The organism is Thermomonospora catenispora (assembly GCF_006363815.1).
Lineage (GTDB): Bacteria > Actinomycetota > Actinomycetes > Streptosporangiales > Streptosporangiaceae > Thermomonospora > Thermomonospora catenispora.
This window is the reverse complement of the sequence record NZ_RRYT01000018.1, coordinates 55,443-106,411: the sequence shown is the minus strand read 5'-3', so window position 1 is coordinate 106,411 and position 50,969 is coordinate 55,443. Positions and strand designations below refer to the sequence as shown.

Annotated in this window: 51 protein-coding genes (1 of these 51 only partly in view); 35 read left to right on the top strand and 16 right to left on the bottom strand. The window is 73.3% G+C overall.

The features are described 5' to 3' along the window. On the bottom strand, positions 1 to 320 hold a 320-nt coding region (locus EIO00_RS15580; protein WP_140179604.1), incomplete at its 3' end, for a DAK2 domain-containing protein. A gap of 219 nt (positions 321 to 539) precedes the next feature. Between EIO00_RS15580 and rpmB the strand changes: the two genes are divergently transcribed. The 24 genes from rpmB (at position 540) to EIO00_RS15460 (ending at position 25,656) form a co-directional block, all read left to right on the top strand. Then, the gene (gene rpmB, locus EIO00_RS15575; RefSeq protein WP_140179602.1) at positions 540 to 734 is read left to right on the top strand and encodes a 50S ribosomal protein L28; all 195 of its coding nucleotides are present in this window, start codon (positions 540 to 542) and stop codon (positions 732 to 734) included. Positions 735 to 848: 114 nt separating this feature from the next. Beyond that, a complete protein-coding gene (recG, locus tag EIO00_RS15570; RefSeq protein WP_140179600.1) occupies positions 849 to 3,086 on the top strand; it encodes an ATP-dependent DNA helicase RecG in 2,238 nt (745 codons plus the stop codon). Between the two features lie 4 nt (positions 3,087 to 3,090). Further along, the gene (gene rsmD / locus EIO00_RS15565) at positions 3,091 to 3,666 is read left to right on the top strand and encodes a 16S rRNA (guanine(966)-N(2))-methyltransferase RsmD (RefSeq protein WP_140179599.1); all 576 of its coding nucleotides are present in this window, start codon (positions 3,091 to 3,093) and stop codon (positions 3,664 to 3,666) included. 126 nt (positions 3,667 to 3,792) lie between these two features. Next, a complete protein-coding gene (gene coaD / locus EIO00_RS15560) occupies positions 3,793 to 4,275 on the top strand; it encodes a pantetheine-phosphate adenylyltransferase (protein WP_140179597.1) in 483 nt (160 codons plus the stop codon). 104 nt (positions 4,276 to 4,379) lie between these two features. Continuing rightward, a complete protein-coding gene (locus tag EIO00_RS15555) occupies positions 4,380 to 4,964 on the top strand; it encodes a YceD family protein (RefSeq protein WP_140179595.1) in 585 nt (194 codons plus the stop codon). A 1-nt stretch (position 4,965) separates the two neighbouring features. Next, the gene (rpmF, locus tag EIO00_RS15550) at positions 4,966 to 5,142 is read left to right on the top strand and encodes a 50S ribosomal protein L32 (RefSeq protein ID WP_140179593.1); all 177 of its coding nucleotides are present in this window, start codon (positions 4,966 to 4,968) and stop codon (positions 5,140 to 5,142) included. A gap of 282 nt (positions 5,143 to 5,424) precedes the next feature. After that, positions 5,425 to 6,189: a ribonuclease III gene (gene rnc / locus EIO00_RS15545; RefSeq protein WP_140179591.1), complete on the top strand. Its 765-nt coding sequence runs from the start codon at positions 5,425 to 5,427 to the stop codon at positions 6,187 to 6,189. A 4-nt stretch (positions 6,190 to 6,193) separates the two neighbouring features. Further along, the gene (gene mutM, locus EIO00_RS15540) at positions 6,194 to 7,060 is read left to right on the top strand and encodes a bifunctional DNA-formamidopyrimidine glycosylase/DNA-(apurinic or apyrimidinic site) lyase (protein WP_140179589.1); all 867 of its coding nucleotides are present in this window, start codon (positions 6,194 to 6,196) and stop codon (positions 7,058 to 7,060) included. 79 nt (positions 7,061 to 7,139) lie between these two features. Next, the gene (locus EIO00_RS15535) at positions 7,140 to 7,424 is read left to right on the top strand and encodes an acylphosphatase (RefSeq protein ID WP_140179587.1); all 285 of its coding nucleotides are present in this window, start codon (positions 7,140 to 7,142) and stop codon (positions 7,422 to 7,424) included. Between the two features lie 527 nt (positions 7,425 to 7,951). Further along, positions 7,952 to 8,152 carry a hypothetical protein gene (locus EIO00_RS15530; RefSeq protein ID WP_140179585.1) on the top strand — a complete coding sequence of 67 codons (201 nt, stop codon included), beginning with the start codon at positions 7,952 to 7,954 and terminating at the stop codon, positions 8,150 to 8,152. Between the two features lie 290 nt (positions 8,153 to 8,442). After that, positions 8,443 to 12,096 (top strand): chromosome segregation protein SMC, encoded by a 3,654-nt coding sequence (gene smc / locus EIO00_RS15525; RefSeq protein ID WP_140179583.1) that lies wholly within the window; start codon positions 8,443 to 8,445, stop codon positions 12,094 to 12,096. A gap of 130 nt (positions 12,097 to 12,226) precedes the next feature. Next, entirely contained in the window at positions 12,227 to 13,393 is a 1,167-nt protein-coding gene (ftsY, locus tag EIO00_RS15520) for a signal recognition particle-docking protein FtsY (RefSeq protein WP_140179581.1), read from the top strand. Positions 13,394 to 13,918: 525 nt separating this feature from the next. Further along, positions 13,919 to 15,241: an ammonium transporter gene (locus EIO00_RS15515; protein WP_140179579.1), complete on the top strand. Its 1,323-nt coding sequence runs from the start codon at positions 13,919 to 13,921 to the stop codon at positions 15,239 to 15,241. After that, on the top strand, positions 15,238 to 15,582 hold the full coding sequence (locus EIO00_RS15510) for a P-II family nitrogen regulator (RefSeq protein WP_277752886.1): 345 nt from the start codon (positions 15,238 to 15,240) through the stop codon (positions 15,580 to 15,582). The genes EIO00_RS15515 and EIO00_RS15510 overlap by 4 nt, the downstream gene beginning before the upstream one ends. A 232-nt stretch (positions 15,583 to 15,814) precedes the next feature. After that, positions 15,815 to 18,127, top strand: a complete 2,313-nt coding sequence (locus EIO00_RS15505; protein ID WP_140179577.1) for a [protein-PII] uridylyltransferase — start codon at positions 15,815 to 15,817, stop codon at positions 18,125 to 18,127. 212 nt (positions 18,128 to 18,339) lie between these two features. Continuing rightward, on the top strand, positions 18,340 to 19,899 hold the full coding sequence (ffh, locus tag EIO00_RS15500; protein ID WP_140179575.1) for a signal recognition particle protein: 1,560 nt from the start codon (positions 18,340 to 18,342) through the stop codon (positions 19,897 to 19,899). Positions 19,900 to 20,220: 321 nt separating this feature from the next. Continuing rightward, positions 20,221 to 20,667, top strand: coding sequence for a 30S ribosomal protein S16 (rpsP, locus tag EIO00_RS15495; protein ID WP_140179573.1), 447 nt, complete (start codon positions 20,221 to 20,223; stop codon positions 20,665 to 20,667). Position 20,668: 1 nt separating this feature from the next. Continuing rightward, complete coding sequence (locus tag EIO00_RS15490) at positions 20,669 to 20,911, top strand: RNA-binding protein (protein ID WP_140179572.1); 243 nt, start codon at positions 20,669 to 20,671, stop codon at positions 20,909 to 20,911. 51 nt (positions 20,912 to 20,962) lie between these two features. After that, on the top strand, positions 20,963 to 21,487 hold the full coding sequence (gene rimM, locus EIO00_RS15485) for a ribosome maturation factor RimM (protein ID WP_140179570.1): 525 nt from the start codon (positions 20,963 to 20,965) through the stop codon (positions 21,485 to 21,487). A gap of 3 nt (positions 21,488 to 21,490) precedes the next feature. Further along, positions 21,491 to 22,375 (top strand): tRNA (guanosine(37)-N1)-methyltransferase TrmD, encoded by an 885-nt coding sequence (gene trmD / locus EIO00_RS15480; RefSeq protein WP_140179568.1) that lies wholly within the window; start codon positions 21,491 to 21,493, stop codon positions 22,373 to 22,375. Positions 22,376 to 22,508: 133 nt separating this feature from the next. Continuing rightward, a complete protein-coding gene (rplS, locus tag EIO00_RS15475; RefSeq protein WP_140179566.1) occupies positions 22,509 to 22,859 on the top strand; it encodes a 50S ribosomal protein L19 in 351 nt (116 codons plus the stop codon). 173 nt (positions 22,860 to 23,032) lie between these two features. Continuing rightward, complete coding sequence (lepB, locus tag EIO00_RS15470) at positions 23,033 to 24,130, top strand: signal peptidase I (protein ID WP_140179564.1); 1,098 nt, start codon at positions 23,033 to 23,035, stop codon at positions 24,128 to 24,130. A 513-nt stretch (positions 24,131 to 24,643) separates the two neighbouring features. After that, a complete protein-coding gene (locus EIO00_RS15465) occupies positions 24,644 to 25,345 on the top strand; it encodes a ribonuclease HII (RefSeq protein ID WP_338325932.1) in 702 nt (233 codons plus the stop codon). Beyond that, positions 25,342 to 25,656: a DUF2469 domain-containing protein gene (locus tag EIO00_RS15460; RefSeq protein ID WP_140179562.1), complete on the top strand. Its 315-nt coding sequence runs from the start codon at positions 25,342 to 25,344 to the stop codon at positions 25,654 to 25,656. Before EIO00_RS15465 ends, EIO00_RS15460 begins: the two co-directional genes overlap by 4 nt. Positions 25,657 to 25,940: 284 nt before the next feature. Here the strand turns inward: EIO00_RS15460 and dprA are convergent, their stop codons facing one another. From dprA to EIO00_RS15440, 4 genes are all read right to left on the bottom strand, one after another. Next, a complete protein-coding gene (gene dprA, locus EIO00_RS15455; RefSeq protein ID WP_175596238.1) occupies positions 25,941 to 27,113 on the bottom strand; it encodes a DNA-processing protein DprA in 1,173 nt (390 codons plus the stop codon). Further along, positions 27,110 to 28,669, bottom strand: a complete 1,560-nt coding sequence (locus tag EIO00_RS15450; RefSeq protein WP_140179560.1) for a YifB family Mg chelatase-like AAA ATPase — start codon at positions 28,667 to 28,669, stop codon at positions 27,110 to 27,112. Before EIO00_RS15450 ends, dprA begins: the two co-directional genes overlap by 4 nt. A 1-nt stretch (position 28,670) precedes the next feature. Next, entirely contained in the window at positions 28,671 to 29,171 is a 501-nt protein-coding gene (locus EIO00_RS15445) for a YraN family protein (RefSeq protein WP_140179559.1), read from the bottom strand. Between the two features lie 511 nt (positions 29,172 to 29,682). Continuing rightward, positions 29,683 to 30,183 (bottom strand): murein hydrolase activator EnvC family protein, encoded by a 501-nt coding sequence (locus EIO00_RS15440; protein WP_241661370.1) that lies wholly within the window; start codon positions 30,181 to 30,183, stop codon positions 29,683 to 29,685. A 299-nt stretch (positions 30,184 to 30,482) separates the two neighbouring features. Here EIO00_RS15440 and rpsB point away from each other — a divergent pair, with 299 nt between their 5' ends. The 5 genes from rpsB (at position 30,483) to EIO00_RS15415 (ending at position 34,633) form a co-directional block, all read left to right on the top strand. Further along, positions 30,483 to 31,346 carry a 30S ribosomal protein S2 gene (gene rpsB / locus EIO00_RS15435; protein ID WP_140179555.1) on the top strand — a complete coding sequence of 288 codons (864 nt, stop codon included), beginning with the start codon at positions 30,483 to 30,485 and terminating at the stop codon, positions 31,344 to 31,346. 93 nt (positions 31,347 to 31,439) lie between these two features. After that, positions 31,440 to 32,276 carry a translation elongation factor Ts gene (gene tsf, locus EIO00_RS15430; RefSeq protein ID WP_140179553.1) on the top strand — a complete coding sequence of 279 codons (837 nt, stop codon included), beginning with the start codon at positions 31,440 to 31,442 and terminating at the stop codon, positions 32,274 to 32,276. A gap of 99 nt (positions 32,277 to 32,375) precedes the next feature. Next, on the top strand, positions 32,376 to 33,140 hold the full coding sequence (pyrH, locus tag EIO00_RS15425) for a UMP kinase (RefSeq protein ID WP_241661373.1): 765 nt from the start codon (positions 32,376 to 32,378) through the stop codon (positions 33,138 to 33,140). 63 nt (positions 33,141 to 33,203) lie between these two features. Further along, positions 33,204 to 33,761 carry a ribosome recycling factor gene (gene frr / locus EIO00_RS15420; RefSeq protein ID WP_140179551.1) on the top strand — a complete coding sequence of 186 codons (558 nt, stop codon included), beginning with the start codon at positions 33,204 to 33,206 and terminating at the stop codon, positions 33,759 to 33,761. After that, the gene (locus EIO00_RS15415; protein WP_140179549.1) at positions 33,761 to 34,633 is read left to right on the top strand and encodes a phosphatidate cytidylyltransferase; all 873 of its coding nucleotides are present in this window, start codon (positions 33,761 to 33,763) and stop codon (positions 34,631 to 34,633) included. Before frr ends, EIO00_RS15415 begins: the two co-directional genes overlap by 1 nt. A gap of 93 nt (positions 34,634 to 34,726) precedes the next feature. On the opposite strand, the gene EIO00_RS15410 is transcribed toward EIO00_RS15415, so the two are convergent. Next, positions 34,727 to 35,902, bottom strand: a complete 1,176-nt coding sequence (locus EIO00_RS15410) for a suppressor of fused domain protein (RefSeq protein ID WP_140179547.1) — start codon at positions 35,900 to 35,902, stop codon at positions 34,727 to 34,729. Positions 35,903 to 35,989: 87 nt separating this feature from the next. On the opposite strand from EIO00_RS15410, the gene rlmN reads away from it, so the two are divergent. The 4 genes from rlmN to EIO00_RS15390 all read left to right on the top strand — a co-directional run bounded on the left by rlmN (position 35,990) and on the right by EIO00_RS15390 (position 39,230). After that, positions 35,990 to 37,123, top strand: coding sequence for a dual-specificity RNA methyltransferase RlmN (gene rlmN / locus EIO00_RS15405; protein WP_140179545.1), 1,134 nt, complete (start codon positions 35,990 to 35,992; stop codon positions 37,121 to 37,123). A gap of 3 nt (positions 37,124 to 37,126) precedes the next feature. Beyond that, complete coding sequence (locus tag EIO00_RS15400; protein ID WP_140179543.1) at positions 37,127 to 37,645, top strand: DivIVA domain-containing protein; 519 nt, start codon at positions 37,127 to 37,129, stop codon at positions 37,643 to 37,645. A 196-nt stretch (positions 37,646 to 37,841) separates the two neighbouring features. Then, entirely contained in the window at positions 37,842 to 38,651 is an 810-nt protein-coding gene (locus EIO00_RS15395) for a DUF1963 domain-containing protein (protein ID WP_140179541.1), read from the top strand. Positions 38,652 to 38,795: 144 nt separating this feature from the next. Further along, a complete protein-coding gene (locus EIO00_RS15390) occupies positions 38,796 to 39,230 on the top strand; it encodes an HIT family protein (RefSeq protein WP_140179539.1) in 435 nt (144 codons plus the stop codon). A gap of 45 nt (positions 39,231 to 39,275) precedes the next feature. On the opposite strand, the gene EIO00_RS15385 is transcribed toward EIO00_RS15390, so the two are convergent. The 7 genes from EIO00_RS15385 to EIO00_RS15355 form a co-directional block, all read right to left on the bottom strand. Continuing rightward, positions 39,276 to 39,695: a mycothiol transferase gene (locus EIO00_RS15385; protein ID WP_161602730.1), complete on the bottom strand. Its 420-nt coding sequence runs from the start codon at positions 39,693 to 39,695 to the stop codon at positions 39,276 to 39,278. 200 nt (positions 39,696 to 39,895) lie between these two features. Continuing rightward, complete coding sequence (locus EIO00_RS15380) at positions 39,896 to 40,681, bottom strand: serine/threonine-protein kinase (RefSeq protein ID WP_140179535.1); 786 nt, start codon at positions 40,679 to 40,681, stop codon at positions 39,896 to 39,898. Then, positions 40,681 to 42,363 (bottom strand): cation:proton antiporter domain-containing protein, encoded by a 1,683-nt coding sequence (locus EIO00_RS15375; protein ID WP_206664150.1) that lies wholly within the window; start codon positions 42,361 to 42,363, stop codon positions 40,681 to 40,683. The genes EIO00_RS15380 and EIO00_RS15375 overlap by 1 nt, the downstream gene beginning before the upstream one ends. Further along, a complete protein-coding gene (locus EIO00_RS15370) occupies positions 42,363 to 43,673 on the bottom strand; it encodes an FHA domain-containing protein (RefSeq protein ID WP_140179533.1) in 1,311 nt (436 codons plus the stop codon). The genes EIO00_RS15375 and EIO00_RS15370 overlap by 1 nt, the downstream gene beginning before the upstream one ends. After that, positions 43,670 to 44,113, bottom strand: coding sequence for a hypothetical protein (locus EIO00_RS15365; RefSeq protein WP_140179531.1), 444 nt, complete (start codon positions 44,111 to 44,113; stop codon positions 43,670 to 43,672). Before EIO00_RS15365 ends, EIO00_RS15370 begins: the two co-directional genes overlap by 4 nt. A 98-nt stretch (positions 44,114 to 44,211) precedes the next feature. Further along, entirely contained in the window at positions 44,212 to 45,741 is a 1,530-nt protein-coding gene (locus tag EIO00_RS15360) for a hypothetical protein (protein WP_140179529.1), read from the bottom strand. 152 nt (positions 45,742 to 45,893) lie between these two features. Continuing rightward, positions 45,894 to 46,412, bottom strand: a complete 519-nt coding sequence (locus EIO00_RS15355; protein ID WP_140179527.1) for a PH domain-containing protein — start codon at positions 46,410 to 46,412, stop codon at positions 45,894 to 45,896. 110 nt (positions 46,413 to 46,522) lie between these two features. Here EIO00_RS15355 and EIO00_RS15350 point away from each other — a divergent pair, with 110 nt between their 5' ends. Next, positions 46,523 to 47,131, top strand: a complete 609-nt coding sequence (locus EIO00_RS15350; RefSeq protein WP_140179525.1) for a hypothetical protein — start codon at positions 46,523 to 46,525, stop codon at positions 47,129 to 47,131. Here EIO00_RS15350 and EIO00_RS15345 read toward each other — a convergent pair. After that, positions 47,083 to 48,249 (bottom strand): hypothetical protein, encoded by a 1,167-nt coding sequence (locus EIO00_RS15345; RefSeq protein ID WP_140179523.1) that lies wholly within the window; start codon positions 48,247 to 48,249, stop codon positions 47,083 to 47,085. The two genes, EIO00_RS15350 and EIO00_RS15345, sit on opposite strands and share 49 nt — an antisense overlap. Before the next feature lie 158 nt (positions 48,250 to 48,407). On the opposite strand from EIO00_RS15345, the gene EIO00_RS15340 reads away from it, so the two are divergent. Further along, positions 48,408 to 48,899, top strand: a complete 492-nt coding sequence (locus EIO00_RS15340) for a helix-turn-helix transcriptional regulator (RefSeq protein ID WP_140179521.1) — start codon at positions 48,408 to 48,410, stop codon at positions 48,897 to 48,899. Between the two features lie 300 nt (positions 48,900 to 49,199). Here EIO00_RS15340 and EIO00_RS15335 read toward each other — a convergent pair whose 3' ends face one another. After that, the gene (locus tag EIO00_RS15335) at positions 49,200 to 49,946 is read right to left on the bottom strand and encodes an SDR family oxidoreductase (protein ID WP_140179519.1); all 747 of its coding nucleotides are present in this window, start codon (positions 49,944 to 49,946) and stop codon (positions 49,200 to 49,202) included. A gap of 86 nt (positions 49,947 to 50,032) precedes the next feature. Continuing rightward, positions 50,033 to 50,969 carry the 3' portion of a carboxylate-amine ligase gene (locus EIO00_RS15330; RefSeq protein ID WP_140179517.1) on the bottom strand. It continues 176 nt past the right edge of the window, so only the last 937 of its 1,113 coding nucleotides appear in the window; the start codon falls outside the window, past its right edge — the gene reads right to left on this strand; its stop codon occupies positions 50,033 to 50,035.

Genomic DNA, 50,969 nt, shown 5'->3' with positions numbered 1-50,969 from the left:
CCGACCGGGGCGTCCGCCCCGCCGCAGACCTCCGCCATCCCGCGCAGCGCCTGGCCGAGGATCGCCCCGGAGCTGCCGCGCGCCCCCAGCAGCGCCCCTCGGGCCAGGGCCCGCCACACCTCGGCGGGCCCGGCGCCGTCCGGCAGCGCCGCCACCGCCTCGGCCGCCGCGCGCGCGGTCAGATACAGGTTGGTGCCGGTGTCCCGGTCCGGGATCGGGAAGACGTTCAGCGCGTCGATCTCCGCACGGGCCCGGTCCAGCGCCTCCACCGCCAGGCCGCACCAGCGGCGCACCGCCGCGGCGTCCAGGACCTCTCCCACGCCCACCCCCTCGCGTGTGCCCGGAAGGCTAGCGTCGACCGGGAGGGAACGGGCCGATTCCGGGCGCCCCGGGGGACCGGCGTCGAGGGCCGATGCTGATTCGCGCACTCGCGCGCGGGTCGGCTACCCTGGCTGAGCAGCGCACCCGCCGGGGGCGCCACTTTGGCGAGCGCTCGAACCCGGGCGCCCACAAGGCATCGACATCACTTGGAGTTTCCCGTGGCTTCCGTCTGCGACGTCTGCGGCAAGGGACCCGGTTTCGGCATGCGCGTCTCCCACTCGCACCGCCGCACCCCGCGCCGCTGGAACCCCAACATCCAGCGCGTGCGCGCCGTGGTCAACGGGGCGACCAAGCGCATCAACGCCTGCACCTCGTGCATCAAGGCCGGCAAGGTCGTCCGGCCGAGCGTCTGAGACCTGCTCGACGGCGCACCCCGGCCCACCGGCCCGTCGCCGGTGGGCCGTCTCGTGCCGCCCGACGGGCCGAGGTGCGCCATCCCGTCGGTGGCGCACGGTAGAAAGTAGGGCGTGGCCAAACTCGACGAGCCGTTGCGCAACCTGCTGGGGGCGAGGACGGCCAAGGTGCTGGCGAGCGGCCTGGATCTGCACACGGTCGGGGACCTGCTGCACCACTATCCCCGCCGCTACGCCAAGCGCGGCGAGCTGACCGATCTGGACGGCCTGCGCGAGGGCGAGTACGTCACCGTGCTGGCCGAGGTGACCAAGGTGCAGGGCCGCACCATCCCGCGTCCTCCCGGCTACCTGCTGGAGGTCACCGTCAGCGACGGCCACGGCGATCTCAAGCTCACCTTCTTCGGCCGCAAGGGCTCCTATCGGGCCGAACGGGAACTGTCGCCCGGCACCCGCGGGCTGTTCTCCGGCAAGGTCACCGTCTACCGGCCGCGCGGCGGCGGACGCCCGCAGCGGCAGCTCACCCATCCGGAGTTCCGGACGGTGGCGCCCAGCGCGGCGGCGGGGGAGATGGCCCGCGAGTTCGCCGAGGAGATCATCCCGATCTATCCGGCCACCAGGGGCCTGGAGTCGTGGAAGATCGAAGAGTGCGTGCAGATCGTGCTGCCGCAGCTGGAGCTCGGCCCCGATCCGATGCCCGAGGCGACCCTCCGGCGGCACGGCCTCATCGGCCTGGAGGAGGCCTACCGGGGCATCCACAAGCCCCGTGACTGGGCCGAGCTGGAGCGCGCCCGCCGCCGGCTGAAGTGGGACGAGGCGTTCGTGCTGCAGGTCGCCCTGGCGCAGCGCCGGCTGGCGGCCTCCGCGCTGCCCGCCAAGGCCTGGCCGCGCGTCGAGGGCGGGCTGCTGGACGCCTTCGACGCGGCCCTGCCGTTCTCCCTTACTGAGGGGCAGCGCCGGGTCGGCACGGAGATCGCCGAGGACCTGTCCGTCAAGCACCCCATGCACCGGCTGCTGCAGGGCGATGTGGGCGCGGGCAAGACCGTCGTGGCCCTGCGGGCGATGCTGCAGGTCGTCGACGGCGGGGGACAGGCCGCCCTGCTCGCCCCCACCGAGGTGCTGGCCCAGCAGCACTACCGCTCCATCACCGAGATGCTCGGCCCGCTGGCGCAGGCCGGGCAGATCGGCGGCGCCGAGCAGGCCACCCGGGTCGCGCTGATCACCGGATCGCAGGGCGCCAAGGCCCGCCGCCAGGCGCTGCTGGACGCCGCCTCCGGCCAGGCCGGCATCGTCGTCGGCACCCACGCCCTGCTGGAGGACCAGGTGCAGTTCGCCGACCTGGGGCTGGTCGTGATCGACGAACAGCACCGCTTCGGCGTGGAGCAGCGCGACGCGCTGCGCGCCAAGGCCGGCGACGGCCGTCCGCACGTGCTGGTGATGACCGCCACCCCCATCCCACGGACGGTGGCGATGACGGTGTTCGGCGACCTGGAGGTCTCCACCCTCGCCCAGCTCCCGGCCGGGCGGGCGGAGATCAAGACCTACGTCGTGCCGCCCGAGCGCCCCAAGTTCCTGGCCCGCACCTGGGAGCGCATCCGCGAGGAGGCCGCCCAGGGCCGCCAGACCTACATCGTGTGCCCCCGCATCGGCGCGCAGGAGGGCGAGGAGGAGGGCGCCCCCGCGCTGCTCGGCGACGAGCCCGGCGGCGCGCTCGGCGACGAGGAGGACGGTGCGCGCCGCCGCGCCCCGATCGCCGTGCTGGACCTGCTGCCCCGGCTGGAGGAGGAGCTGCTGCCCGGGCTGCGGATCGGCGTCCTGCACGGCAAGCTGCCGCCGGAGGACAAGGACGCGGTGATGCGCCGGTTCGCCGCCGGCGAGCTGGACGTCCTGCTGGCCACCACGGTGATCGAGGTCGGGGTGAACGTCCCCAACGCCACCGTGATGGTGATCATGGACGCCGACCGGTTCGGCGTCTCCCAGCTCCACCAGCTGCGCGGCCGGGTCGGCCGGGGCACCCTGCCAGGCCTGTGCCTGCTGGTCACCGACGCCGAGCCCGGCGGCAGGGCCCGGGAGCGCCTGGACGCCGTCGCCTCCACCACCGACGGGTTCGCCCTGTCCCGCCTGGACCTGGAGCAGCGCCGGGAGGGCGACGTGCTCGGCGCCGCCCAGGCCGGCCGCGCCTCCAGCCTCCGGTTGCTCACGCTGCTCCAGGACGAGGAGCTGATCCGCCTCGCCCGCGAGGAGGCCACCGCCCTGGTCGACGCCGACCCCGAGCTGGCGGACAATCCCGCCCTGGCAGCCGAACTGGCCGTCCTCCTCGACGAGGAGCGCGTCGGCTTCCTGGAGAAGGCGTGAGCCTGTGACGAGGATCATCGCGGGGGTCGCCGGAGGACGGCGGCTGACCGTGCCGCCCGGCAGGGACACCCGCCCCACCAGCGACCGGGCGCGGGAGGGGCTGTTCGGCACCGTGCGGGCGCTGCTGGGACCGCTGGACGGGCTGCGCGTGGCGGACCTGTTCGCCGGCTCGGGGGCGGTCGGGCTGGAGGCGCTGTCGCGGGGGGCCGCGCATGCGCTGCTGGTCGAGGCGCACCCCCGGGCGGTCACGGTGATCCGGCGGAACGTCGCCGCGCTCGGCCTGCCCGGCGCCGAGGTGGTCGCCGGCCGGGTGGAGCGGCTGGTCCGGCGGCGTCCGGAACTGCCCTATGACCTGGTGTTCCTCGACCCGCCGTACGCGTTGGCGGATGAGGCGGTGAGCGGGCTGCTGGAGGCGCTGCGCGACAACGGCTGGCTGGCCGCCGACGCGCTGGTGGCGGTGGAGCGGGCGGCCCGCGGCCCGGCGCTGCGCTGGCCGCCGGGGTACCTCCCCGAGCGGGATCGCCGTTACGGCGAGGCGGTCTTCTGGTACGGCCGGGCCGCCGGATCGACATCCGGATGAGGGCCGTTCCACGCACAACGGGCATGCCGGGCGCAGGTCGTGGTGATCCGGTTTGGTACGGTCGCGCCGCAGATCGCCCCTCGTAGGCACGGGTGGGCGTGTGCAGTCGAGGGAAGGGAAGTGATCGTGCGCCGTGTCCTGTGTCCCGGGTCGTTCGACCCCGTAACCAACGGACATCTCGACATCATCAGCCGTGCCTCCAACCTCTACGACGAGGTCGTGGTGGGGGTGCTGATCAACATCTCCAAGCAGAGCCTGTTCTCGGTCGATGAGCGCGTGGAGATGATGCGCGAGGTCACCAAGGACTACGGCAACGTCAAGGTGGACAAGTTCCACGGCCTGACCGTGGACTACTGCCGCCAGCACGACATCCCCGTGATCGTCCGAGGACTGCGCGCGGTCAGCGACTTCGACTACGAGCTGCAGATCGCCCAGATGAACCACCGGATGGCCGGGGTGGAGACGCTGTTCATGGCGACCAACCCGCTGTATGCGTTCCTGTCCTCCAGCCTGATGAAGGAGGTCGTCAAGTACGGCGGGGACATCTCCGGACTGGTCCCGGAGGTGATCCACCAGCGGCTGGTGGAGCGGCTGCGCGGCGAGAAGTGAGGACTCCCCGGCGGTCGGCGCCGTCGAGTTGGGACCGGTCCCGACCGTTGGGTACGCTTGGCAGACGGCGCCGTTCGGCCGCCGTCTGACGATCGCGATCCGCCATGTCCCACGGAAGCAGGAAAGCTCTGATCCGCATCGATGCGAACGCCCCGTTGGTGCTCGACACCCGGGCACTGGACCGGCGTCCCGGGTCGATGCAGGAGCTGACCTGCACCGTTCCGGCCCCGGCGGATCTCGGCGTCGAGATGGTGGGCGTCCCGGAGGGCGCCGACGTCGAGCTGGATCTGCGGCTCGAGTCCGTGCTGGAGGGCATCCTCGTCACGGGCACCGCGCGGATGCCCCTCACCGGGGAGTGCGCGCGCTGCCTGGACCCGCTCGAGGAGGACTTCGAGGCGGACTTTCAGGAACTGTTCGTCTACCCCGACACCCGCTCCGGTGGGGAGGCCGAGGAGGACGAGCACCGGATCGAGGGCGATGCGATCGACCTGGAGCCGGTGCTGCGGGACACGGTGGTGCTCGCGCTGCCGCTGTCCCCGCTGTGCCGGGACGACTGTCCCGGGCTGTGCCCCGACTGCGGGGCGCGGCTGGCGGACGTCGAACCCGGCCATCGCCACGACACCGTCGACCCACGGTGGGCGGCGCTGCGGGACCTGACCGACCTACGAGAAGAAAAGCAGGAGGGCTGAAGTGGCCGTCCCCAAGCGGAAGAAGTCGCGCAGCAACACGCGGCACCGGCGCTCACAGTGGAAGGCCACCGTGCCGAACCTGATCGCGTGCCCGCAGTGCCGTGAGCCGAAGCTGCCGCACACGGCGTGCTCCAACTGCGGCACCTACAACCGTCGTCAGGTCATCCCCCAGGGCTGACCTTCCTCGGGGGCGGCCGGCGGCCGCCCCCGCCGGTTCACTCCGCGAACTGTCTTTTTCGTCGTCACCGTCGCGGCGACCGCCGGGCGACGGCGCCGGCGCGGGACCCGCTCCCCGCCGGCATCGCAGGGTGGAGCCCGAGGCCGTGGTGTCCGCCGGGGAACGCTCCGGCGCGCACCTCGTCTTCGCGGAACCCCTCACGGGCGACGCGCAGCCGGCGCAGGCGGCTGCGGCCGTCCGTGCAGCGCACGGCGGGCGCCCTCTGTCCGCGAGGAGGATTCCGTGACCGCCAAGCCGGCCTCCGGCCCCGCTCCCGACCGTGCCGGGCTCGAACGCGCCCTCGGCGTCTCGGTGGACCCCGAGCTGCTGGAGCGCGCCCTGACGCACCGCTCCTACGCCTACGAGAACGGCGGCCTGCCCACCAACGAGCGCCTGGAGTTCCTCGGCGACTCGGTGCTGGGCCTGGTCGTCACCGACACCCTGTTCCGCACCCATCCGGACCTGCCCGAGGGGCAGCTGGCCAAGCTGCGCGCCGCGGTGGTGAACATGCGGGCGCTGGCCGGCGTGGCCCGCTCGCTGGGCGCGGGCGCCTACATCCGGCTGGGCCGCGGCGAGGAGGGCACCGGCGGCCGGGACAAGGACTCGATCCTGGCCGACACGCTGGAGGCGTTGATCGGGGCGGTCTATCTGGACCACGGTCTGGAGGAGGCCGCCAAGCTGGTTCATCGGCTGTTCGACGGGCTGATCGACCGCTCCGCCAGCCTGGGCGCGGGCCTGGACTGGAAGACCTCGCTGCAGGAGCTGACCGCCGTCGAGGAGCTGGGCGTCCCCGAATACCACGTGGACGAGAGCGGCCCCGACCATCAGAAGACGTTCCGCGCCACCGTGCTGGTCGGCGGGGTCGCCTACGGGTCCGGCGTGGGACGCAGCAAGAAGGAGGCCGAGCAGCACGCCGCCGAGGCCGCCTGGAACGCGATCCGCGAGATGTCCGCCAAGCGCAAGGCCGAGGCCGGCGAGGGCGGGGCCGACGGCTCCGGGGACGGCTGAACCGATGCCCGAGCTGCCCGAGGTGGAGGTGGTCCGCCGGGGGCTGGAGCGCTGGGTGGCCGGCCGCACCGTCGCCTCGGCCGAGGTGCTGCACCCCCGGGCGGTCCGGCGGCAGACCGGGGGCGCCGAGGACTTCGTCGCTCGGCTGGTCGGCCGCACGGTGGCGGCGCCCCGCCGCCGCGGCAAGTACCTGTGGCTGCCGTTGGACGACGGTGCGCTGCTGGCCCATCTGGGGATGAGCGGCCAGCTGCTGGTCGGCGCTCCGGACCGGCCGCCGGGCAGGCATCTGCGGGCCCGGCTGACGTTCACCGACGACGGCCACGACCTGCGCTTCGAGGACCAGCGGACGTTCGGTCACCTGATGGTCGCCGAGCTGGTGCCGGACGCGTTCGGGGGGACGGTGCCCGAGCCGGTCGCGCACATCGCGGCCGATCCGCTGGAGCCCGCCTTCGACGACGAGGCGTTCTATCGGGCGTTGCGCCGCAGACGGACGGGGCTGAAGCGGGCGCTGCTGGACCAGACGCTGATCAGCGGGGTCGGCAACATCTACGCCGACGAGGCGCTGTGGCGGGCGCGGCTGCACTGGGCGCGTGCCACCGAGAACCTCACCCGGCCGGAGGTCATGCGGCTGCTGGCGGCGGTGCGCGAGGTGATGACGGCGGCGTTGGCGGCCGGCGGGACCTCGTTCGACAGCCTGTATGTGAACGTCAACGGCGAGAGCGGGTACTTCGACCGGTCTCTGCAGGTCTACGGGCGGCGGGACGAGCCGTGCTCACGGTGCGGCACGCCGATCCGCCGGGACGCGTTCATGAACCGCTCCTCCTTCAGCTGCCCCCGCTGCCAGCCCCGCCCGCGCCGTCCCCGGCCGTGAGCCGCCCGTCCGGCGGCCCCGGACGCGCCGGGGCGGGGTAGCGGGCCGGCGTGCGCCCCGGCCTTCTACGATCGTGCCCGTGGAGGACACCGAACCGGTACGGCTGACGGCCTGGGCGCACGGACGCGTCCAGGGAGTGGGTTTCCGCTGGTGGGTGCGGTCACGGGCGTTGGAGCTGGGCCTGGTGGGCTCGGCCGCCAACCTGCCGGACGGGCGGGTGGAGGTGGTCGCGGAGGGACCGCGCGCGGCGTGTGAGCGGTTGCTGGAGCTGCTGCGCGGCCCGGACACCCCCGGGAGGGTCTCCGCGGTCGTCGAACGGTGGTCTCCGGCCCGGGGCGGCCTGGACGGGTTCGTCGAACAGTGACCTCCTTCCCCGCCCCGGGGCGGGGCGTGCACGCGGCCGGGTGCGCCTCGGGCCGGCGCCGCGCGTGCCCCGGCGGGCCCTCACCGGTCGCGCCGCCTCCCGCATCGAGCACGCGTTCCGGGCGCGCGGCCGGGCGGGACCGCCCGCCTCCCGGCGGGTCGGACCGGAGTTTCGCGGTGTCCTGCGCGTTCAGGCCCGATCGGGCGGGGAAAGAGAACGGAGGAAGCAAGGGAGGCGAGGCGCGGTGTGGCGTGCGCCGGGTGTTCCCGGCGTCGGCCGGGCCGCCGGTGAAGAGGGCCGGATTCCTTCCCGATCCGAAGACCGGAGGGCTTCCTCCGGATGGTCGAGGGCGAGTGGGGGAAACCGGTTTGCACCTGCTAAACTTGCTTCTACAGGTTGTTACCGGCCCGTGATGTCCGTCTTGACCGGCTCTCTGGCCAGTGCGACTCTAGATGATACGCGCACCGTAATGAAGAGATGATCGGGCGCTATTCCTGCTGGTTACTCAGCGTGGAGGACCCTTAGTCATGGCGAAGGCTCTACTCGGCCACGTCGGCGGTCCCGACCCCCGGATGGTCGCGGAGATGCGGCGCCTGCAGCAGCGAGTACGTGATCTGGAAGCCGAGCTCGTCCGGCTTCAGGCGGAGAACGAGGCGCTGGCCGCGGGGGCCCCACACGAGGATGTGTTGGCACTCCAGGTGAAGGATCGTGAGCCGGCACTGACCTGACAGTGCCGTAGGAGGAAACGCTGGGGACGTCGAGAGGACGGCGTCCCTTTTGCTTTGCCCTCTGTCTGGTTTTCGGCCATTCGGACAGGTTGACCTGCATATTTCTTCCGGAGAGCGGTCCCCCGGCCTCGGCGGACGTGGCACAGTAGGGGACCGCGGGCGGCGACCCCCGGCCGGCCCTGGGCGCCCGTCGTCGGCGGTAAGGTTCGCACTGGTCGAGCAGCAGGTCAGAGGGCTCGCGCGCCGTTGCGGTTCGCGCCGGCCCTGGGGACGGCAAGGAGATTCCGCGCGTGTATCTCAAGAGCCTGACGTTGCGCGGCTTCAAGTCCTTCGCCTCCTCCACCACCTTGCGCTTCGAGCCGGGCATCACCTGCGTGGTGGGGCCCAACGGGTCCGGCAAGTCCAACGTGGTGGACGCGCTGGCCTGGGTGATGGGAGAGCAGGGCGCCAAATCGCTGCGCGGCGGCAAGATGGAGGACGTCATCTTCGCCGGCACGGCCAGCCGGCCTCCGCTGGGCCGCGCCGAGGTGATCCTCACCATCGACAACTCCGACGGCGCGCTGCCCATCGACTACACCGAGGTCAGCATCAGCCGGCTGATGTTCCGGTCCGGGCAGAGCGAATACGCCATCAACGGCGAGCCGTGCCGACTGCTGGACGTGCAGGAGCTGCTGTCGGACTCCGGCATCGGCCGTGAGATGCACGTGATCGTCGGCCAGGGCACGCTGGACTCCACGCTGAACGCCGGGCCGGAGGGACGCCGGGCGGTGATCGAGGAGGCCGCCGGCGTCCTCAAGCACCGCAAGCGCAAGGAGAAGGCGCTGCGGAAGCTGGACGCGATGCAGGCCAACCTGACCCGCCTGCAGGACCTGACCGCCGAGCTGCGCCGCCAGCTCAAGCCGCTGGGCCGCCAGGCCGAGATCGCCCGCAAGGCCGCCGCCATCCAGGCCGAGCTGCGCGACGCCAAGGCCCGGCTGCTGGCCGACGACCTGGTCGCCGTGCGCACGAGGCTGGAGCGGGAGGCCGCCGACGAGGCCGCGGTCAAGCGTCGCCGCGCCGAGGTGGAGCAGGCGCTGGCCGCCGCCCAGGAGCGCGAGGCGGTGCTGGAGGCCGAGGAGCAGGCCGCCGCCCCGGTGCTGGCCCGCGCCCAGGACACCTGGTTCCGGCTGTCGTCGCTGCGGGAACGGCTGCAGGGCGTGGCCGACCTGGCCGCCGAACGCCACCGCAACGCCTCCGAGGAGGACGGCGAGGAGCGCCGCGGCCGCGATCCGGAGGAGATGGAGCGCGAGGCCGCCGCGATCCGCGAGCAGGAGGAGATGCTGCGGGCCGCGCTGGAGGAGGCCCGGGAGCGGCTGTCGGAGGCGGTGGAGGCCCGCGCCGAGGCCGAGGAGGCGCTGCGCGAGGAGGAACGCCGCCTGCAGGCCGCCGCGCGGGCCGCCGCCGACCGCCGTGAGCGACTGGCGAGGTTGCGCGGCCGGGTCGAGGCGCTGCGCAGCAAGGTCCAGGCCGGGGAGTCGGAGATCGGCCGGCTCGCCGAGGCCCGCGACGACGCCGTCCGCCGCGTCGAGGCCGCACAGGCCGAGTACGAGTCCCACGAGACCGGGACGGCCGAGGATCCGGAGCTGATCGCCGAGCACGAGGCGGCGCAGCGGGCGCTGGCCGCCGCCAAGGAGGCGGTCGAGAACGCCCGGGCCGCCGAGGACGCCCCCCGGCAGCGGCTCAAGGCCGCCCGGCAGGCCGTGGCCGCCGCCCGCGCCGCCGACCAGGCGGCGCAGAAGGAGGTCGCCGCGCTGCAGGCGCGGATCGAGGCGCTGGAGCTGACGCTGGGCAGCGCCGCCGACGGCGGGGAGGTCGTGCTCTCCTCCGGCCTGGAGGGCGTGCTGGGCACCGTGGCGTCCATGCTCACCGTGGAGCCCGGCTATGAGACCGCGGTGGCCGCCGCGCTCGGCGACGCCGCCCAGGCGATCGCGGTGGGGTCGCTGGAGACCGCCTGGGCCGCCCTGGCGCTGCTGCGCTCCCGGGAGGCCGGACGCGCCGGCCTGCTCATCGGCGGGGACGGCGCCGCCGATGAGGACCGCTCCGTCCCGGGCGTCCGGTACGTCGCCGACGTGATCACCGTCCCCGACGCCGTCCGGCCCGCCCTGCGGCACCTGCTGCGCGGCATGGTGGTGACCGACGACCTGGACTCCGCCGCCGACCTGGTGCGCCGTCACCCGGACCTGCGGGCGGTGACCCGGGACGGCGACCTGCTGGGCGCCCACTGGGCGCAGAGCGGGGGCGCCGGCGGCGCGCAGGGCGTGCTGGAGATGCGCGCCGCGTTGGACGAGGCCGCCGAGTCCCTGCAGGCGGCGCGGGAGCGCGCCGAGCGCTCCGCCCAGGCGCTGGCCGAGGCGGTCGCCGCCGAGCAGGAGGCCCAGGCCGCCCTGGAGGACGCGCAGGCGGCCGTCCAGCAGGCCCAGAGCGGCGTCAACCGGGCCCAGGCCGACCTGGACCGGGTCCGCGCCAGGCTGCGGGAGTTCGAGGCGCAGGCGGCCCAGGAGGCCAAGCAGGCCGCCCGGCTGGAGGCCGCGGTCCGGGCCGCCCGCGGCGAGGTCGAGCGGCTCACCAAGGCCCTCGACGCCGCCGCCGAGTCCCGCGAGCACGACCTGCGGGCGCTGGCCGAGCTGGAGGCCGGGCTGGCCGAGGCGGAGGCCGCCGCCGAGACCGCCGACGATCTCGGCGAGGACACCGGGCTGCGGGACGAGCTCGCCGAACGCGTGCATCAGGCCCGTTCCGCCGAGATGGAGGCCCGGCTGGCGGTGCGCACCGCCGAGGAGCGCGTCCAGGCCATCGCCGGCCGCGCCGACGCCCTGGAGCGCGGCGCCCGCCGGGAGCGGGAGGAACGCGCCCGCGCCGCCGCGCGCCGTGAGCGCCGCCGCCGCCAGGCCCGCGTCGCCCGGGCGGTGCTGAGCGGGGCCGAGGCCGCCCTGCACCGCATCGATCTGTCCCTGCAGGCCGCCGTCGCCGAGCGCGAGGCCGCCCAGCGGGCCAAGGCCGACCGCGAGGCCGAGCTCAAGGTCGTCCGCGCCCGGGTCCGCGAGCTGTCCACCCGGCTGGAGAAGCTGGTCAGCGCCGTCCACGGCAGCGAGGTCGCCCGCGCCGAGCAGCGCCTGCGGCTGGAGCAGCTCGAGCAGCGCGCCATGGACGAGATGGGGATGGAGGCCGACACCCTCATCGCCGAGTACGGCCCCGACAAGCCCGTTCCGCCCGGCCCCGACGCCCCCGAGGACGCGCAGCCGGAACCCTACGACCGCGCCGTCGTGGAGAAGCGCGCCAAGGCCGCCGAGCGCAAACTCGGCCAGCTCGGCAAGGTCAATCCGCTGGCCCTGGAGGAGTACGCCGCCCTGGAGGAGCGGCACGCCTTCCTCAACTCCCAGCTGGAGGACCTCAAAAAGACCCGCCGGGACCTCCTCACCGTGGTCAAGGAGGTGGACGACCGGGTGCAGAAGGTCTTCGCCGAGGCGTTCGCCGACACCGCCCGGGAGTTCGAGCGCATCTTCGCCCGTCTCTTCCCCGGCGGAGAGGGGCGCCTGGTCCTCACCGACCCCGACGACATGCTCAACACCGGCGTCGAGGTCGAGGCCCGCCCGCCCGGCAAGAAGGTCAAGCGGCTGTCCCTGCTGTCCGGCGGCGAGCGCTCCCTGGTGGCCATCGCCATCCTGCTCGCCGTCTTCAAGGCCCGCCCGTCCCCCTTCTACGTCCTGGACGAGGTCGAGGCGGCCCTGGACGACACCAACACCCAGCGCCTGCTGAGCATCCTGGAAGAGCTCCGGGAGAACTCCCAGCTGATCATCATCACCCATCAGAAGCGCACCATGGAGGGCGCCGACGCCCTCTACGGCGTCAGCATGCGGGGCGACGGCGTCACCCAGGTCATCAGCCAGCGCCTGAGGGAACGCGACTGAGCCCCTCCGGTCCTCGGCTCCGGGGCGCGGACCCGCCCGCATCCGGTCGCGGATGAGGGGACACGGGCGGCGCGGGGATCCCCGGGTGGCGTGAAGGGCGGCCCGCCGCACGCAATACAGTGGGCGTGTTATGGACTTTGTGATCTTGATCATCGCGCTGGCGGTGCTCGCCGTGGTGGCGGGCGGCCTGCTCCTGCTGCGACCGGGACGGCGGGCCGTCCGGCCGCCGCAGGAGCCGCCGCGGCCCGAACAGGGGAGCGGGTCGACCGCCGTCCTGGAGAAGGATCGGGAGGCGCCGACCCTGGAACGGGCGCCTCCGGCGGAGCCGGCCGCTCCGCCGAAACCGGAGATCGAGATCCCGCCGCCGTCGGCGGGCCGGCTGGTGCGGCTGCGGGCACGGCTGGCGCGGTCCCAGAACGCCCTGGGGATGACGCTGCTGGGGCTGCTCTCCCGGGACGCCCTCGACGACGAGGACTGGGACGAGATCGAGGACACCCTGATCAGCGCCGACATCGGCGTGTCGGTGGCCCGCCAGATCACCGAGGCGCTGCGCACCCGCGTCCAGGTGATGGGCGCGCGGACCCCCGAGGAGGTCCGCGCGCTGCTCAAGGAGGAGCTGATCAAGCAGGTCACCGACGGCTTCGACGAGTCCGCCGACCGGGCGCTGCGCACCGCCCCGCACGGCGACCGGCCCGCGGTGGTGCTGGTGGTCGGAGTGAACGGCACCGGCAAGACGACGACCTGCGGCAAGCTGGCGCGGGTGCTGGTGGGGGACGGCCGCAGCGTGCTGCTGGGCGCGGCGGACACCTTCCGCGCCGCCGCCGCCGACCAGCTGGAGACGTGGGGAACGCGGGTCGGCGCCCGGGTGGTCCGCAAGGACGAGGGCGCCGACCCGGCGAGCGTGGCCTTCGACGCGGTCAAGCAGGGCATCGAGGGCAAGGTCGACACGGTGATCGTGGACACCGCCGGCCGGTTGCACACCAAGACCGGGCTGATGGACGAGCTCGGCAAGGTCAAGCGGGTGGTGGAGAAGCAGGCCACGGTGGACGAGGTGCTGCTGGTCCTGGACGCCACCACCGGGCAGAACGGGCTGCAGCAGGCCCGGGTGTTCGCCGAGGTGGTGAACGTCACCGGCATCGTGCTGACCAAGCTGGACGGCACCGCCAAGGGCGGCATCGTGATCCAGGTGCAGCGGGAGCTGGGCGTCCCGGTGAAGCTGGTGGGCCTGGGAGAGGGCCCTGATGACCTGGCCCCGTTCGAGGCGGAGGCGTTCGTCGACGCCATCGTCGGAGAGTGAACGCCCCGCCGCCGCATCCGTCACGGGCGCCCCGCCGGTCTGCCGGCGGGGCGCCCTTCTTCGTGCGTCTTTTCGCGCGTCTTCTCCATGAGCCTCTTCGCGCGGCTCTTCGCGCGCGTCTCGTGCGTCGTGCGCGCGCCTCTCCCGCGTCTTTGCGTCTCCCGCGTCTTCTGCGTTTCCTGTGTTTTCTGCGCCTCCTGTGTCTTCTGCGCGTCAGGTGCGGTGCCGCGCGCCTCGCACGCGTCCCGGCATGCGGGCCCCGCACGCGGTGCACGGTGCGCGGGCCCTCCGCGGGCGCGTCCGGCGTGCGCGGGCGGGGAGACGGCACGCGGCGGCCCCTCATGCGGTCCCTCCGAAAAATCCGATCTCACAGGCCGCACCGGCGGTGAGGAAACGGAAACATCGCCGAAACATCGCGGAGATGGGTTTCACACTCCTGAAACAGCGGAGCCGTTCGGGTGAAACCACCGGGCCGGAATCTCTACCCAGTCAGACGTTCCGTGCCGAGGAGGGGCTCTCTCCGAGATGGAAATCGATAGCGGTAGCACCGCCTGGGTGATGGCGAGTGCGGCGTTGGTCCTGCTCATGACGCCGGGGTTGGCCTTCTTCTACGGAGGCATGACCCGGGCCAAGAGCGTGCTCAACATGATGATGATGAGCTTCGTCAGCATGGCCGTGGTCGGTGTGCTGTGGGCCTTGTACGGCTACTCGTTGGCCTTCAGCGACGGCGGCGCGCTCAACGACTTCATCGGCGGCCTCGGCGACTGGGGTCTGGTGGGTCTGGAGAGCACCGCGACCGCCGACGACGGCACCGGCATCCCGAGCCTGGTGTTCGTCGCCTTCCAGGCCACCTTCGCCATCATCACCACCGCGCTGATCAGCGGCGCGATCGCCGACCGCGCCAAGTTCGGCGCCTGGGTCGTCTTCACCGTCGCCTGGATGACCCTCGTCTACGCCCCCATCGCCCACTGGGTGTGGGGCGAGGGCGGCTGGATCGGCGGCATGGGCGCCCTGGACTTCGCCGGCGGCACCGTGGTCCACATCAACGCCGGCGCGGCGGCGCTGGCGCTGGCGCTGGTGCTGGGCAGGCGCAAGGGCTGGCCGCGCGACCCGATGCGGCCGCACAACCTGCCGTTCGTCCTGCTGGGCGCCGGTCTGCTGTGGTTCGGCTGGTTCGGCTTCAACGCCGGCTCCGCGCTGGCCGCCGACTCGGTCGCCGCGGTCGCCTTCGTCAACACGCTGGTGTGCACCGCCGCCGCGGCCTTCGCCTGGATCGTGGTGGAGAAGCTGCGTCACGGCGCCTCCACGACGCTGGGCATCGCCTCCGGCGCGGTGGCCGGTCTGGTCGCCATCACCCCGGCCTGCGCCTTCGTCACCCCGATCGGCGCCATCGTGCTGGGGCTGGTCGCCGGTGCGGTCTGCGCCTTCGCCGTCAGCCTGAAGTACAGGCTGGGCTACGACGACTCCCTCGACGTGGTCGGCGTCCACCTGGTCGGCGGCGTGGTCGGCGCCTTGATGATCGGCCTGGTGGCCACCACCGCCGTCAACGAGGGCGGCGCGGACGGCCTGCTGGCCGGCGGCGGCCTGAGCCTGCTGGGCAAGCAGGCGGTCGGGGTGGTCGCCACCCTGGTCTACTCCTTCGTCGTCACCTACGTCATCGGCAAGCTCATCGACCTGACCATGGGCTTCCGGATCAGCGAGGAGGACGAGGTCGCCGGCATCGACAGCACCGCGCACGCCGAGACCGCCTATGACTTCGGAGGCGTCCACGTCGGCGGGGCCTCCGGCACCGGGCCGCTGCCCGCGGCCAAGACCGCCGACAGCACCCCCGCGAAGGTCGAGGCATGACGATGAAGCTGATCACCGCGATCATCAAGCCGTTCAAGCTGGACGAGGTCAAGGCCGCCTTGGAGACCTTCGGGGTCAAGGGCATGACCGTCAGCGAGGCCAGCGGCTACGGACGGCAGAAGGGCCACACCGAGGTCTACCGGGGCGCCGAGTACAAGGTGGACCTGGTGCCCAAGGTGCGCGTCGAGGTCCTGGCCGACGACGAGGACGCCGACGACGTCATCGACGTGATCGTCAAGGCGGCGCAGACCGGCAAGATCGGCGACGGAAAGGTCTGGGCCGTCCCGGTGGAGAGGGTCGTCCGGGTCCGCACCGGCGAGACCGGAGCCGAGGCCCTCTGACCGGGGACGGGAATCGGGGGAGCAGCCTGCTTGAGGCGCGCGCAGGGCGTCCCGGGCCGCATGGCCGCGATCCGGGACGCCCTCGCCCGTGTCCGCGGGCCGGACGGCCGCGGCGGCGCGTGGAGCGTCCGCCGGCCCCGGGGGAGACCCGGGATGTCCGGGGAAGACGTCCGGGAGATCGGTCACGGCGCGAGCGGCCGGGATGCGAGGACGGGAGCGAGGCCACGGCGTGATGAGGGCGGCGGACGAGGCGGGACTCCGGGAGACCGAGGGCTCCGGAGAGGCGTTCGCGCGAGCGCGCGCCGAGCTGGCGGCGGAGCGGGACGCCTACGGGAGCGGGCTGGACCGATGGCTGGCCTCCCTGGTGGCCGGGGCCGAGGACGTGGCGCTGGTCGCGGTGGGCGGCCACGGCCGCGGCCAGCTGACCCCCGGCAGCGACCTGGACCTGATGCTGCTGCACCGCGACCGGGGCGACATCGCCGAGATCGCCGACCGGCTGTGGTACCCGATCTGGGACCGCGGGCTGCGGCTGGACCACTCGGTGCGGACGGTCGAGGAGGCCCGCAGGGTCGCCGCCGCCGACCTGAAGGCCGCCCTCGGCCTGCTGCACGCCCGGTGGCTGGGCGGCGACCAGGAGCTGGTGGACCTGCTGCGCGCGACGGTGCTGGCGGACTGGCGCGCCCAGGCCGGGCGGCGGCTGGCCGAGCTGGCCGAACTGACCCGGGCGCGCTGGGCCGCCCACGGGGAGCTGGCGTTCCTGCTCGAGCCCGACCTCAAGGAGGCGCGCGGCGGGCTCCGGGACGTGCACGTCATGCAGGCCGCCGCCGCCACCTGGGCGGTCCCCGGCCCCGGCGAGCGGGTCCGTGCCGCCCACGACCTGCTGCTGGACGTGCGGCACGCCCTGCACAAGACCACCGGACGCGCCACCGACCGGCTGGTCCTGCCGGAGCAGGAGGAGGTCGCCCGGCTGCTCGGACTGGCGGACGCCACGGAGCTGCTGCGCCTCCTCGTGGAGGCGGCCCGCACGATCGCCTACGCGGCCGACACCCTGTGGCGGCACGTCGACCGCTTCTGCGCCGACCGGAACCGCGCCGTGCGGTCGAGGACCCGGCCGCGGCGGCGGCCGGTGGGCGACGGGGCGGTCGAGCACGACGGGGAGGTGGTGCTGGCCCGCGGCGCCGACCTCGCCGACCCGGTGCTGCCGCTGCGGGTGGCGTCCGCCGCCGCCCAGGCCGGGCTGCCGCTGGCGCCCGCCACTGTGGAACGGCTCGCCGCCGAGACGCCCCCGCTGCCCGCGCCCTGGCCCGCCGAGGCCCGGGACGCGCTGGTGACCCTGCTGGGCGCGGGGACCGCCGCCATCCCGGTGTGGGAGGCGCTGGATCAGGCCGGGATGATCGTCCGGATGATCCCCGAGTGGGCCCGGGTCCGCAACCGGCCGCAGCGCAACCCGGTGCACCGGTTCACCGTGGACCGGCATCTGGTGGAGGCCGCCGCCGGGGCCGCCGCGCTGACCCGTGACGTCGCCCGCCCCGACCTGCTGCTGGTGGGTGCGCTGCTGCACGACATCGGCAAGGGGCGGCCCGGCGATCATTCCCGGGTCGGCGCGGAGCTGACCCGCACGATCGCCGCGCGGATGGGCTTCCCTCCGGCCGACGTCGACGTGCTGGAGACGGTGGTCCGGCACCACCTGCTGCTGCCGGACACCGCCACCCGACGGGATCCGGACGATCCGGTCACCGTCCGCACCGTGGCCGACCGGGTGTCGGCGGTGCCCGGCCGGGGCCGCGAGGTGCTGGAGATCCTCGCGGCGCTGGCGGTCGCCGACGCGCAGGCCACCGGTCCGGCGGCGTGGGGGTCCTGGAAGGCCCGGCTGATCCGGGACCTGGTGCGACGGGTGGACGCCCACCTGGCGGGGAACGCCCCGCCGCCCGACGCGCCGGTCCCCACCGCCGAACAGTTGGCGCTGGCCCGCCACGACGGCGCGGCGGTGCGGATCGTCGGTTCGCGGATCACCGTCGCGGTGCCCGACCGGCCCGGCCTGCTGTGGCGCACCGCGGGGGTGCTGGCCCTGCACCGGCTGGCGGTGCGGACCGCCCGGGCGTTCTCGGCGGCCGAGGCGGGGACCGCGGTGCTGGACTTCACCGCCGTCCCCGAGTACGGCGCGCCTCCCGACCCGGCCGCGCTGGAGGCCGACCTGCGCCGCATGCTCGCCGATCGCCTGGACGTGGCCGACCGTCTGGCGCGCCGGGCCGCCCCCCGTCGTCGCCGCGGGGTGCCGGTCCCCCCTCCGCGCGTCACCGTGGTCGAGGAGGCCAGCGACACCGCCACCGTGATCGAGGTGCGCGCCCACGACCGGCCCGGCCTGCTGTGGCGCATCGGCCGGGCCATCGGCGCCCGCGGCCTTCAGGTCACCGAGGCCCGGGTGGACACGCTGGGGGCGGAGGCCGTCGACGTCTTCTACGTGGTCGACGCCGCCGGCCGCCCGCTGCGGGAGCCCGCCGCCCTGTCCGCCCTCTGCGACGCGATCCTCGCCGCCCTGGACTGACCGCCGCGCCCGACCGGCCACGGCCTCGGGCGGCGCCGGCCGGGACGGCGCGGGCGGGCCGCCCGGCGCCGGGGGCGGCCGGGAAGAGGGCCGGAGAGGGCGAGGCGGGGACGCGCGCCCGGGGCGTCCGGCCCCGCCCAGGACGGTCCGAGGCGAATCCTCGATACCCTGAAACGGGTTCCGACGAGAAAATCCTAGGACGGGTCGCACACGTGTTCGAGACGCTCTCCGACCGGCTGACGTCGGTCTTCTCCTCGCTGCGCAGCAAGGGCAGGCTGTCGGAAGCGGACATCAACGCCACCATGCGCGAGATCCGCATCGCGCTGCTGGAGGCGGACGTGGCCCTGCCCGTCGTCAAGGACTTCATCGCGCACGTCAAGGAACGGGCGCTGGGCGCGGAGGTGTCCCAGGCGCTCAACCCGGCGCAGCAGGTCGTCAAGATCGTCAACGAGGAGCTGATCCGGATCCTGGGCGGCGAGACCCGCCGGATCAACTTCGCCAAGCACCCGCCGACCGTGATCATGCTGGCCGGTCTGCAGGGCGCCGGCAAGACCACCCTGGCCGGCAAGCTGGCCCGCTGGCTCAAGGAGGAGGGGCACACCCCTCTGCTGGTGGCGGCCGACCTGCAGCGGCCCAACGCCGTCCAGCAGCTGCAGGTGGTGGGCGAACGGGCCGGGGTGCCGGTGTTCGCCCCCGAGCCGGGCAGCGGCGTGGGCGACCCGGTGGACGTGGCGCGCCGTTCGGTCGAGCAGGCCCGGCACGCCCAGCACGACGTGGTCATCATCGACACCGCCGGCCGGCTCGGCGTGGACGCCGAGATGATGCAGCAGGCCATCGACATCCGCGACGCGGTCCGGCCGGACGAGATCCTGTTCGTGGTCGACGCCATGGTCGGCCAGGACGCGGTCAACACCGCCCAGGCGTTCATGGAGGGCGTCGGCTTCGACGGCGTGGTGCTCACCAAGCTGGACGGCGACGCCCGCGGCGGTGCGGCGCTGTCGGTGCGGCACATCACCGGCCGGCCGATCATGTTCGCCTCGACCGGGGAGAAGCTCGAGGACTTCGACCTGTTCCACCCGGACCGGATGGCCGGGCGGATCCTGGACATGGGCGACGTCCTCACCCTGATCGAGCAGGCCGAGAAGGCGTTCGACGCCCAGCAGGCCGAGCGGATGACCTCCAAGTTCGCCTCGGGCGAGGACTTCACCCTCGAGGACTTCCTCGAGCAGATGATGATGATCCGCAAGCTCGGGCCGATCGGGAACCTGCTCAACATGCTCCCCGGCATGGGCCAGATGCGCGATCAGATCCGCCAGATCGACGACAAGGACCTGGACCGGGTCGCCGCCATCATCCGCTCGATGACGCCGGAGGAGCGGAACAACCCCAAGATCATCAACGGTTCCCGGCGGGCGCGCATCGCGGCCGGCTCGGGCACCACCGTCGGCGAGGTCAACAGCCTGGTCACCCGGTTCTTCGAGGCGCAGAAGCTGATGCGCCAGGTGGCCAGCGGGATGGGGCTGCCCGGGATGCCCGGAGGCCGCCGCAAGGCCAAGAAGAACGCCAAGAAGAAGGGCAGGCAGCGCAGCGGCGACCCGCGCAAGCGCGCCGCGTCCGCCAAGGGCTCCGGCGGTCAGGGGGCCTCTCAGCCCATGCCGCAGGGGCTGCCCCCCGCCCTGGGCGGAGGGCTCCCCGGCGGTCTGCCCGCCCAGCTCCCGCCCGGCTTCCAGATGCCCGACCTCGGCAAGCTGCAGACCCGCAAGAAGAAGTGATCCCCGCGGCCGCGGGCCGACGCGCGGCCCCCGTCCCGCCGCACTCCGCGGCCCGTCCCGGCGACGACGCGGGCCGCCGGGACGGGGCGCCGGTCGCGGCCGTCTCGGCGGCGGGGGCCCGGACCGGGCGACCCGTTCCCCGGGGCCGCTGATCGATTGCACCCTCGGGCGGATCGTCTGGCAGAATGGCGAGCTGGAAACCCGGTATCGCCAGGCGCCCTCTCATGTCCTGGCGCCCGGAGTCCATTGAGCGGCCGGCAGCGGTATCCCCACCTGGTGCGGGACCGCTCAGCATCTGTGAATCTGGAGAGCACCACACCCGTGGCAGTCAAGATCAAGCTCAAGCGTCTGGGGAAGATCCGGAATCCGCAGTACCGGATCATCGTCGCCGATGCCCGCACCAAGCGTGACGGCCGGGCCATCGAGGAGATCGGCAAGTACCACCCCAAGGAGGAGCCCTCGCTGATCGAGGTGGACTCCGAGCGGGTGCAGTACTGGCTGGGCGTCGGCGCGCAGCCGACCGAGCCGGTGCTGAAGCTCCTCAAGATCACCGGCGACTGGCAGAAGTTCAAGGGCGAGCCGGGGGCCGAGGGCACGCTCAAGGTGGCCGAGCCCAAGCCGGACCGCAAGGCCCTCTACGAGGCCGCCGTCAAGTCCGCCATGCAGGAGGACGAGGCCCCCGCCACCACGCCCAAGTCCAAGAAGAAGGGCGAGTCCAAGTCCAAGTCCAAGGCCGACTCGGCCGACGACGCCAAGAGCGAGGGCTGACGTGCTCGAAGAAGCGCTCGAGCACCTGGTCCGCGGGATCGTCGAGCACCCGGACGACGTCCGGGTGCGGCCCCGCCGGATCAAGGGCGGCCGGGTCCTGGAGGTGCGGGTGCACCCCGACGACCTCGGCAAGGTCATCGGCCGCAACGGGCGCACCGCCAAGGCCCTGCGCACGGTGATCGGAGGCCTGTCCGGCGGCCGGCACGTGCGCGTCGACCTGCTCGACCTCAACGAGGTCCGCTGAGCGTGCCCGCTCCGACGTCCGTTCCGATTCGTCCGCAGGCGGCGTAGACCGGTGAGCGACCAGATCGCGGTCGGCCGGATCGGCCGAGCGCACGGTGTGCGCGGCGAGGTCGTGGTGGACGTGCGGACCGATGATCCCGACGGACGGTTCGCACCGGGCACCGTGCTCGCCACCGACCCCGAGGAGGCCGGTCCGCTCACGGTGGAACGCGCCCGCTGGCACTCCGGGCGTCTGCTCCTGCGCTTCACCGGCGTCGACGACCGGACCGCCGCCGAGCAGCTGCGCGGCACGTGGCTGGTCGTCGACGCCGACGAGCTCCCCCCGCCCGAGGATCCCGACGAGTTCCTCGACCACCAGCTGGTGGGGCTGACGGTGGTGACCACCGGCGGCGAGACGGTGGGCGCCGTCACCGAGATCCGCCACTACGGCCAGGACCTGCTGGTGATCCGCCGGGAGAACGGCGAGGAGGCCATGGTCCCGTTCGTCGCCGCCCTCGTCCCCGAGGTGGACCTGGACGGGGGCCGCATCGTCGTCGATCCGCCTCCCGGCCTGCTGGACGAGGCCTGGGAGTCCTGACCCATGCGCCTCGACATCATCACGATCTTCCCCGACTACTTCGCCCCGCTGGACCTCTCCCTGCTGGGCAAGGCCCGCCGCCGCGGGCTCATCGAGGTGCACGTCCACGATCTCCGGCAGTGGACCCACGACCGTCACCGCACCGTCGACGACACCCCCTACGGCGGCGGCCCCGGCATGGTCATGAAGCCCGACCCCTGGGGGGAGGCCCTCGACGCCGTCGCTCCTCCGCCCGCCGGCCCCCCGGCCGAGCCCGAACGGACCGGAGGGGCGTCGCCGGAGACCGGCGGACCCGCCGGGCGGGCGGAGGACTCCGAGGACTCCGCCGCGGCCGGCCCGACGCCGAGGCTGATCGTGCCGACGCCGAGCGGACGGCCGTTCACCCAGGCGATGGCGGTGGAACTGGCCGCCGAGCCCTGGCTGATCTTCGCCTGCGGACGGTACGAGGGCATCGACGCCCGGGTCGTGGAGGAGGCCCGCGCCCGGATGCGGGTGGACGAGGTCTCCATCGGCGACTACGTGCTGGCCGGGGGAGAGGCCGCGGTGCTGGTCATCGTGGAGGCGGTCGGCCGGCTGGTACCCGGCGTGCTGGGGAACGCGGCGTCGGTCGCCGACGACTCGTTCGCCCCCGGCGCCATGCAGGCGCTGCTGGAGGGGCCCGTCTACACCAAGCCGCCGGTGTGGCGGGGCCGCGCCGTCCCGGAGGTGCTGCTGTCGGGCAACCACGGGGCGATCGCCCGCTGGCGGCGCGACCAGGCGCTGCGGCGCACCGTCGCCAACCGTCCCGACCTGGCCGCCTCGCTCGATCCGCGGCAGCTGGACGAACGCGACCGGCAGGTGCTCGCCGAGGCCGGATTGCCGATCGACGGCGGACCTGTGGCAGACTAAAGCGTCGGCGCCCCATGCCCGGGCCGCCTGATGACTTCCACGAAGCACGATCCACTCTGCACGGCGCGACGCCCCGGCACGCTGCGCTCGGGGCCTCTCGATGCCGGCTTGCGACGACGAGGAAACCGCTGTCATGCACACCCTGATCCAGGAGATCGAGAAGGCCGCGATGCGTGCCGACGTCCCGGACTTCCGTCCGGGCGACACGCTGAAGGTGCACGTCCGCGTCACCGAGGGCAACCGGAGCCGGATCCAGGTCTTCCAGGGTGTGGTGATCCGCCGGCAGGGCGGCGGCATTCGGGAGACCTTCACCGTCCGCAAGGTCAGCTACGGCGTCGGCGTGGAGCGCACGTTCCCGGTCCACAGCCCTTCGATCGAGAAGATCGAGGTCGTCACCCGCGGCGACGTTCGCCGCGCCAAGCTGTACTACCTGCGCAACCTGCGCGGCAAGGCCGCTCGCATCAAGGAGCGTCGGGAGTCCTGAGCCGGCGGGCCGCGCGACCTCGCCGCGGCCCTCTCGGCGATGCCCCGGGAACCTGTACGGTGCCCGGGGCGTTCAGTGTCTTGGTCAAGCCCGTGTCGACGGGACGGATTCTCGTTTCCACGACACGGCGCCGCTGAAAGCCGCCGGCGACGGCACGCTATAGGCTCGCCTTGATGACTGACGAGGACGATCGGAGAAACGTGCGTTCGGAGGCCGAGGGCGCGGTGCCCGACGAGAAGCAGACCGTGACCCCTGGTGAGGATGCCGCCGATCGGGCCGATGCGCCCGCCGCTCCCGAGGCCGGGAGGGAGGCCGAGCCCGACTCCGCCTCCGGCGACGGCCGGTCGGCCGACGGGACCGCCCGGTCCGAGGCCGACGACCTCGACGACCGGGCGGGCGAGGCGAAGTCCTCCCGCGACGACTCCGATTCGGACTCAGATTCGGGCTCAAGTTCTGATTCCGGCTCCAAGGGCAAAGAAAAGGACAAAAAGCAGGGCTCATTTTGGAAAGAGCTGCCGATCCTGGTCGGCGTCGCCCTGATCCTCGCCCTGCTCATCAAGGCGTTCGCGGTGCAGGCGTTCTACATCCCGTCCGCATCGATGGAGAACACCCTGCAGATCGGTGACCGGGTGCTGGTGAACAAGCTCGTTTACCGCACCCGTGACGTCAAGCGCGGCGACATCGTGGTCTTCAACGGCCTGGACTCCTGGAACAGCGAGGTCGAGGTCCCCGAGCCCTCCAACCCCGTCGCCCGCGTCGCGCGGTGGGTCGGCAACGCGTTCGGCGTCGTGCCCGGGGAGAAGGACTACATCAAACGGGTCATCGGCATCCCCGGCGACCGCATCGCGTGCTGCGACGCCCAGGGCCGGATGACCGTCAACGGCGTCCCCCTGGACGAGTCCTCCTACCTGTACACCGACCCCGTCACGGGCGAGCAGAACAAGCCTTCCGAGGAGCCGTTCGACGTCACCGTCCAGCCCGGCAGCCTGTGGGTGATGGGCGACCATCGCGAGGTCTCCTACGACTCCCGCCAGCACCGCGGCGACCCCGGCGGCGGCGCCATCCCCGAGAACCGGGTCATCGGCCGCGCCTTCGTCGTCGTGTGGCCCCTCGACCGGATCGGCACCCTGCCCATCCCCGAGACCTTCAAGCAGCCCGCCCTCAGCGCCGCCTCCACCCTCCTCCCCGCCGCTCCGCTGGCCCTGGGGTTCGTCGGCGCGCTCCCGCTCACCTGGCTCCACCGCCGGCTGCGCCTGCGGCGCCGCGGGTGACGGCCGGACCGACGGCCGCACGATCGCCGGATCGGAGCCGGAGCGCGCCCGCTGGGCGCACGTCCCCTCGGCGGGTCCTCCGGCGGCCGGCGCCCTCGGCGTGAGCGGGCGCCGACCCGCTTGCGCACGCCTCTTCCCGGCGTGACCCGGCCGCCCCCGTGCTCCCTTCCGTCACGTTTCCGTCATGGCTCCGGGACCGGCCTCGCGCCCCTTCCGGCACGCCCCGGGGCGGCCTCGCGGCGTTGCGCGGCTCGGCCGATCCGCCGCCCGCGCGCCGACGATCGCCGGAGGGGCCGTCCCCGACCGGCCCGTGCGGACCACCGGCGCCCACCGCCCCACGCCGGTGATCGTCGAGGGGACGTCCGCGACCGGCCTGCACGGGCGCCGGTGCCCGCCGTCGGGAGGGAGAGGCGACGACGGCGGGACGCGGGACGGAGGGGACCGGGGAGGACCTGTGGGAGGGAGGGGAGAACCCCGCTGCAGGAGGCGCCGGCAGAACGTACGCTTCGGTGCATGATGAGGCGTCCGCTCCGGTTCACCCCCCGCCGCGACGCGGGACTGTACGGGCTCGAGCGTGCCCTGGGGCATGCCGGGTTCGCGCCGGTGGCGGGGGTGGACGAGGCCGGGCGCGGCGCATGCGCGGGGCCGCTGGTGGTCGGGGCGGTGATCCTGCCGAGCGGGCGGCGGGGCGTGATCGACGGGCTGGCCGACTCCAAACTGCTGACGCCGGGGCGCCGGGAGGAGCTGTACGCGGACATCGTCGAACGGGCCGTGGCGTGGACCGCGGTGATCGTCCCCCGGCACGACATCGACCGGATCGGGCTGCACCGGTGCAACATCACCGGCATGCGCCGCGCGTTGGCGGGGCTGACGGTCCGGCCGGAGTACGTGCTCAGCGACGGCTTCCGGGTCCCCGGCCTGGAGGTGCCGGCGCTGGCCGTGCCCAAGGGGGACCGGGTCGCGGCGTGCGTCGCGGCCGCCTCGATCATCGCCAAGGTCACCCGGGACAGGCTGATGACGCGGTTGCACGAGCGCTACCCCCAGTACGGATTCGCCGACCACAAGGGCTACATCACCCGCGCGCACGCGGCCGCTCTCGCAGCTCACGGCCCATGTCCCGAACACCGCCTGTCGTTCGTGAACGTGGCCCGCGTGCGGAACAATGGAGCGCAGGCCGACGTGTTCGACCTGGCGGGGGAGGGAGCGCGAGCGTGAGCGCAGAGGATCTCGAGAATTACGAGACCGAGATGGAGCTGCAGCTCTATCGCGAATACCGCGATGTGGTCGGCCTGTTCACCTACGTGGTGGAGACCGAGCGCCGCTTCTACCTGACCAACTCCGTCGACCTCCAGGTCCGCAACGCGGAGAACGGCGAGGTCTTCTTCGAGGTCACCATGCAGGACGCCTGGGTGTGGGACATGTACCGCCCCGCCCGGTTCGTCAAGAGCGTTCGCGTGGTCACCTTCAAGGACGTCAACATCGAAGAGCTGCCCAAGGCCGACCTGGAGCTTCCCACCGGCACCTGACCCCGGCGCCCGGCGCCCGCCCGACCCCGCCCGGTCCGCCGGACCGTCGCGAAGACCGGACCCGACGCCTCCGGAGACCGGGCGGCACCCTCCACGGAGCGGCGTCGCCTCCCCTCGACGGCCCCGCCCCGGCCCCTCCCCCGGCGACCGCCGTCACCCGGGGAACGGACCCGGTGTCCCGCCGGTGCGACCCGGGCGCGGAGGCGCGGTTCGGGCACGGGGGTGTCGCCCGGGCACGACGGACGTCCGGCGGCCGACCCGACGACGGGGGACCCCGCCGGGGATCACGGAGGCCGGCGGGAGGAGAGGCGGGGACCCGCGGAACGGCTGAGCCGCCAGCCGGTCCGGGTGCGCTCCACGAAACCGGCGGCCGCCAGCTGGCCCAGCCGGCCCGTGGCGGTGGGAAGGTCGACTCCGGCCCGCACGGCGATCCGGGCGGGACCGGCGGAGCCCCGCGCGGGCAGGGCCTCCAGGACGGCGCGGGTGGTGGGGTCCAGGGCGTCGAAGGGGAGGACGGGGCCCTGGGGGACGGGGGCCAGATCGGCCCCGATGGCGCCGACCTCCTCGAGCACCTCGGCCGAGCCGGTCACGCACCGGGCGGGCGGGACCTCGCGCAGCAGCTTGTGACAGCCGACGGAGGTCGGGGAGTCGACGGGACCCGGCACCGCCATCAGAGGACGGCCCAGCCGCCGGGCGTGGGCGGCGGTGTTGAGGGCCCCGCTGCGTGCGGCGGCCTCGACCACCACGGTGCCGCGCGCCAAGGCGGCGATGAGACGGTTGCGGATCAGGAAGCGGAGCCGGCCGGGGTCGGTGCCGGGCGGGCACTCGCCGACCAGCAGACCCTGCTCGATGATCTCCCTGAACAGCGCCTCGTGACGGGACGGGTAGAAGCGGTCCACCCCGCCCGCGAGGACGGCGATCGTCCACCCGTCCGCGGCCAGCGCCCCCCGATGGGCCGCGCCGTCGACGCCCAGCGCACCGCCGCTGATCACCGTCCAGCCGCGCTCGGCCAGCTCGGCGCCCAGATCGGCGGCGACCCGCACCCCGTAGGGGGACGCCGCCCGGGTGCCGACGATCGCGACGGCGTGCAGACAACGGTGGCGCAGGTCGGCGCGGCCCCGCAGCCACAGGGCGTACGGCCGGCGATCGCCCAGGTCGTCCAGGGTCGTGGGCCACTCCGGGTCGCCGGGACAGATCATCCGGCCGTCGAGCCGTGCGCAGATCTCCAGATCGGCCTCGGGGTCGGCGTCGTCGAGGCGGGCCCGCCAGGCGGCCAGCCTCGTCCGGACGCGCTCGGTGACCGGCACGCCGTCCGGGACGGGCTCCGTGCCGCGGACGACGGCCAGCGCCCCCTGCGGACCGAGCCGATCGATCAGCCGTCCCAGCAGCGCCTCGCCCGGTTCGGCGACTGCGCACAACGCGGCGCGGGCGAGCCGCTCCCCGTCGGACACCGTCATGACCGCCTCCCCGCCCACAGCGCGAACGCGCCGTGGACGTCGTCCGCCGAAGGAACGTCGCGTCCGGCCAGATCGGCGCACGTCCACGCGGTGCGCAGCACGCGGTCCAGCCCGCGGGCGCTGAGCTCCCCGGTCCGCAACGGGCGGTCCAGCGACGCCAGGGCCTCGGGCGGCGGCGGGAACAGGCGCCGCAGCTGCGGGCCGGGGATCTCGGCGTTGGTCCGCCACGGCGTCCCGGCCAGGCGCTTGGCCGCGCGCTCCCGGGCCGCCAGCACCCGCTCGGCCACCACCTCGCTGCGTTCCGCCAGCTCCAGGTCATAGCGCAGCTCGGCACGGGTGGCCGGATGCAGCCGCAGCTTCACGTCGATGCGATCCAGCAGCGGACCGGAGATCCGCGCCAGATACCTGGTGCGGACCGCCGGGGTGCAGGTGCAGTCGACCGCCTTGGCGGCCGCGCACGGGCACGGATTGGCCGCCAGGACCAGGGTGAACCGAGCGGGAAAACGGGTGCTGATCCCCGCTCTGGCGATCGTGACCTCGCCCTCCTCCAGCGGCTGGCGCAGGGCGTCGAGGACGCCGGCCTGATACTCGGGCGCCTCGTCCAGGAACAGCACGCCCTGGTGGGCCAGCGACACGGCGCCCGGCTGGAGCAGCCGGCCCCGGCCGCCGCCGATCATGGCCGCGCGGGTGGCGGTGTGGTGCGGCGCGCAGAACGGAGGCCGGGAGATCAGCGGCCGGCCCGGCGGCAACGTGCCCGCCACCGAGTGGATCGCGGTGACCTCCAGCGCCGCCTCCCGCTCCAGAGGCGGCAACAGCGTGGGCAGCCGCTCGGCCAGCATGGTCTTGCCGCATCCCGGCGGCCCGTGGAAGAACACGTGGTGCCCGCCCGCCGCGCTGATCTCCAGCGCCCGGCGGCCCTCCGGCTGCCCCCGCACGTCCGCCAGGTCCGGTCCGCCGAGCGGCCCCCGGTCCCGGGCGGAGTCCCGCTCCGGGCCCGTGGCGAGCGGCGCCGAGTCGGGCTCGTCCTCCTCCGGAGGCGGCGGCTGGTCGCGCAGACGGCACAGCAGCCCGCGCAACGAGGCCGGCGCGATCACCCGCACGTCGGGGACCAGCCCGGCCTCGGCGGCGTTGGCCCGCGGCACGACGACCGTCCGATACCCCGCGTTGGCGGCGGCGAGCACCGCCGGCAGCACCCCGGGGACGGATCGGATCCGGCCGTCCAGGCCCAGCTCGCCCACCATCACCATGTCGGCGCAGCTCCTCGGGTCCACCGCCTCCGCCGCCGCCAGCAGGGCGACGCAGATGGGCAGGTCGAACCCCGAGCCCCGCTTCGGCAGGCTGGCCGGGAAGAGGCTGATCGTCGTGTGCCTGCCGGGCCACGGCTCGCCCGAGTTGAAGATCGCCGCCCGGACCCGGTCGCGGGCCTCGTTCAGCGCCGCGTCCGGCAGGCCCACCAGGTGCACTCCCGGCACCCCGTTGGTGATCGCGGCCTCCACGTCGACCACGAACCCGTCCACCCCGACCAGCGCCACGGAGCGCACCTTCGCCAGCGCCATGTCAGCACACCCCCCGCAGGTGGTCGAGCGCGAACCCGGGACGGCCGTCGCACGACGTCGCCACCAGGCCGATCACGTCGATCCGGACGGTGGCCGCGGGCACGCCGTGCTGAGCGGCCCAGCGTCCGGCCAGCCGCCTCAACCGCGCCGCCTTGGCCTGCGTGATCGCCTCCACCGGCGCACCGAACGTCTCCCCGGAGCGGGTCTTGACCTCGCACACCACGTGCCGCGTCCCGTCGTAGGCGACGATGTCGAGCTCGCCCTCGGAACATCGCCAGTTGCGCTCCACGATCGTCCAGCCGAGCCGGTCGGCCAGATACCGCGCCGCGCTCTCCTCGCCGCGCCGGCCCAGCGACCGCCGGGCGTCCCCGCCCGTCCTCCCGTTCGCCCTCCTGCCCCTCCTCGTGCTCCTGCTCGTGCTCCCGCTCCTCCTCGTGTCCGTCCGCTCGTTCGCCCTCGTGTTCGTCTTCTCATTCGTCTTCTCGCCCGTCTCGGCACCCATGCGGGCATCACCTCCGCCCCCGACGGTGCCGGTCGGGCCGCCCCGCCCGGAAGACGAACGTCGTTCTGTGGACAACCGGCCGCCGTACCCGACGCCGCCGGCCGCCGTCGGGTCTCGCCGACGCGGGCGCGTGCCGCGCCGCCGCGACGGCCGATGCCCGGCCCCGCATCACGGCGGACCGCCGCCGCATCCGGCCGCGGCCCCCGGATCGCGGGGCCGCTCCCCGCGCGGGGCCGACGAGCGGGAACGCCCGTCCGGTCGGCCGCGACGCGGCGGCCGTCGCCCCGCGGGACCGATGACCGGCGCCGCGCTCGGCGAGGCCCCGCCGTCCGGCGGAACGGGGACGCCGCGACCGGCACGGCCGTGCGGGGCGGCCGGTGCGGCGGACGCGCCGCAGGAGGCATGCCCGCCCCCTCGTCCGCCCCGCGGAGGCGGCGGATCGGGAGCCTCGACGCCGTCGGTTCCGCACCGGCGGCCCGCACGGCGACGCCGGTGGGCCGCCGGTGCGGGGTCAGCGCGGACGAGCGGGCGGGCCCGCCGGAGGCCAGAGGGGGAGCAGCCGCACCTGGGAGCGGAGCAGGGACAGCGGATCCAGATAGTGCAGATCCCGGCGCAGCCCCCAGTGCAGGCAGTGGCGGAGGCCGCAGTGACCCGGCCGGTCCTGGACGGTGCCGATCCGGGTGCCGACGGCGACCGGACGACCCGCCTCGACCGCGGGCTCCACGGGGAGGTAGGTCGTCCGGACCCGGCCGTGGGTGATCGCGACGACCCCGTATCCGGCGATGCGACCGGCGAACGACACATGTCCCGCCCCCGCCGCGTACACCGGCTGCCCGGGGCGGGCCGCCAGGTCCACCCCGCGGTGGCCGGCGCCCCAGGGCGCGGCGGGCGGGTCGAAGGTCCTGATCACCGCGGGGGGCGGAGACAGCGGCCAGCCCCACTGACCGGGCCGCGGCGACGGCGCGGCCGGCGGGATCAACGTCACGGCGAGCGCGAAGACGACAGGGATCATGGAGCGGATCCTCATCGGCCCGGCCCGAGCGGCGCCACAGGCGCCGGGAGGTGTGGACGACCGTGACCACGGGCCCGAACCCGCCGATGCCGCGAGGCGAGCGGACATCCCATAGACTTGACCCGACGGTCGTATGGAGGATCCAGGCGACCGAATTCACGCGCCCGTTGCCACCGCCTCCGCGGTGGGGCACAAACTCTCGGTCCGCCGACGACGTCGGCGGCGGGGCGTGTCCGGGCGCGGGCAGGCAACCGAGAGACCAGGGCCCTGAGCGAGAGGGCCGGACAGGAGTACACGGGATGGCACCCGTCGTCACCATGCGGCAGCTGCTGGAGAGCGGCGTTCACTTCGGCCACCAGACCCGGCGCTGGAACCCGAAGATGAAGCGCTTCATCTTCACCGAGCGCAACGGCATCTACATCATCGACCTGCAGCAGTCGCTGTCCTACATCGATCGCGCCTACGAGTTCATCAAGGAGACCGTCGCGCACGGCGGGACCATCCTGTTCGTGGGCACCAAGAAGCAGGCCCAGGAGGCCATCGCCGAGCAGGCGCAGCGGGTCGGGATGCCGTACGTCAACCAGCGCTGGCTGGGCGGCATGCTCACCAACTTCTCCACCGTGCACAAGCGGCTCACCCGGCTCAAGGAGCTGGAGGAGATCAACTACGACGACGTCGCCGGCTCCGGCATGACCAAGAAGGAGCTGCTGGGCCTCAAGCGCGAGAAGGACAAGCTCGAGCGCACCCTCGGCGGCATCCGCGACATGTCCAAGGTCCCCAGCGCGATCTGGATCGTGGACACCAAGAAGGAGCACATCGCCGTCAACGAGGCCCAGAAGCTGGGCATCCCCGTGGTGGCGATCCTGGACACCAACTGCGACCCCGACGAGGTCGACTACCCGATCCCGGGCAACGACGACGCGATCCGCAGCGTCAGCCTGCTGACCCGCGTGGTCGCCGACGCGGTCGCCGAGGGCCTGATCGCCCGGGCCGGGGCCGCCACCGGCGAGTCCGACAAGCCCGCCGAGGGCGCGGCCGGCGCCGAGCCGCTGCCGGAGTGGGAGCGCGAGCTGCTGGAGGGCAAGGAGCAGCCCGCCGCCGAGCCCGCCGCGAACGCCGAGGCCGCTCCGCAGGCGGACGAGAAGAACGACCAGCAGGCCTGATCGCAGCGCTCCGGGCGGGCCGCGGCCGGGCACGGCCCGCCCGCCCGGAGCCGCAGCCGGACCACACGAACTGACGAGAGAGACTTTCACACGATGGCGAACTTCACCGCCGCCGACGTCAAGCGGCTCCGGGAGCTGACCGGCTCCGGCATGATGGACTGCAAGAACGCGCTGACCGAGGCCGAGGGCGACTTCGACAAGGCCGTGGAGCTCCTGCGCCTGAAGGGCGCCAAGGACGTCGGCAAGCGCGCCGAGCGCACCGCCGCCAACGGCCTGGTCACCGAGTACTTCCGCGACTCCGGCGACGGCGCGCTCCTGGAGCTCAACTGCGAGACCGACTTCGTGGCCAAGAACGCCGGCTTCATCGAGCTGGCCGACCGCATCGTCAAGTTCGCCGCCGAGTCCGACGCGGCCGACGTCCCGGCTCTGCTCGGCATGGAGATCGAGCCGGGCAAGACCGTGCAGGCGCTGATCGAGGAGAACAGCGCCAAGATCGGCGAGAAGCTGGAGCTGCGCCGCTTCGCCCACTTCAAGGGCGCCTACGTGGCCAGCTACCTGCACAAGTCCGACCCGTCGCTGCCGCCGACCACCGGTGTGCTGGTGGAGCTGGACACCGAGAACCCGCAGGTCGGCAAGGACATCGCCCAGCAGATCGCGGCGATGGCGCCCAAGTACCTGACCCGCGACGACGTGCCGGCCGAGGCGATCGAGAAGGAGCGGGCGCTGGCCGAGCAGATCACCCGCGAGGAGGGCAAGCCCGAGAAGGCCATCCCGAAGATCGTCGAGGGCCGGGTCAACGCCTACTTCCGCGACTTCGTCCTGGTCGAGCAGCAGTTCGTCAAGGACAACAAGAAGACGATCGGCAAGGTGCTCGAAGAGGCCGGGGTCACCGTCAAGCGGTTCGTCCGCTTCAAGGTGGGGCAGGCATAACAGCCCTGCTCGGAGGTATCCCTGAGCCAGGCACACACGCACATCCGCTACGACGAGGAGGCCGCCGCCGTGGAGCATGAACCGACCGCCAGCACGACGGTGGCCTCGTCGTCACAGCGGCCCTCAGCGCATCCGGGCCTGCCCCGGGGCGGCTGGAAGCGGGTGCTGCTGAAGCTGTCCGGCGAGGCGTTCGCCGGCGCCGAGCCGCTGGGCATCGACCCGGCGGTGGTGCAGCACGTCGCCAAGGCCATCGCCGAAGCGGTGAGCGAGGGGACCCAGGTCGCGGTGGTCTGCGGGGGCGGCAACATGTTCCGCGGCGCCCAGCTGGCCGAGCGCGGCATGGATCGCGGCCGTTCCGACTACATGGGCATGCTGGGCACGGTGATCAACTGCCTGGCACTGCAGGACTTCTGCGAGAAACTCGGCCTCGACACCCGGGTCCAGACCGCCATCACGATGGGGCAGGTCGCCGAGCCCTACATCCCCCGCCGCGCCATCCGGCACCTGGAGAAGGGCCGGGTCGTGATCTTCGGGGCGGGGCTGGGTCAGCCGTTCTTCTCCACCGACACCTGCGCGGCGCAGCGCGCCCTGGAGATCGGCGCCGAGGCGGTGCTCAAGGGCACCCAGGTCGACGGCGTCTACGACGCCGACCCACGGAAGAATCCGGACGCGGTCAAGTTCGACCATTTGGACTACGGTGAGGTCCTACAGCGCGGGCTGAAGGTCATGGACGCCACGGCCATCAGCCTCTGCATGGACAACAACCTGCCTATCGTGGTCTTCGACCTGATGGGACAGGGCAATATCGTTCGGGCCGTCCGCGGCGAGAAGATCGGCACGCTGGTCAGCCCGACGGACGGTTGACCGGCCGCGGGGCCGTACGGCCGGGCGGCAGGCAGGCGCAGGACAAGGTGACGGGAGCCCGAAGTGATCGAGGAGATCCTCTTCGAAGCCGAAGAGAAGATGGAGAAGGCGGTAGCGGTCGCCAAGGACGACCTCGCGGGCATTCGCACCGGTCGGGTCACGCCCGCCATGTTCAGCAAGATCACCGCCGAGTATTACGGCACGCCGACGCCGATCAACCAGCTGGCCTCCTTCACGGTGCCCGAGCCGCGGCTGGTGGTCGTGCAGGTCTTCGACAAGTCCTCGATGGCCGCGGTGGAGAAGGCGATCCGCGAGAGCGACCTGGGCGTCAACCCGAGCAATGACGGCAACGTCATCCGGGTGGTCTTCCCGGAGCTGTCGGAGGAGCGCCGTCGCGAGTACATCAAGATCGCCGGAAGCAAGGCCGAGGAGAGCAAGATCTCCATCCGGAACATCCGGCGCCGCGCCAAGGACGCCCTCGACAAGCTGGCCAAGGACGGTGAGGCCGGCGAGGACGAGGTGCGGCGCGCGGAGAAGGAACTCGACGACACCACGCACAAGTACGTCGCTCAGATCGACGAGCTTCTTGAGCACAAGAAGGCGGAGCTGCTCGAGGTTTGATGGAAGCCGCACGCGGCCGGGAGACGTCCCAGTCCCCGGCCGACCCCTCCGCGCCCACCGGTCGCGCCGGCCGTAACCTCCCCGTCGCCGTGGGGGTGGGGCTGGCCCTCGGCGCCGTGGTCCTGGTCTCCCTCTACACCGTAAAGGAGATCTTCCTCGGCGTCATGACGGCGTTCCTGGCCCTGGCGGTGCGGGAATTGACCCAGGCGTTCGCCTCCCGGGACGTCCGGGTGCCGCAGGCGCCCGCCGTCGCGGGCATCGTCGCCGCCCTGCTGGCCGCCTATCTGGCCGGCCCGGTCGGGCTGGCGGCGGCGCTCGCGCTGACCGTGCTGGCGCTGCTGACCTGGCGGATGCGGGCGGGCGCCGAGGGGTACGTCCGAGACGCCACGGCGGCGCTGTTCATCGTCGGCTACCTCATGCTGATGGGCGGGATCGTCGCCCTGATGCTGGCCGCCGACGACGGGGCCGACCGCATTGCGATCTTCATCGCCGTCACCGTCTCCAGCGACATCGGCGGCTATTTCGCCGGCTCGTATCTGGGCCGGCACAAGATGGCGCCGACCATCAGCCCCAAGAAGACCTGGGAGGGCTTCGCCGGGTCGGCGCTCGCCTGCATGATCGTCGGGGCCTGGCTGGTGCCCTGGCGGCTGGACGACGGGCACCTGTGGCAGGGGGCGCTGATCGGCGCGGCGGCGGTGTGCGCCGCGGTCGTCGGCGACCTGGTGGAGTCGATGATCAAGCGGGACCTGGGGCTGAAGGACCTGGGAACGCTGCTGCCCGAGCACGGCGGGGTGATGGACCGCCTGGACTCCCTGATCATGACCGCGCCGGTGATCTGGCTGCTGTTGGAACTCTTCGTCGGCTCCTCCTGATCCCGCCCCCGGAGCGGCCCGGCCCTTCGGCGCCGCGGTGAGGACGCCCGGCGGGCCGGAGGGGATCCGGCCCCGTCCTGCGGCCGGGTCCCGTCAGGCGGTGACCACCCAGGAGCGGCCCTCTTCGCGCAGTCGGCGCACCAGCGCGCCGGACCCGTGCTCCTTGGCGTATCGGCGCTCGGCGTCGGTGATCGGCACCAGCCACAGCCAGCGCACGGGATCGCCGTCGACCGTCAGCCCGGTCAGGTCGGGGGCCTGTGGACCGGGCAGGCGGGCGGGATCGTCGAGCAGCAGGACGCCCGTCCAGCGCGGGTCCGCGGCGTCGGAGGCGTTCAGCGGGAACGTCTTCGGCTCGTGGTACCACTTCACCATGTCGCCGGGGGCGAACCAGGTCACCGAACGCCACGGATACTGGGCCAGCCACGGGAAGATGCTGCCCGCCCGCCGGCTCGGCAGCGTGGTCGCCACCGCCAGCTCGATCCGCGCGTAGGCGGAGACGTCGTCCTCATACAGCTCCACCGTCGGCATCCGCTGGCGGCTCATGCCGAGGGTGCTCAGCACGGTGAAGTCCCGTCCCGGGCGGGCGGGCCGCTCCGACACGCTCACCAGCGGGGCCGCGCCGGGGGCGGCGCCGGGGCCGCGGAACTGCCGTCCCACGTCGTGCCAGTAGTGTCCGCCCGGGCCGAGCCGGTTGAGCAGATGCCCGAGCACCGACTGCTGGAACTGCGCCCAGGCGCCCTCGGTGCGGCACCACCGCCAGAACGCCCGGGACCGCTCGATCCGCGCGGCGAACTCCTCGATCTCCTCCTCGAGCGGGAAGGCGAACGGGCTCTGGGCGGTCACGTCGCGGGTGTAGCCGGGGATCCCGCGGTTCATGTCGGACCAGGCCGGGATCACGCACAGCGGCTCGCCGGACTCCAGCACCGCCGCTCCGTCGCCCTCCTCGAACCAGACCACCTCCAGCGCGTCGGGGTCCAACGCGGTCCGCCCCTGGGGGTGCCGGGTGCGGCCGGCGGGCATCATCGGCGTCAGGCCCGCGTTCAGCCGGGCCAGATCCATCCCCGCCTGGGCCGGCTGGTGGTTGGCGATCCACGTCGCTCCGATCACCGTGTCCAGGGCGTCCCGCAGGTAGGCCGCGGTGGTGACGCCGTCGGTCTCCACGGTGAGACGGCGGCTGCCGTACGGGCTGATGTCGGAGAGCAGGACCTGTGTCCCCGCATCGAGGGCGGTGGACCGGGAGGAGCCCGGAGTTCTGCGCAAAACCGCCATGATCCGCACTGTAGTAGGCCGCCGTGGGCGTCGCACGGTGGTCGCACGGTGAAGGCATCACCCGGTGTTTGCCACACTGGAGGGACCATGTCTGCCACCACTCGGCCGGCTCCCGCCCCGCCGGAGCCCGGCAAGCTCACCCTCGTGGCCCCGCGCCGGGCCAAGCCGCCGCGTCACCTGGCCGATCTGACCTCCGCCGAACGCCGTCAGGCCGTGGCGGAGCTGGGGGAGAGGCCGTTCCGTGCCGATCAGCTGTCGCGGCACTACTTCGCCCGGCTGGTCGACGACCCGGCGCAGATGACCGACCTGCCCGCCGCGGCCCGCGAGCGGCTGTCCGCCGAGCTGATGCCGCCGCTGCTGACCCGGGTCCGGGCGCTGGACTGCGACGGCGGGGCGACCCGCAAGACGGTCTGGCGGCTGTTCGACGGCACGCTGGTGGAGTCGGTGCTCATGCGCTACCCCGACCGGGTCACCATGTGCGTGTCCTCGCAGGCCGGCTGCGGCATGAACTGCCCGTTCTGCGCCACCGGGCAGGCGGGGCTGACCCGCAACCTGTCCACGGCGGAGATCGTCGAGCAGGTCGTGGCGGGCGCCCGGGCGCTGGCCCGCGGGCAGATCGCCGGAGGGCCCGGCCGGGTGTCCAACGTGGTGTTCATGGGCATGGGCGAGCCGCTGGCCAACTACAAGGCGGTGCTCGGCGCGATCCGCCGGATCACCGACCCGGTTCCGCACGGCCTGGGCATCTCCCAGCGTTCGGTGACCGTCTCCACGGTCGGCCTGGTCCCGGCCATCGAGAAGCTGGCCGCCGAGGGCCTGTCGGTCCGCTTGGCGGTGTCGCTGCACGCGCCCGACGACGAGCTGCGCGACGAGCTGGTGCCGATCAACACCCGCTGGAAGGTCCGCGAGGTGCTGGACGCCGCCTGGGCGTACGCCGATCGCACCGGCCGTCGGGTGTCGATCGAGTACGCGATGATCAGGGACGTCAACGACCAGGCCTGGCGGGCCGATCTGCTGGGCAGGCTGTTGAAGGGGCGGCTGGCCCATGTCAACCTGATCCCGCTGAACCCGACGCCGGGATCGAAGTGGACCGCCTCGCGTCCGCGCGACGAGCGGGAGTTCGTGGCCCGGCTGGAGGCCCACGGCGTGCCGGTGACCGTGCGCGACACCCGGGGAAGGGAGATCGACGGCGCCTGCGGACAGCTGGCCGCCGCCACGGAGTGAGGAATGCACGAGCGGCGCTTCCCGGTGGTGCTGCGGGGATACGACTGCGCACAGGTCGATGCGGTCGCCGAGCGCATCGACCGGGCTCTGCGCACCGGATCGTGGGAGGTCACTCCCGAGGATGTGATGCGCACCCGGTTCGCGGTGGTGCTGCGGGGATACGACCAGCGGGCGGTGGACCGGTTCCTGTATGAGAGCATCGCCGAGCTGCGGGCCCGGATGGCGCCGCCGCGCCGGACGCCCGCCCGTCCCCCGATCGACCCGACCCGCGTGATCGACTGGATCGAGGCCGTGCGGTTCACCTCGCGGTCCGGTGAGCGCACCGGATACGACGCCCGGGACGTGGACGCTTTCCTGAGCCAGGTGGTCGCGGGGCTGCGCGGGGAGGGGCCCATGGTCGGCGCGGCGGAGGTGCGCGCGGCCTCGTTCCGGACCGTGCGCCTCGGGCTGGGGTACGACCGGCACGAGGTGGACCGTTTCCTCGACCGGCTGGCCGATGCGCTGGAGCCGGGGGAGCGCTGAGCCTTTTCATCGAGCCGGTCGATTCCGGCGGGCGTGAGGTATGCCGCCTTTTCGGGTGCGGTGGGAAAATGCGGAATCGACGGAAAAAGATGATCGGCGGCCTCGGCTCGTGATCGAAGAACGGCCGCCGTGAAAGGTTATCCACAATCGTAAAAGGCTCTGGTCATTCGTCGGCGCTCGGGAGACGCTACCTGGCATGGACTGGATCCTCACCGAGCGTCGGCGGCTGCACTCGTTGTTCGGCGTCTTCCTCGCTCCCGAGGTCAGCGCCGCGATCGTGCCCCTGGCCCGGCCCGCACTCCGGCTCGGCGGCCGGGGCAAGGCCGTCCGCCTGGGCGGCACGCCCCTGCTCCCGCCCGATGCGTCTTGGCCCCGCTGGGCCGGACGCCCTCTGGATTTCCTGGCCGTCGTCGACTTCGCCGAACTGGCCGCCGTCCTTCCGCAGCCCGACATCCCCCGGAGCGGCCGCGCCGCTTTCTACTATGCGAGCCGCGTCCCCCGTCCGTGGGGCAGCCGGGCCGAGGAACGCGACGGCTGGCGGGTCTTCACCGGTGATCTGGTCGAGACGACGCCTCCCGAGGGCGTCCGGTGCGCGCCGCCCCGCACCCTGGACGCCGTCCCGTTCCTGTCCCTGCCGGCCCCGCAGGAGCCGGTCCTGCAACGGGTCGAGTCCCGCTACACCGGCATCCTGGCCGTCTACGAGCAGCTGTACGCCGCCTGGCTGCAGCACATCTGGCCCGACGACCCCGTCCACCAGGTCGGCGGCTGGCCCGTCGTCGTCCAACGCCCGGTGACCGCCGAGGCCGAGCACGCCTCCAGCGGCCGCGACCCCGACCTTCCCCTCCCGCCCCCCGACCAGGCCGACGTCGACGAGTGGTGCCATCTGCTGCAACTGGACTCCGACGAGCGTCTCGGCTGGCACTGGGGGGACCCCGGCCGCGTCTACTTCTGCAGCCGCAGATCCGCGCCCTTGGAGGACTCCTGGCTCATCCTCCAGGCCCGTTGACGCGGCCCCGCCCGCCCTCCGCGCCGTAGGCTGTGCAGCGCGATCGTCGGACGGGCTTCGCACGAACGCCGCGGGGACGCCCCGGGGACACCGAGGGGACTTCGCGCGGACGTCGTGCGGAGCCGGGAGGCGCAGGGAGGACGAATGCCGGGCGCGGCGGGGAGCTGTGTCTTCTGCGGGATCGTCAAGGGCGAGCACCGGGCCCATGTGGTGCTGGACACCGCGGAGGCGCTGGCGTTCCTGGACAGCCGGCCGCTGCTGAAAGGGCACACGCTGCTCGTGCCGAAGGAGCACCACCAGACCCTTCCCGAGCTGCCTCCCGAGCTGCTGGCGCCGTTGTTCGGACACGCCCAGCGGCTGGCCGCCGCCATGGAGGAGGCGCTGGGCGCGGCCGGGTCGTTCGTGGCGATGAACAACCGGGTCAGCCAGAGCGTGCCCCATCTGCACGTCCACGTGGTTCCCCGCAATCGCAAGGACGGGCTGCGCGGGTTCTTCTGGCCTCGGGTCCAGTACGCCTCCGAGGAGGAGGCCGCGGACTACGCGGCCCGCCTGCGCGAGGCGTTGCGCGGGCCCCGATAGCGCACGACTCGGAGCGGTCGCCCGGGGCGCACGGTGCCGGCGGGTTCAGGGGCATCCGGTCCGGCCGTCGAGGAGCTCGCGCATGATGTCGGGATGACCGGCGTGCCGGGCGGTCCCCTCGATCATGTGCAGCACGATCCAGCGCGCGGTCGTGCTGCCGTACCGAGGGTGCAGGACGGTCGCGCGCCGGTCCGGATCGACCGACCGCACGATCTCAACCGACCGGGCGCACTGCCGCCGGTAGTCCTTCACCAGCCGGTCCAGCGGAACGTCGTCGACGCGGAAGTCCCGGTTCGGATCCTCCTCGGTCCACGGCGCCAGATCCGGGCCGCCGAGCAGCACCCGTTCGAACCGGTTGTACTCCACCCACCGCAGGTGGCTGAGCGGCCCCGCCACCGTCATCGGCGGAGAGGTCTCCGGCAGCGGCCGGCGGTGCGCGGCCTCCTCGGTCAGAGATCGGCGCACTTGCGCAGCACCGCGGCACGCTGCCTGCCGAGGAAGTCCAGCGGCAGATCCATTTCGGTCACGGGTCCTCCGGGGCGGCGGCACCGGCCTCCATCTGATCATGAGAACGGGGTGCGGATCAGACCGGGCCGGCGCGGATCCGCCCGCCGATCGGCCGGCCCGGCGCCGACGCCGGGCGGTCCGGGGCCGACGGCGGCCGGCTAGGCCAGAGCCTCCAGGCGTTCGGCGAACTCGGCGGCGGTGGGACGGGCGCTCGGCTCGTCCAGGCAGGAACGGACCAGGTCGGCGACCTTCGGGGGAAGGCCGTCGCTGATCATGGGCGGGGTGCTGAGGACCGTGCGCAGCGTCAACAGCGGGTCGTGCACCGGCAGACCCCCGTAGAGGCCCGTCCCGGCGGTGAACCGGTGCAGGACCGCGCCCAGCGACCACACGTCCACCGCGGTGGTCGCCGGATCCCCGCGCAACAGCGCCGGATCGGTGAACTCCACCGACGGCAGCGCCCCCATTCCGGTGATCGTGGCGCCCTGGGTCAGCACCTGCGCCAACCCCAGGTCGGCGAGCTTGCCGCCGTTCTCGGTGAGCAGCACGTTGGACGGGGTGATGTCGCGGTGCACGATCCCCGCCTCGTGCAGGGCCTGAGCCGCGCGGGCGGCGCAGGCCAGCGCCCGGTGATAGTCGGCCAGGCCGCGCGGCCTGGCCGGAGAGGCCAGCGACCCGTCCGGCAGGTACTCCATGGAGTAGTAGAAGACCCCCGCCTGCTGTCCGGCGTCGTACAGCGTCACCAGGTGCGGGGAGCGGACGGCGGCGAACGCCTTCAGCTCCCGGGTGGCGCGGCGGAAGGCGTCCTCGCCCGTTCCGCCGAGCACCTTGACGACCACGTACTCGTCCGTGATCGGCAGCCGCTCGGGCCGGCGCGCCAGGAAGAACTCGCCGTGGTTGCCCCTCCCGAGCGAGCGGATGAAGTCGTAGTCGGCGATGCCCTGCATCAGATGTCCTTTCCCGCCGGCTGAACGACCCGGCGCTCGGTCGGATCGACCACGGTGACCCGCCGCCCGGCGGCGCGCCGCACGGCGGCGTGTCCGGGGACGGTCGAGGCGATGACGATCACGTCGGGTTCGGCGCCGGCCACCAGTTCGGGCAGCTCGGCGGCCGCGTCGGCGGCGAACCGGCTGACCACCCGGACCGGCGGCCCCTCGGCGCGGATCGCGGCGGCCAGCTCCTCCAGCCGGGCCATGGCGTCGGCCATCTCGGCCAGCTCCGCCGACAGGCCCGGCCCGACCTCCGGCCGTTCGGTCCGGCAGGGCCGCAGATGGACCAGCAGCACCTCGCGGGAACCGGTGCTGGCCGCCTCCGCCCGGGCGATCTCGGCCAGTCCGCCGACCCGCTCGGGATCCTCCACGACCACCAGCACCCGCCGGTCGACCCGCGGTCCCGCGGCCATGCGCCGCGCCTCGGCCAGGTCCCGCTCGACCTGCCGGGCCGGATGGACCCGATTCAGCAGCGGACCGGTCATCGCGGTGGTGACCAACGCCGTCACCACCATCAGCGAATACAGCTCGGTGTCCAGGACGCCCTCGTCCAGGCCCACGCTCAGGATCACGATCTCGGTGAGCCCGCGGGTGTTGAGCAGCGCGGCCAGCGCCGCCGCCTGACGGCCCGGGATCCGCTGCAGCCGGGCCGCCGCGTAGGCGCCGCCCAGCTTGCCGCCGATCGCCACGAGCAGGATCACCGCCAGCGCGCCGACGCCGCTCGCCTCCAGGGCGGTCAGGTCCACCGACATCCCGGCCACCACGAAGAACATCGGCAGCAGCAACAGCACCGTCAGCTGCTCCAGCCGCTGGAGGATCTCGTGGTTGAGCCGCTCGGCGCCCGCCCGCGGCATCACCGCGCCGAACAGGAACGCCCCGAAGATGAAGTGGACGTGCATCCACTCGGCGGCCCACGCCGACGCGAACAGTCCCGCCAGCACCACCGCCAGCAGGTCGGGCGTCAGCCGCCCGGCCCGCTCATGGACCGGCACCAGCCGTCGCAGCAGGGGCCGCACGCCCAGGAACATCACCAGCGCGAACGGCGCCGCCAGCGCCACCCGCCAGGGGTCGGATCCCCCCGCCCCGGCGATGGCGACCGCCACCGCCAGCACCGTCCAGGTCAGCACGTCGACCACGGCCGCGCAGGCCAGCGCCAGCCCGCCCAGCCGGGTGCGGTGCATCTGCCGGTCGGTCAGGATGCGGGCCAGCACCGGGAACGCCGTCGCCGACACGGCCGCGCTGAAGAACAGCACGAACGGCAGCGTCCGGCCCCGGTCGTGGTCGGGGGCCAGCCACAGCGCCGCCAGGCAGCCCAGACCGAACGGCAGCAGCGTCGAACCCAGCGACACGCCCACGGCGATCCGGCCCCTGCCGCGCACCAGCCGCCGGTCCAGCTCCAGGCCGACCACGAACATGAACAGCACCAGGCCCACGTCGGCCAGGCCCTTGAGCATCGGCCGCAGGTCGGCGGGGAACAGCTCCCCGCCGATCGGATCGCCCAGCAGCGTCGGGCCCAGCACGATCCCGGCCACGATCTCGCCGACCACCGCGGGCTGGCCGATCAGCCGGGCGCCCGCGCCCAGCAGCCGGGCCAGCGCGAGGACGATGACGATGTCCAGCAGCAGAAGGTCGACCCGCATCAACGCTTCCTGTGCGATTCGTAGCGGAAGCTGCGCGAGGCTCCCAGCCGCACCGTGGTGCCCGGCCAGATCTGGACGGGGGTGCCGGTGGGGATCTGCTGGTACTCCGACTCGCCCGGCGGGATCACATAGGTGCCGTTCACCGAGCCCAGGTCGACCAGCATCACGTCCCAGTCCTTGAGCATCACGTGCAGGTGCCGGCGCGACACCGAGCCGTTCCGGTCGTCGACCCGGGCGGGACGCGCCGTGCCGGCGGCGACCGGCTCGGCCCGCTCCGGGTCCCGGCCCATCACGTAGTCGGTGTCCAGCCGCAGCACCATCCCGTCGTCCAGCAGCAGCACGCCCAGCGGGGGACGCGGGCCGCGCCGCGGGATCATCGTGAGCTGGCCCATGGAGATGCCGCACACCTCGCAGTAGTGGGCGCGAGGATCGTTGAAGTGCCCGTTCTTGCACTCCGCGCCCCACACCTCGGGGCGGGAGTCCGGTTCGAGGTCGGGCCGGGCGGGCGGCGGCGCGGGCGCGGCGGGCGCGTCCGCCGTCCGGACCAGCAGCACCGACTCGAACGGCTGCGACCTGATGTCCTCGTCGGGGACGTCGCCGGGCGTCGCCTGTGCGGCGGGCTCATGAGGCGTCGGCGGCGTGCCCGGCGGGGTGAGGGCGTCGGCCCGTCGCGGCGCGGCGGGCGCGTCCGCGGGGACCTCGCGGCGCGGGTCGGTCGGGGCCTCCGGGGGCCGGTGGGCCTGCGCTCCGCTCCGCTCGGAGTGCCGGACGGGCCGGGCGGCGTCGGCCGGGCCGGCCGTCCACTGCAGGCCGCCGCCGGGAACCGCGCCGGCGTCGAGCCGTGCCCGCGGGTGCGGCTCCCCGGCCGTCGCCAGCCGCAGCTCGATCCGGCTCGCCGGACCGTTCACGAACCGGTCGGTCCAGGTCAGCGCGGTCTGCCCGCCCAGCGTCAGCTCGCCTTCACCGCCGGACACGGTCACCGTGGCGTTTCCGCAGACCAGCACCGCCGTTCCCCCGTCGGCGGGGCCGGCCACCGCGCAGGCGGCCGTCGACGTGGTCATCGCGCCGGCCAGCACCTGCGCCACGTTCCGGATCAGGGCGCGGCCGGCGTCGGGGCCGCCGCCCTCGCCCGAGGCGGCCCACAGCGCCTGCAGGAGCCGCTCGGTCAGTTCGTCGGCGGCGTCGCAGGCCAGCAGCAGCCCGCCGACATGGGCGACCAGCCCGTCGCCCGTCAGCGGCCGCACCACCGGGCCGGAGGGGACGCCGGGGGGAGGGGCCGGGGACTGCGCGTCGCGATGGGGACGGTTCATACCAGGCGCCCTCCCCGGAACCTCCAGCGGATGAAGGGCACCCGCATCGGACCGTTCGCCACCAGCCACACCGCCAGCCACACCGCGAGGAAGTGGGTCCAGAACGCCGCGGCGGGCGGGTTCACCGCGACCCCCGGGATCGCCTCCAGCGCCAGCAGCGCCCACACCAGCAGGCCCTCGTTGATCAGGGTGAGCAGGCCGAACAGCGTCGGCCAGTCCTTCTCCCAGCGGAACTGCATGAGGGCGTGGTAGACGAACTCCCAGGCCACCCCGAGCACCGCGACGGCGGCGAGCACCGCCACGGCGGTCCGGTACAGGTCGGCGAGTTCGGCGTCTCCGGTGCCTGGCAGCACGGGCACGATCAGCGCGGTCACCGCCAGGCCGACCGTTGCGAGCAGGAAGAGCCGGGTTTGGATCCGGCCGAACAGCGTGGGTACCACGATGGTTCCTTCCTTTTCCTGACGGGCCGGGCGACCACGGCGGACGAGCATCGTCCGGCCCCTTTCCGGGGCCCGGGAAAACCCCCCGAGAGAGCAGATCAGACGGCTTTGTTAAAAGCCCATTTGAACCACTGCGACGTGGACCGGAACGGTCCCATCTTCTTGCAGAAACCCCGGCGGGCCAGATCGTCGGCGATCTCCTGGGCGGCGATCTGCAATCCCAGGAAGGTGTCCACTCCGGGGAAATATCCGCCGAGGGTGGCCGCGCCCGAGGCGTACAGCGCCCCGTCGCCGCTGGCGGTGCCCTTCACCTCGAAATGCCGTTCCACCTCCAGCCGGCCCAGCGGATTGCGTTCCGCTCCGCCGTGCTGCAGCAGGTCGGCCAGCACCCGGTGCTCGGCGATGTCGGCCTCCAGCCCGGTGCAGTCGATGATGAAGTCCGACACGTACTGCTGGATCCGGCCGTTGCTGCTGCGCACATGGCTGATCAGCCGGCCGTCGGGTCCGGGCTCGACCTTGTCCACCATGCCCTGGAACGCGTGGTACCAGTTCTCCCTGCGTCCCTTGGCCATCTGCTGCTGCCAGCGCCGCCGCTTGGGCGTGTTGGTGCCGCCGATGTCCTGGTAGAGCTTCTTGCGGTCCTCGCCCTCCAGCTTGCGCATCCGCGCCTTGAGCTGGCCGCCCCAGACCGATTTGGGGTAGTTGAAGCCCTGATAGGCCCAGCCGTGGCCGCCCTTGCGCCGCATGAAGACGTTCGGCCCGTGCGACCCGGTGACGAACGTGCGGAAGATGTGCACGATCTGCGTCTGCAGGCCGAACTCCTCCCGGTCGTCCATCAGGCGTTGCAGCACCCGGGAGGCGACGATGCCGCCGCCGCGCACCATCACGACGCCCGGTCGGGTCTTGAGCGCCTCATAGACGTGCTCGTGCCGCTCGTAGGCGTTCACCACCCGGGTGTAGTCCCGGTGGCGCTCGCGGAAGTCCTGCAGATCGGGCAGGAACTTCAGGCCCGGATAGCCGACCGCCAGGTGCACGTACTGGGAGCGGAACGCCACCCGCCGGGTCTCGCTGAGCCCGTCCGGCGGCGTCAGGATGGTGAAGTAGCCTCCGCCGACGCGTTTGCGCACCATCCGGACCTGGCCCTTGACCAGCATGTCCCAATAGGAGATGCGCTTGGCCTCGCGTTCGAGTCCGCGGAAGACCGTGCCGGCGCGCGGGGTCCAGTAGTCGTTGAGGATCGGCTCGGTGGCGATCTGCCACAGATGGCTGAGCCTCTTCTCCCGCCAGGCCTCCTCCAGCGCGTAGGAGGGGAAGCCCCACAGGTTGTCCGGGCGGGAGGAGGAATCGGAGCGGATGCGTTCGGGGCGAGGGATCTGGGAGACCCGGGTCAGATATTCGTAAGTCTCCCAGGGCGTGTCGATGTTCGACAACACCCGCATGCGGTCGGTCGGCACCCCGTAGATCCGGAGGTAGTCCACCGTGACGAAAGATCCGATCCCGCCCCCCACGGTGACGAACGGAATGTCGTGGATCGGGATTCCGGCGGCGCTCACCTGCTCGTCGGTCCACTGGGATGTCTGCAGCAACTCGGGAGTCAGGTCGCCGCGGATCGGTGGGCTGGAGTGCATGTTGATCCCCTGGTCCGAGATATCGCCGTCTCACCGCGTTAGATGCGAGAACCCTGAAGCTGGTTGAAAACAGTGGGCGACAGGGCTGCGCTCTCGGACGGACAGGGCCCCGTCCCGGAAAGGACAGGAAAAGGTTTCTTTAAGGGAAGGTTTTAATCCGGGGACTCGTCCTCGGCGCCGAAGATCATGGACGAGATCTCCAAGTAGAGCTGCTCCGGATACGGCATATAGGTGATGTTCCGCAGCGCCTGCTTGTCGCCGGCGGACTCGATCTCGAACTCGCCGTACCCCAGCATCCGGCCCAGCACCGACCGGTTCAGCTTGATGTCCTCCACCTTGGCCAGCGGCATCATCGCGACCTTGCGGTTGAGCACGCCGGTCACCATCATCACCCGGTGCTCGGTCACGATGAAGAATTCCACCGACCAGCTGATCACCTTCCACCCCAGCCGGCCCACCAGGAGCAGCCAGGGCAGCCACAGCAGCGGGAACCCGGTGAACAGATGCACCCCGGCCGACACCAGCAGTCCGCCCAGCGTCTCGGCCGCCGCCTGCAACAGCACCGCGGGATGTCGCCGCACCGCGATGACGTTGCGCTCATAGGACATCAGGTACTTGTCGACCGTCCGCGACGCGGTGTCGCGGAACACCATCATGTCCTGCATGTTCATCGGCGGCGCCCTCGTCGAGGTCGGGATTCCCCACCGTAGCGGAGCGGCGGACGCGGCGCAGTGACCCGGCGGGCCTTGTCACCGGACCGGCCGCGCCGCAGGATGGCGGCATGGAGGCCGCCGGGGATCCGCACCGCCCGCACGACCCGCACGAGGTGACGACGCGTCCGATCTGGCGGCTGCTGATCCGCGGGCTCGGCCTGTTCCTGCCCGAGCGGAACGCGACGCCCCAGGCCCTCGTCCCGGTGGACCGGACCACCGTGCTCGCCCCGCCGGTCTATCTGGACCCGCGCACCGGATTCGGCTTGCAGCTGCGGCTGCGCGGACGACGGCGCATGCCCCGGCCGGACCGGGAGGTGTACGTGCGCGGCCGGCCGTCCCCGGGATACGGCATCGTGATCGCCGGACCCGCGGCGGTGGTCGGCAGCCGGGTGGTGGACGCCGCGGCCCTGATCCGCTACGCCCGGCGGCTGGTCTTCGCCGAGCTGTACGACCCCGCCGACGCCGCGAGCATGTCCGCGGCGGTCCGGGCGGTGCGCTCGGTCGAGGCCGCCGTGCTGCTGGACCGGGCCGGCGGAGTGGGGCTGTGCGCCGAGGTGGATCGCGCCACCGGTGAGATCGGCTGCCCGCTGGCGGTCCGTCTGGACGCGCCCGGGGGAGGGGTGCGCGCCTACGCGGTCGGCGGCCGGTTCGCCCACTCGGTCAGCTCCCACAGCTGATGGGCGGCCCGCCGGCGGAGCCGCAGGGCCGCCTCGGCGGGGCTCCAGGCCGCCTCCTCGGCGTCCGGCTCGGCCGTCTGGGAGGGGGTGAGCACCGCGCCCAGCAGCTCCTCCCGGGTGCGGACGATCAGCAGCGGGCCGATCTGCGCGATGGCGCCGTCGCTGTCGTGCAGCGCGCGCAGCAGTCCCTGGAACGCCGTCTCCTCCGGGGGGACGGGGCGTTCGGCCGGGTGCGGGGCGCCCGCCACCCGTACGTCGGTCGGCAGCAGCGCGGCGCGGTTCGGGTCCGCCCCGGTGGAGATCAGCAGCTCGGTGAACGCGCCCGCCAGCTCTCCTGCGCTCCGCCCGGCCAGGAAGTAACGCAGCCGCCGCGGCCCGTCCGGCTCGCCCTCCCCGAAGCGGAACCGCACCCGCAGCCCCACCGCCTGTACGCATCGCTCGTACACCTCGCCCAGCACGTCGTGCAGGCGCGGATCGCGCACCCACAGCCGTCCGGGCAGCGGCTCCGCCCGATCGGCCCGCTCGCCGAGCAGGGACCGGCGGGCCGCCTCGTCCAGCTCGTCGCCGGTGTACCGCAGCAGGTCGTCGACGACGTCCTCGAGGTCCTCCAGCGTGCGGGTCAGGTCGCGCTGCAGCTCCCGGATCTCGGCGCCGCTGCGCTCCAGCTCCGCCAGCCGCTCCAGCGCCGCCCGCGCGGACGTCCCGTCCGGCGCGGCCCCGCCCCGCTCGGCGAGCGGACGCAGCCTGCCCTCCAGGTCGGTCAGCGTGCGCCGCACCGCCGAGAGGGCGATGCGCTGCTGCTCGAGCCGGTGCAGCCGGGCCTCCTGCGCCTTGAGGCAGTCGTCGGCGTGGCGGACCAGCTCGCCCAGTTCCTCGAGCCGACGGGTGACGCTCCGCAGTCGCTCCTCCAGGGCGGGCAGCACCTCGCGCTTGACCCGGGACAGCTCGGCGGTGAGCCGCTCGCCCACCGTGACCAGCACCCCGCTCTGTTTGCCGACCTGTTCGCGCAGCTCCTCGACGCGCCGCTCGAACGCCCTGGCCTGGTCCCTGCTCTGCTTGCCGACCCACAGCTCCAGCGCCCCCACGACCATGCACAGCACCAGCAGGACGACGGTCATCGGGCTCCTCGCAGGCGGCCGGTCGGGCGAACGGTGATGATCGCGACAATAACCTACGTAGCCGCCATTCACCGGGCAGGTTACTGACCTGCCAGAAACCCCTAACGTCAGGCCGTGCGGCCTGTCGGCCGTCGTCATTCGAACATATAATCGAATGCATGGACGACACGCGCACGCCGGCCCGGCCTCACGACCTGCCGCCAGCCGAGATCGCCGCGCTGGCCCTCTCGCTCGCCCACCTGGGCAGCGGCCCCCAGGCCGCCGCCGCCCGCCGCGCCCTGCGGCACCTGACCGCCGACCTGTCCGACGACCCCGTCACCAGCAGCACCCTGAGCACCCTGACCACGCCGTTGGCCGAGGCCGTCGCCGACCGCGCCCGGGTCATCGCCGAGGCGATCACCGAGCGCCGCGTCGTGCGCCTCTGCTACGGCGACGCCAACGCCAACGTCACCATTCGCGAGGTCGAGCCCGTCACCTGCCTGGTCCACCGCGACCACTGGCACTTCGTCGGCTGGTGCCGCCTGCGGCGCGGCGTCCGCGCCTTCCGCTTCGACCGCATCCTCGCCGTCGAGCCCACCGGGATCCCCGCCCCCCAGCGCCCCGTCTCCGGCTTCCTGCCCTGGCGCCGCGCCGCCTCCGCCGCCGCCTGACCTCCCGGCCGGCGGGCGCGGCGGGGACCCCCTGCTCGCCGCGCCCGCCCTCCACCGCGGGCCCGGACCCGCCGACGGGCGCGTCGCCCGTCCCGAGCGCGGGTCCGGACGCGAAGGCGGCCCGATCCGTGAACGGGCGCCCTGCGAGGTGCCGTGTCCGTCGGGCGGACGACGGATCGCACCGCCGCGCCGCGAGAGGCGCGGGCCGGCGGTCACGACCGGCCGGCCGGGCGGGGGCCGCGGTCCGTGTCCCCGTCGACGACGGCGCCGGACACGGCGGCGCGATCCCCGGGCGGCGGGCTACAGGAGCCCCAGATAGGCGCCGCCGTCGACGGGGATCGCCGCGCCGGTGACGAAACGGGCGTGCTCGGAGCACAGGAAGACGGCGCAGGCGCCGAAGTCGTCCGGATCGCCCACCCGACCCATGGGGACGGCCGCGGCGGCCTTGGACAGGTCTCCGCCGTGGAGCCGGCGGAGACGATCGGTGGCGTGCGAGCCGGGGAGCAGGGAGTTGACGGTGACGCCGTCGCGGGCGACCTCCAGGGCGAGCGTCTTCAAAAAGCCGGTGGCGCCCGCGCGGGCCGTGTTCGACAGGATGAGGCCGCCGATGGGCTGGCGCACGGAGATGGACGTGATGGCCAGCACCCGGCCCCACTTGCGTTCGCGCATGGCCGGGACCGCGGCCTTGCACATGGCGACGACCGACATCAGGTTGAGGTCCAGCGCCGCCCGATAGGCCTCCACGTCGATGTCGTCGAAGCCGCCGGGCGGGGGGCCGCCGGCGTTGGTCACCAGGATGTCCACTCCGCCCAGCAGGCGCTGCGCCTCCTCCACGAAGGCGACGGCGCCCTCCGGCGTGCCGACGTCGGCGACGATCGGATGAGCGTTCTCGCCGATGTCGGCGGCGGCCTTCTCGATGCGTTCCCTGTCACGACTGCAGACGGCCACCTGCACGCCCTCGGCGGCCAGCGCCCGTGCGGTGGCGAATCCGAGCCCGCTGCTCGCGGCGGCGACGGCGGCGCGTCGTCCGGTCAGTCCAAGGTCCATGCCGAGCACGCTACTGCGGTCGCCTCGGTGCCCGGACCCCGGGCGGATCGTCGACGATCCGCCCGGGGCGGGGCGCCTCAGGCGGTTCACACGGTCCGGGCGACGGCGTCGCGGACGACCTCGACGAGGCGGCCGCTCCGGGCGTGGGCGGCGCGCTGCAGGCGGGCTCCGGTGCCGCGGACCCGGAGCGACCGGAGCGCCCGCCGCACCGCCGCCAGGTCGCCGGAGCCCTCCAGGGCGCCGCGCACATGCTCGACCAGCGCCTCGATCACCGTTCCGGCGGGCGCCGGCCGCCAGGTCGTCGGGTGGATCAGCGGGCCGCGCAGCCCGGACCGGGCGGCCCGCCACATCGCCAGGCGCAGCACCTCGGTGCGCACCGGGTCGGGCGGCTCACCGGCGCGCCAGGCGCGGGCGGCGGTCTCCACCAGCCCCCGGACCAGCGCGGCCACCAGCACGGTGTCCTCGGCGATCAGGCACACGTCGGCCACCCGGACCTCGACCGTGGGGTAGGTGCGGGACAGGCGCGCGTCGAAGTAGACCATGCCCTCGTCCAGCAGCACGCCGGTGGCGATCATCGTCCGGACCGTGTCCCGGTAGGCCCGGGCGTCTCCGAAGACGGCGGTGGGGCCGCTGGAGGGCCAGCCCTGCCACACCTGCCACCGCCAGCTGTCGTATCCGGTGTCGCGCCCCTGCCAGAACGGCGAGTTGGCGCTGAGGGCCAGCAGCGGCGCCAGCCACGGCCGGATGCGGTCCAGCACGCCCACCCCCTCCTCGGGGGAGGAGACCTCCACATGCACGTGGCAGCCGCAGATGAGCTGCTCGTCGGCGACCCGGGCGTACTGGTCGGCCAGCCGCCGGTACCGGTCCCGGGGGGTCAGCGACGGGTGCACCGCCATCGGGGAGGTCGCCAGCGCCGCGATCCGCACGCCCGCCTCGCGGGCCGCCCGGTCCGCCGTCCGCCGGCGGTGCCGCACCTGCCCGGCCAGCTCCTCCAGCGTGGTGCAGGGCCGGGTGCAGATCTCC

Coding starts and splice junctions, on each gene's coding strand:
- EIO00_RS15555 (WP_140179595.1), top strand. CDS start 4,380: ATGTCCCACGGAAGCAGGAAAGCTCTGATCCGCATCGATGCGAACGCC.
- mutM (WP_140179589.1), top strand. CDS start 6,194: ATGCCCGAGCTGCCCGAGGTGGAGGTGGTCCGCCGGGGGCTGGAGCGC.
- EIO00_RS15530 (WP_140179585.1), top strand. CDS start 7,952: ATGGCGAAGGCTCTACTCGGCCACGTCGGCGGTCCCGACCCCCGGATG.
- ftsY (WP_140179581.1), top strand. CDS start 12,227: ATGGACTTTGTGATCTTGATCATCGCGCTGGCGGTGCTCGCCGTGGTG.
- EIO00_RS15515 (WP_140179579.1), top strand. CDS start 13,919: ATGGAAATCGATAGCGGTAGCACCGCCTGGGTGATGGCGAGTGCGGCG.
- EIO00_RS15510 (WP_277752886.1), top strand. CDS start 15,238: ATGACGATGAAGCTGATCACCGCGATCATCAAGCCGTTCAAGCTGGAC.
- EIO00_RS15505 (WP_140179577.1), top strand. CDS start 15,815: ATGAGGGCGGCGGACGAGGCGGGACTCCGGGAGACCGAGGGCTCCGGA.
- trmD (WP_140179568.1), top strand. CDS start 21,491: ATGCGCCTCGACATCATCACGATCTTCCCCGACTACTTCGCCCCGCTG.
- rplS (WP_140179566.1), top strand. CDS start 22,509: ATGCACACCCTGATCCAGGAGATCGAGAAGGCCGCGATGCGTGCCGAC.
- lepB (WP_140179564.1), top strand. CDS start 23,033: ATGACTGACGAGGACGATCGGAGAAACGTGCGTTCGGAGGCCGAGGGC.
- EIO00_RS15465 (WP_338325932.1), top strand. CDS start 24,644: ATGATGAGGCGTCCGCTCCGGTTCACCCCCCGCCGCGACGCGGGACTG.
- dprA (WP_175596238.1), bottom strand. CDS start 27,113: ATGACGGTGTCCGACGGGGAGCGGCTCGCCCGCGCCGCGTTGTGCGCA.
- EIO00_RS15450 (WP_140179560.1), bottom strand. CDS start 28,669: ATGGCGCTGGCGAAGGTGCGCTCCGTGGCGCTGGTCGGGGTGGACGGG.
- EIO00_RS15445 (WP_140179559.1), bottom strand. CDS start 29,171: ATGGGTGCCGAGACGGGCGAGAAGACGAATGAGAAGACGAACACGAGG.
- EIO00_RS15440 (WP_241661370.1), bottom strand. CDS start 30,183: ATGATCCCTGTCGTCTTCGCGCTCGCCGTGACGTTGATCCCGCCGGCC.
- rpsB (WP_140179555.1), top strand. CDS start 30,483: ATGGCACCCGTCGTCACCATGCGGCAGCTGCTGGAGAGCGGCGTTCAC.
- tsf (WP_140179553.1), top strand. CDS start 31,440: ATGGCGAACTTCACCGCCGCCGACGTCAAGCGGCTCCGGGAGCTGACC.
- EIO00_RS15415 (WP_140179549.1), top strand. CDS start 33,761: ATGGAAGCCGCACGCGGCCGGGAGACGTCCCAGTCCCCGGCCGACCCC.
- EIO00_RS15410 (WP_140179547.1), bottom strand. CDS start 35,902: ATGGCGGTTTTGCGCAGAACTCCGGGCTCCTCCCGGTCCACCGCCCTC.
- rlmN (WP_140179545.1), top strand. CDS start 35,990: ATGTCTGCCACCACTCGGCCGGCTCCCGCCCCGCCGGAGCCCGGCAAG.
- EIO00_RS15400 (WP_140179543.1), top strand. CDS start 37,127: ATGCACGAGCGGCGCTTCCCGGTGGTGCTGCGGGGATACGACTGCGCA.
- EIO00_RS15395 (WP_140179541.1), top strand. CDS start 37,842: ATGGACTGGATCCTCACCGAGCGTCGGCGGCTGCACTCGTTGTTCGGC.
- EIO00_RS15390 (WP_140179539.1), top strand. CDS start 38,796: ATGCCGGGCGCGGCGGGGAGCTGTGTCTTCTGCGGGATCGTCAAGGGC.
- EIO00_RS15380 (WP_140179535.1), bottom strand. CDS start 40,681: ATGCAGGGCATCGCCGACTACGACTTCATCCGCTCGCTCGGGAGGGGC.
- EIO00_RS15375 (WP_206664150.1), bottom strand. CDS start 42,363: ATGCGGGTCGACCTTCTGCTGCTGGACATCGTCATCGTCCTCGCGCTG.
- EIO00_RS15370 (WP_140179533.1), bottom strand. CDS start 43,673: ATGAACCGTCCCCATCGCGACGCGCAGTCCCCGGCCCCTCCCCCCGGC.
- EIO00_RS15360 (WP_140179529.1), bottom strand. CDS start 45,741: ATGCACTCCAGCCCACCGATCCGCGGCGACCTGACTCCCGAGTTGCTG.
- EIO00_RS15355 (WP_140179527.1), bottom strand. CDS start 46,412: ATGAACATGCAGGACATGATGGTGTTCCGCGACACCGCGTCGCGGACG.
- EIO00_RS15350 (WP_140179525.1), top strand. CDS start 46,523: ATGGAGGCCGCCGGGGATCCGCACCGCCCGCACGACCCGCACGAGGTG.
- EIO00_RS15345 (WP_140179523.1), bottom strand. CDS start 48,249: ATGACCGTCGTCCTGCTGGTGCTGTGCATGGTCGTGGGGGCGCTGGAG.
- EIO00_RS15340 (WP_140179521.1), top strand. CDS start 48,408: ATGGACGACACGCGCACGCCGGCCCGGCCTCACGACCTGCCGCCAGCC.
- EIO00_RS15335 (WP_140179519.1), bottom strand. CDS start 49,946: ATGGACCTTGGACTGACCGGACGACGCGCCGCCGTCGCCGCCGCGAGC.